The organism is Telluria sp. LT2P34, assembly GCF_059685915.1.
On record NZ_JCASIN010000008.1, the window covers coordinates 57,672 to 115,342 of the forward strand.

The window sequence follows — 57,671 nt, forward strand, 5'->3', positions numbered from 1 at the left end:
TACGGCCAGGGCTGTACCAGGTTCGATTCAATGGCCAGGCCGAAAGGTTTAGCTATGCGAACTGGAACGGCGGCAAATGGAGCATCGACAAGCTTAAGTTAGGTTCAGGTTCCGGTACGCGCCTGCGGGTGAAGATAGACATCGGCAATATGGCGTCTTGGCGTGGGCCGCCCGAGGCAGGCGCACTCAGGCTTTCCGGCCGGTAGCGGCTAGCGTCCGGGTAAGGGGTTCCTCCGCCAGCGCCGCCAATGTGCAGTGCGCCAGCGTCAGGGAAAATCGAATTTGAAACGCAGCGCCAGAGACGTGCTGCTCCTCTTGGCCATGGACTCCATCGGGTTGGTGCCGTATTCGCGCGCTAGCCCGATAATAGGTGTGAAATTGCGCTTAGATTCCCGGGGATCGTACAGGTACCAGTCGGCGCTGAGCTGATAGTACGAATGGTAGCGTTTGTCCAGCGAGGACGACACATTGATGTCGACAAAACGCTGGGCAAACAGGTTGATTTGCACGAGCGGCGCGATGCGTGGCCAGTAGGCGAGCCGTAGCCCAGCGTAGACCGACGTTGCGTTGCCCACATCACTGCCAGCCCCTGTTCCCCGCAAGTCCTCGCGCAGCAGGCCGAAGCTGGGCAGCAGTCGGTACGAAACCTCCGGACTGAATGCGTACCCGCGCGCTAGCCGGTCGACAACCAGAAGGTTATCGACGACGAGCTGGCGCGACCGCGTATGCGCCTCAGAGTCTTTTAAAAGCTTAAAGTGAATGGCGGTGTCGAACGCCACGCCTCGCGCGGGGAAGCCCCAGGTCCCTCGCGCGCCGACGCCGGCCGCCTTGCTATTGACTCTCGTGGAGTCTGATAAGTCGTGGATGACTTCGGCGGCGAGGAAGGGCTGCCAACCCCAGCTGTTCGGTCTGCGCCAGCGTGCTGACACAGCGGCTTTGAATAGTCCCGTAGTTTCGCCTCCCGACCTGACGAAGCCGATGGTCGCGGGCTGCTCGAGATCCTGCATGCTGGGAAGCCCTTTCTCGCGCACCACGATCTGCCAGTTGCCGGGCTCGTCGCCGTCGTCCGCAACGACCGGCGCCTGGAGGGCGTCGAAGCACGCCGGCTGATCCCGCTCCGCCAAGGTAAAGCAATACGCTGGATCGGATTTGTCCATGTAGGCAGCATAGCTGTCGCGGTAGCAAGCAAGCTTGCGCCCTTGGTCGGTGATGGTAAGGCAGGCGCTTGCCGGCAGCACCTTCTGGGCTCGGGGGACTGGCGGCCGCGCGCGGTCGTAGCAGACCAATCGCCGGGTGTCATCCGCAATGGCCCGGCATTGCGCGGCTGAAGCCGGCATCTGCTCGGCTGACGTCGCATCGTGGCAGCCAAGGCGCGCGACCGCGTCGTGCATGCTTGGGCATGGGTAAGCAGGCGCTTGGGCATGGCCGGTCAGGGGCAGCACAAGAAACGCAAACAGGACAAGTATTTTCATGGCCCGCTCCTCACCCCTGCCCCGGGGAGTGGCCGCCTGGTTTTTTGACTTTCGCATGTAAAGCCATCAGCGAGATAAAAGCGCCGATTGTTTCACATTTTCCCATCTCGTCAGGGAAGACATTGTCCCAATCGCGCTTGTAGCGCCTTTCGAAAAAATCGTTGATGAGCTTGACCTTGGTACTCCGAATTGGCGCAGTAAGCTGGACCGTATCGAGTTTGGTGGCGTCGGAATATTTGTCACCGTAATTGATCCAGATGTCTGCCGGCGTAAGGTCGTCCAGGCATTGCAGCGCAAGACTTTTCAGAATATAAAAGCTCATCGGTATTCCCCCTGTCCAGATAGGTACGAAAACGCTGATACTCTTTTTTAATCTACGGATGCAATAAATTATTGTCAATACTTATCAGTGCTGCGCGCATAGTTGTCGTATCGACGCCAATTGGCCTCTTGATGGTCCGGTTAGTTGATCGGCTGAACGCATGCGCCCCCCAAGCGCATGCCTGTCAGTGCCTGTTTCAGACAACAGAGGCTTGGGCAGGTCATATCCGAACTAATATCAACTCGGTAAAGAACGCTGACCGGGCCTGCCGCCGGTGCAGTCTATGGAAAATGCAAACGCTACTGGCGCCGCACCAGTCGGCAAGTGGCTGGGTGTGCCTCGCTCTCTCGCTCCCTCTTCATAGGAACATTGGCCGAAGCGTCATGCGGCTTGTGTATTTTCCAAAACTTACTATTCTTCGGTTACCAGATGGCGATCTTTACCGTTCGCCATTCCTGATAAGCGCAGCGGACCGGCGAAGCACAGCGGAGGCGGGTCAATGTACTTGCCCGGGTGGAACTCGATCCGTCAATTGACTACTGCCGTACGTAAAGGAGGGGAGATCATGCAAGATGTTAAGTCAAAGACGCCTCAAGGAGAGCAGTCGACCGGGGAAGCGGACGAGAACCCAGGCGAAAGTAGCACGGGACGACGCCACTTTTGTTCCCAGCCGCCAGCACCGATGCGGGTTTTCGACAGCTCGGTGAGTATGCATCGCGAACGGCTAATACTGATTTATGGGAACAAATGGGTTAGCGGCACCGTATTGCACTACTATTTTTTCGATCGCAAGGAAGATGGGGAAAACGTGGTATTGAGAGATGGTCGAACCGAGTTTCGCAGCTGGGTCGGCACCCGGCAGGAACAGGACGTGGTACGCCGCGCATTCGACGTGTGGGCCGCCCAGCAGATCGGCATCCGGTTCGAGGAGGTCAATGACCGTACCGAGGCGGAAATTCGGATTGGATTCATGAGAGATGATGGAGCTTGGTCCTATCTCGGTAGGCAAATACTCGACTTTGGTCCGAACGAGCGAACCATGAACTACGGCTGGGATATTACCCGGCCTGGCGAGCTCGATACGGCAGTCCATGAAATAGGTCACACGCTTGGCTTCAACCACGAACACCAGAATCCTCTGTCGGGCATTGAATGGGACGAGGAGGCGGTCTATGCGGCGCTTGCCAAACCTCCCAATGAATGGGATCGCAAGCGCACCCATTGGAACATCATCCGAAAGCTCGATCCGAACGAGGTACAGGGGTCAACTTGGGATCCAGATTCGATCATGCACTATCCATTCGAGAAGGGCATGATCAAGAAGCCGGCGCACTATTTTCTTCAAGGCCTAACTCCACCAGGCGGATTGTCCGAGCGCGATAAAAGCTGGGTCCGTACGTTGTATCCGCCCGTGGCGGCGGTTCCCGCGACCCGGCTCGTTCCGGCAGAGTCGGTACCGTTAAATCTGCCTTCCGGCGAGCAGCGTGATTTTTCGGTAACGCCCGACGCAACCCGTTACTATCACTTCAAGACCTTCGGTACGTCCGACGCCGTGATGGTGTTGTTCGAGGTAAAAGGCGGACAGCCGCGCTACCGAACCGCGGACGACGATAGCGGCGAGGAGCGCAACGGGTCATTCCGCATCAAGCTTGTAAAGGGACACGAATATATCTTGCGTGTTCGAATGTACAACTCGGAGCGTCCAGCACAAACATCAGTGATGATGTGGTGAAACGGCACATTTAACAACCATCGCGATCATTCCTCGAGTAGGCCGGACCGGCTTCGCCGGCTGCCCGGCTTGCTCGGACCGACGCGAGGGTACCGCGCGGAACGCGTCCCGTCGTTCTAGCGAATTTTATCCGTGTTACGGCGGCAGGACTCCGATGCCGCAAGCAGACCGCGTCGATCAGGGCAATAGGCGCTGGCTCTGGAACCTCATTGCGTGCAACCGCTGAATATAGCCTGTCGCTCCCTAACATGAGCGCGACAAGCCACTCACAGCTGGCGTCGCTATGCTCGTACCAGACATCATGATCACGCCGTTCCCGGTTCCTGAACTTGAGCAAGGACCCCGTGGCCAGGCGCAGACAACTCTGGCTTATGGCGCCCGCCACGCCTTGGCCCCATGCTCGAAAAATACGACAAGGTGCGCTGCGATTTATGGGCGTCATAGGAACCAACACAAATCGTTTCCTGACCACAGGATATTGACCCGAGGGTATGGCTCTCGGTCGGGTCAGCGAAGGTGGATTGTCCGCCATCCGCACGTGGATGGCAGAATCTTTGGCAAACGTCAAGAAGCACGACGACTTCGTAATGAAATGAGGGCCGTCTTAGCCAAGGAGCGCCGCCTGACCAACGTCTGCAACCGGCTAGAAAAGGACATAAATGTGAAGAAAAGCGATGAATCACTACAGCCTAGCAATGCTTCGGCGTAGTGCTTGACCATTGGCTGAGCCGTACTTGATGCTGCCCTTCACTCAGGCTGCGGTACGTGTACGAAAGGTTGCAAGGTTACCTGCCAATTGTCCAATACCGCAAGGACGCGACTTACGCGATGACAATTTCGCGAGAGCGCTACCGCGCACGCGGCAACGTCGAACATTACCCCGCACCAGTCCGCATACTGTACCATTGCATGCAACCACGTATGTGGGTCTCGCCTTACCAGCAAACGAAAGCCGTGCGTCTTGAATTCCACCGGGCCGTCAGGCAACAGCGTGTCGACAATGTTGAGGAACTCCTCCAGCGCGTCGGTTTCGTTGGAGAATGCTTCGAGCAACGCCTGGCGCAAGGGACGATAGAGTTCGGGTAGGCGCAAATAGGCAAAGACGTGCGTGCCCTGCGCTACCACACCCATACCTAGGTGACGATAGAAACGCTGATACGCTGACCACCGCTTACCCTCAAGGTCAACGAGCTCGTCGATCGCCGCAGTGCTGCTGTTGCGAAGAACCACCGAGCTTACGGATGCGGGCTGGCCAAATCGTACAACGGCAGCACCCGTGAGTGGAACGCGGATGTCCGCATCGAAATCGCCCGAACGCAGGAGCAGAATGCGGTCGGATTTCGGGCTCGGTCGCATGCGTTCTAGGAACTTGCCCGACAGATAGCGCCGCCCGTGGAACGCCTCCGCGATAGCGAACGTGTCACCGACGGTAGGCGTGGCGCCGTAAGCACCACAACGGGGAACTAGCTGACCCAGCAGGTCACCCAGCGCGCCCGGCGCGTCGCCGGGACGAGAGAACAAAGCAAAGCGCACCAGTGCTGCCAAGTGCTGCAGGTGAGGGCTCCAGCGGTCAGCGTCCGAGAACTTGGCCAGCAATTCGTCGCAGGCGGCAGCCATGTCAAACTCCAGTTCGTCCCAGCGAGCGCTGTCGCAGGCCGCGTGCAGCGCGTAGGCTGGTGGCAGCGCGCCGCTCGCAGTCGGGCGGGTGACATACAGCTGGTGCGCCACAAGCGGATCCTCGCGACTGACTATCTCCTGGCCGCGTCCAGAGCGACCATCGCCCCCGTCCATCATGCGCCGCCATTCGGCTTCACTCAGCGAGTCTATAGCACTTTGAAGGTTGACCTGGTCGCCCGACCGCTCAGCGAAAACCACACGCAAACTGGGAGGCAGGTCGGCGGAAAATGGTGCAAGCTCGCGCGCGTGATGACGCACTTGCTCCGCGAAACCCGCCAGCGTTGCCGGCGGTGCCTCAGATTGAACCGCTTCGCTAATCCGATAATAGAGCGCCATCGCCTGATGCCAGCTGTCGGCAATCCGCTCGTGGTAGGCTAGCGCATTGGCGCGCAGGCGTTGATGGACACTGTGCTTTGTGCTATCGCCCGTGACCAAGACTTGTATCAGTTCGCGTTGATCGGCTCTGAGCCTCAGTTTGTCACCGGAACGCTCGATCAGCCAATGTACCCCCGCAAGCGCATCGAACCGGTCGGACGCGCCACTAGTGTCGACTGCGTCCGGCTCTACTTCCGGCATGAGCACGTTGGCTAGTACCCCAGCGTCCAGTTCAGTAAGCGCTAGGGAAGCATGCGCATACTCGCGCAGGATCGGGTCGGATATATGGGCCAGGACGCGCATATACAAATAGGCCGACAATAGGCCATCGGGAATTTGGCCTTCCCGTAATTTGTCGAGCAATGCCGAACCTTCGCTGGCGCTGCTGTTCACGGCGTCTGCCGCCAAGCGCAGGATCAATGGCGAGCGCACGGGAAGATGGGTCGCCAGCAGATGTGACAAATCCGCCGGGCATCCCGCCGTCGTCAGCAGTCGGAGGGAATCCCTGCGCGACAACTGCCCCAGGTGCATATCGACCAACTGTACTTGCTGCCTTGGGAAATCGCACTCTAGTTGGCTGCGCCCGGCGATTATGGCCAGTGCGGGGATCTCAGGCGCATGCAATATGTTGACGATCCAGTCCAACACCTTGCCGACCGCGTTACCACCGACCACTTCGACACGTTCGAAAGTATCGAGCATCACGACGAACCGGCGAACATGCAGCCTTGCCAGGTTGAAGACGTGCAGCATGTCCGAGCGCTGCGTGGAACTGGCACTCTCCATGTCCGAGTCCGCCCATCCCGAATCGAAGTTCGTAGTGCCGTCGTGCGTAATTCTGGAATCGTACATGAACCGCTTGCTTCCGCTGCGGGCTTGCAGCACGCGCGCGCTGGCCGCGGCGAAGTCGAGCATAGCACCCAGCACCGCTCGAGATTCGTGCCACAGGGCCGGAATCTCACGGCCGATTTGGCGCACAATCTCGCGGTCAAGGGAAGCGGGCACTATCGGATTGAGGTCAGGACGATCAAAATCCAGGCGCAAGACCAAGGTGCCGCTATCTGCCTCAATGCCCCGCCTGAATGCGGCCAGCAACGTCGACTTTCCGATGCCGCCTTTGCCCCAGATATTGACGACCCGTCGCTCGCCAAAGTCGTCGGGCAGTAGCTGGTGCAGGCGGCGCAGCTGAATCGCGCGACCGACGAAGCGCGGACCGATGAGCAGGTCGACGTCCTCATCAGCAGCCGTTCGTTCGATTTGCTGCGTCAGCTCGTCATGGTCGGGCCGCGAGGGATCGTGCAGGTGCGGGGGCAACCAGTGTAGAGCGGCGCGGCGGTCGGTCAGCTCGCAGGTGGGCGGTAAGGGGCGCAAATCCGTCAGCATGCCGATGGCCCATTTCAACGAGGCGGCCACCGTGTTGTCCGGAACCGCATTCAGTGCTGCGACCAGGTCGTCGCGCTTCCAGCCCGAGAACAGGCGTCGGCGCGCCTCGTCGGTGAGCCGCCACAGGCCATCGTGCGAACCGGTTCCAACAGTGCAATATACTCGCAATTGCCTGAACACCTCGGCCAGGCGCTCGGGCGGCGCGGCGACATCGGCGAGTTCGCGCGGGCTAAGCCAACCGTCCACGGCCATCCTGCGCAGCATGCCATACAGGATCCTAGTGTCAGCCAAGCTATTCATCGGCACTCTCTTTCGCGATCAATTCGTTACGCACCTGGATCACGATGCGGGCCGCATCGGCGACAGCATATCGGGTGTCGGTGCCTGGTCGCCCCGCATTCCACAGCTCGCCCGCTCGCGTCTTTGCCCAGCCGGCATGCGAGGCCATGTCCAGTTGTTCTGCCACCGCCTTGCAATGCCGTTCGACTGCCTCGAAGGTGATCGTCGGACAGACGATGCGGCCGATGTTGAGCACATTCAGTTCATTGCGGAGTATCTCCGATGGCCCACACAGGAGCAGACGGAGGGTACTACGCCCAGTGCATAGCAGCGCCAGTTCGCGCCAGAACTCGTAGGCATCCTCCCAATACGCACCTGCGGGATTGAGGTCGACCGCGATCAGGAGATACTTGCCGGTCCCCTGGGCGGCCAACTCCTCAAAATAGCCGAGTACGCTCTCCGCGTTGCGCCGCAACCTGCCTTCGGCTGGCCGGGTGATGTCGCTGAATGAACCCGTGGGATGCAGCCTTAACAGCATGTCCATCAAGCTCGAGCCACTCGAAATGTCGGAATTCACCAAATACGTACTGCCGCTGCTGTAGCGCGCCTGAGCGTACTGCAGGGCGAACGACTTACCCTGTCCTGACACGCCCTCGACGCAGAGTACCCTCGACGAATCGCGCGCGGCGGAGGGCAGATCTAACCAGTCCTGCAGCTGAGGGAAGTAGAAGATTGGATAATAGTCGTCGGCAGGATCGGCCAATCCTTCTCCACGCTCGCCGACCCCCGCGCTTGCGAGCGCCTGCCGCCAGCGCTTTCGCGCTGGCGGGGCACCGGCTCGCAGCCCATACTCGGCCCACTGGCGGCGCAAGCCAGCGCTGTTGATGTAGGCAGGCGCCGGCGCCGCGCCATGCTTCGCTCTCTCGATCGCGGCTGAGATCGAGCGCAGCAACGTGGCCCGATTATGCAGGAGCGCGCCCTTCGCACTCTCGATTCGCCCTTCGTGCAGCGCGATGATGCGTGCCGAGGCATCCATCAGCGGCGAACCCGACATCCCGTTATCCGATCCGCACCGATGCAGGATGCGCGCTGCCTGTTTGTCGATTCCGACCACTGAACCGAACGAGAACTTAGCGTCGCGTCCTCCAGGGTAGCCCATGATGTAATAGCGGCGACTTAGTTCGCCAGCCGAGAGCGGAGCCTCGGGAACCCGTCCCACGCTCGCAAGGTTGAGCGGTGGAATGTTGGCGGGGATCGCCCTGTCCAGCTTCACAAGCATGTAGTCGAGCGACGTAGCGGCATCGGGTGGGATTGCGCCGTTAACACTCTGCTTAATGCATGACTTGGCGTACGCGACCTTCCAGCGATTGGAGAGCTTGGCCGTCTCGGCAAGGGAACCGTTCGGACTATAGAACTGGAACTCGAGCAAGCTACTCAGTTCTTCGTCCTTCGTTCCGTCATCCAGGTATCCAATATCCTCGAAGACATGTGCCGCTGATAGGACGAGGTCGTTTTCCACCAGGATACCGGTACCTACCGCCTTCTTCCCATTGAGTACTACGCAGATTGCGCGATTGACCTCGCAAAGCCCGAACAGTACTGTGGCGTCGGTCAGATCGTTTTCCGTATCGAACACACCCTCCGCCATCGCGATGGCACCGCGATTGCCAAATGCGTGCACGCGTCCGCGAGCGTCATTGCCTTTCGCGAAAGCCATACGCTCGGCAAGTTTCACAAGCAGTCCCTGGGTGCGTGCAAACTTGATCGCTTCCACACACGCTTGGTTCGGTCCTCCGTAGGCCGCCTCGAGCGCATCGAAAGATTGCGGCTGTGCGACTTCGGCAAGGTTGAGCTCGTCGAACTGTTCCTTCAGCATGGCCACGTTGCGCGGAGCGTATTCACGTAGGCGCGCTTCCTGCTCGTCCGCTGTCAGCTCTGCGAACGGCACCGCGCTATCGCCAAACTTGACGACCTTCTTCATGTTCATGTTCAGGTCGCCGGCATAACGCCGAATGCGCGCAGCAACTCTTCGGTGTACGGCGACGAAAAACCGTGGGCACGGTTGCTCTCGGCACCGACGCCGGAGAAGTGCAGGCCGAACACCTTCTTCTTGTCCTTCCAGGCGCAGATGGCTGACCCGGAACTGCCACCTAGGGTTGTCGCATCATGGCCGAACGTGTAGCCGGCCCCATGTCGGTCGATCTGCTCAAACGACTTGGTGACGATGCCAGGGGCTAACCGCTTGACGCCGTAGTGCTCATTGAAAATGGCGCGATCGATGTAGGCCCAATCGATGCCGTCGACGATCCCAGTGCGCCGCGCCGGCGGCCCCGGAAAACCGATCGTGCAGAACGAGTTGAGCGTCCCCTCCATTTCGAATTGCGCGTCCGCCTGCAGCATGATCGGATCCGGCATATTGTCGGGCAAGTCTGGCCCCAGTTCCAAAACGGCGATATCCATGCTCGGTTGCTCCGCAGAGTTCGGCCACGGGGGCAGGATCACGCGTTGTACGGCGGCCAGCTTGCTTGCGGCACTGTCCTGCAGTCCTTCGAATTCCACCTCGATTGTGCCGGCGTGAACCTGGTAACTGGTAAGAATGGTATGCAGCGCCGCTTCACGCGTAGCGACGGCGCGCCGCAATGCCTGCATCGCAACATGGCGATTGGTTACCATGCGCGCAGGGTCCGTCCCGACGAGGAACGCCGTCCCGAAGAACCTAGTACGTGAGCCGGCTCGGGGCTGGACCCGTGCCGTCGCCGGTGCGAGTAGCTCGATCGCGTGCCTGGCGCCGACCAGTCGATCACGCCAGGCGGCTGCCATCGGGTGATTCAGATCGACACCGCCGCCGGTAACCAGCAGACTCGGCCGCGTGCCATCGGCCCGCACCACGCTTTCCAAGCCGAGCCGTTGGTTGCGGCTCAGGACTGCTTCAGGATCCTGGCGCAGTTGCTTAAACGCGTGCTCCACCTGTTGCGCAACCATGTCCTCAGCCGTCGCATTGGCTGCGGCCCGCGCATCGGAAGCAGCAGCCCGCCGAAGCGCCTTGTCGAAACGTTCAAGAACATCGGCCGCTACCGGCTCCACGAACCCGGCGCCGTGCGCCGCCTCAGCGTTGCCTGCTTGGCGCGCTCCCAGGAGGCGGTATAGCGGATTCATGGGTGGACCGCCGCCAGCCGTTCCAGCGCCGTGGACGGCACGGCATCGCGCAGCTGCTCGGACGCCTCCACAGACGCGCCTTCCTCGCTGGCTTCGCCATCAACACAGCACAGACGCGCCTCGAGGGCCATGTCGGCCAGTTCCATGCCATACAGGTCGAGCTCGTCGTCATCGAGAGGCGCGCTGGCTGTGGCTTCGTCCAGCAGGCTCCGGATACTCTCTGCGGCAGCCAAGTCGGTTTCGTTGCCTTCCTCGCCTGCGCCAAGGAAGAGCGGCGCCTTGAGAAGCGCCTCGGCGTCAACGATGCCGGTGCCCATGCTCGCTTCGTCCCATGCTGCAGGCTTCCGGGCGGTCGCCCTCAGCAGCCGCTTGAACAGCGTCTGCACCGAAATGTCTTGGGCTGCCGCGGCTGCCATCACCGCCCCCCTTCCGTGATGGGCCAGCCAGAGCGCGGCCACGCCGGCAGTCAGCGCGACGGCATAGCTCGTGCCCTGGCCCTGCTCGGTGTGATAGGTGCTGACACCGCCGTTCTTGATCGTCAGCGCCTTGATCACGTTCTCGCCGGGCGCAGCAACGGCCACGGCGCCCCCCTTACACGAACCACGCCAGGGCTCGTCGTCTATGTTGACACCAGCGATCGCGATGCAAGCATCGTAGCGGGCTGGCCATACGACCGTCTTGACGCAATTGCCGGCTGCGGCCAGTACGATCAAGTTCTTCTTGACGGCGCGCCGCAGCGCCAGCCACAGGAACATCGAGGGTAGGCCTCCCAAGCTCATTGTGATGACGTGGGCACCACTGTCGACCGCGTGGTTGATGGCCTGAGCAACGCTCAGCTGCGAGATCCGGACCACGTTGCGGATCGCCCTGATTGGCATGTGTATGGCGCCCGGTGCCGCGCCGGTGACCCGTTCTGCCGTCCGGCTCAGAAGCACGCTGCAGGTGGCGGTTCCGTGCGAAGTATTGCCGAGGTAGTCCAGCGGGTCGCTGGCGGTATCGCCACCGTCGAGGACGTCGACCGCGCCCTGCTGCGGCACATCGCGTAGTTCCGGGTGGTCGGTCACACCCGTGTCGGGCTGGGCGACGACGATTCCTTCGCCGAACGCCGGACGCCCCTGCTGTCGCGACCATTCCCATGCCTCGGGCACGCGTAACGTGTCGAGCGCCCAGCGCGGCTTGTCATCAATCCTGGGATCGTGCGGCGCGGTGCAACTGTCGCGGACTGATTCGTCCGTGCCATCGCCAGGCACTGCATCGTTCTCGGGAAAGAAGTCGGTATATAACTCGGGTTCCGCCGACTTCAGCTGCCAGTGCTGCACCATCACGTATGCAGCTTCGTATGGCGCGGGGCCTTTGATCATAATACGCGCCGGCAGAGTCACGATGATGACGGCCCGCTCGGTCTCGTTGTCGACAACGGCTTCCGCGCTGAACGTCTCCAACGCGGCTTCGACCTGGCCGGCAAGTGCTACCGGTTCCTGATCGGTACGCGGATATAGCATGAAGCGGGCCGGCAGCTCGTCGACATCGGGTACTTCGGCGGTCGCGCGGTCGAGTGCGCCCAATACGTTTGACAGAGTCATGGTCGTCTCCCGAATGGAAATTGTTGGTTAGCCCTACGCAACACCTTATTCGTAGGTTTATCGAATGTCAACGTCGGCATTTCACGTACGACATCAGCGGCAGGACACGCGCTGCGTACCTGGCTTGGACTCGGCGGCGCACCGGACCAAACGTATCGTCCAGGCGTGCAGGAGCAGCAGGTTCGCTTAGGTTACCCGATGGCGAGTACCGCGTTTACATTGATCCTGCCATAAGCATGTTCCACAATACGCCAAGCCATCGAGATATGGAGAAACGGCGCATGGCGCCGGCTGCAATTTGCCAACGAGGTGCCCACGACCGGTTGCAGAATCGGCACGTGCAACAATCTGCTATCCTCGACGTGGATGTCGCTGCACGTCCACAATCAAGAATACGACGAAGCCAACTGCATGCAGATCATCACGCTCCATTCCATTGACAGCGAACAGGCTTCGGTCCTTATCGTGACGCGCAATAGTGCGCTGGTGAAGCAGTCTCTGTCCTACGGCGTCCGGTCACGGTGGACTTACTACCCCCAGACGCCCCTGTTTCCGCGCCAAATGGGAGGACCAACCCCTGGCTCATGGCGGCGACGATTTCCCGCGTTTTAGGAATGGTGGGAGGCGCTTTACGACGAGTAAGACGCCGCTCCTGTTTTCGCGTGGACGACAGCGCCAGTCCGATTCAACGCGCCGCATACAGTTAGCGCCCGCGATCTGTCGGCTTTCAAGGTCAGATCGGCCACCAGATCTCGAGGCCGGCCGCGATCCAGACAACGACCTTCGCACCTGGACTCCCGGCCTTCCCGCTCTTATAGTACAAAGTCGCCGTCAACCCTCGCGCGCAACGTATCGGCTCCTTGACGTTCTTCGGTATCGCACCTGTTAGGTGCTGCTGGATAATCTAGGCGCATGTGCTTTTTTAAAGCGCATGCGCCTGGTTTGGTCGTTAGCGGACATCGCCACCATTGTTCTCCGGCCTCAAATACTTTAGCGGGAAACGTAGGGTCATCGATAACGCGCGGGACCCACTGTTCATTGATTACCACAAAGAAGGAGTCGGTTAAACGCTTTTTTGAATTTGGCTCGGCAACACCGCTTATCTGCGGCATTGTAGGGTATTCTCGGCTTACCTCTCGCCGGCGATTGCTTCCTGTTGCCATCCAGTTCATCAAAGGATTTTGGTGCGCGTAGCGTTTTTCCAAAATCATTGCATTATAAAAAGCACGAATCCCTGAAAGAAAATGAGATATCGTCGTTGAGCTTCCGTGTGAAGACTCGACTAGGCGAACGCCGGTGATTCTTTATCTTGCATAAGAACCGCAGCGACAAATAATTAACTACTTGGTTTCGAACATATTCAATGTCGGCGTCCCAACTTTCATCTGCTGCAATCCCGCGGTCCAAAGCCCAGACGAAGTACTCGACCACGGCATTGAGGTACGAGCGGAGCGTAGGAGGCGCGTATTGCACTGCCAGATACCGCCTGAACAATGTCAACGGCAAGTGGATCGCACCCGTTTCGTCGAGAACAATTTGAGGCACCTGTCCATCGTCAGTGTCGACGACGTACAACCCTCGCTTGGTAAGCTTCATAACCACTACTAGTTCATATAAATTCTGCATTGTAACCTACGTTACGCCCCTAACAGTGCAGTCGCGTTAACTCTTCTGTGGCAGCAGAGAACAACCGATAGTTAGATTCTAAAATCGTCTAACGACTTCCCGCCAGCCAATCCCTCAGCAATCCACTTTGGCTGTCGGCCGCGACCGGTCCAGGTCTGCGCATTGTCAGCTGGGTTCTGATACTGCGCTTGCACCTTTTTGCCACTGCCTTTCGATTTTGCGCCACCGTTCGCAAGTAGCTCCTCTACCGAGACACCCAAACCCTGAGCAATAGCAAAAATTTGTTCGCGCGCTTTAGCGACTTCCTGTTGTTGGCGGGCTTTGATTTGTTTCTCAATGTCTGCCTGTAGTCCTTTAAGTTCGCTGAGGTTATAGTCCGACAGATTTACCTTGGCCATATATTCATCCTTTTTCATTAGGTTGCTAGTGAGTTAATGCCACAATCGATTCTACTATGTGCAAGCCGATCAAACGTGTTCGCGACAATTTCGGGCGAGGGAAAAGCGCTACGGTTGTGCGCTGGCGAAATTGGGCTTTCCATAATAGAAGAAGTCGAACGGTTGTTTATGGCCGTTGTTCTATCACTTTTCCGAGGACCGCAGCATTCAAGCCGTGCTACGCTGGAAAAAGAGTCTACCCACGACTCCCTCTGAATCCGTTTTCGATCAATCCTGTTCAGAGGTTCACATGGCCCAAGCCACCTCGCTCCAGCCGGGGCAAATCCGTCACCTTCTCCGCGTCACTGCGTCCACCAGCAGGCATCCAGAGCGAGACATCCTTGTTCTGCTGCTGGGCCTAACTGCCGGCATGCGCGTAACCGAGATCGCACAGATCGAAGTGCAAGACGTGCTGTTCCCGTCGGGTGCGCTCCACCAAGAAATTAGTCTGCGCGCCGCGATCACCAAAGGATGCCGGCAACGCTGCATCTACCTAAGCCACGCAAAGGCCATCGAAGCCATCGATCAGTTCCTAGGCGACCGGGTTGTGCGGCTCTTCCGAACGACCAGCGATCCGAGCCGCTACCAAGGCCTTGAGCCAGCGAGCAAGCTGATCCTGACACACAAGGGTTATAAGTTTCATCTCAACACGAAGCGCAGGGTGAACTGGGCCGGCGAGCCAATCGATTACCTGGCGTGCGACAGCTTGCAATCACACGTCACAAAGCTGTACAAGGATGCCGGCATAAGAGGCGGATCCTCGCACAGCGGTAGACGCACGATGGCTTCCAGGCTGATGCAGCAAGGAGCGGATGTGGAAACCGTCCAGCTGCTACTGGGACACGCCGAACTGGACCACGTTCGCCCGTACCTCCATGTGTCGCAAAACCGCTGGAAGAGATGTTCACGAACGTCCTTTGACGGCAGAGTGTGCATCACACGCCAGTATCGCAACCAGCAGCCATACGGTTGCGATCGCTAAGTGAAATCTCGTCAACTTTTCATGGACCAGACACTTACACAGTTATAAAATTGCACAAACGAAATCAACTCAGTACCGCCAAACACCCGCCCCTGCCGGAAGCCGCTCTGGGAAAAATCTATAGGCGTCTACCTTAGCCAACCAATTGAACTAGACCAGAAAAATATGAAACGAATCATTGCTGCAGTTGCTATCGCATTCAGTTGTGCTCCTCCTCTGGTGACGGCGCAACATATCCCTCTAACTTGCGGTGATTATGCGCTTTTAACCGAAACCGCAGTCCAGCACAGGGACACAAACATCACTAAGGAGAAGTCGAAATACTATCTGTACGATGATTCTCTGTCTCGTAAAGAGAACAGCAAAGTCCGCGCAATGATTGACCGAGTATACGCATCCCCCTCAAAAAACAAGTCTTATTTTGTCGCGGAGGCATACAAAGAATGCAAGAAGTTTAAGTAAAGCTTTGAACCAAAAAAAGGGCGGAAAAGAACATGACCAGAACCATAGTCGACACGGCGTCCGATTTGGACGTTATGGAGGAAGCAAACAAACGGGCGAACGAAGTCATCTATGCAAAGCAATATTTCCTTGACATGTACGAGGATACATTAGCTCGGGTTGAAGGCGATCTTGGGGATGGCTTTCCATCATGCGCGGGCTGAACCTGGATCCAGAAGAGCTGATCTGCCTCGGTCGACTGCAAATCGAATCCCCTAGCCAAGCGAAGAGCTTACCGCAGACCTCCCCGCCTGACGACATTTGCTAATTTCCGCAGAAAAATCCATGAAAAAGCAACTTGTGTACGTGCCGCCTGCAGAGGGCTCGAAAGAAGTATTCACGGAAGACGCAGTCGCGGCGTGCAGCACAGCAAACGGTCACTTTTTCGTGCCGTCGCAAGGTGTCGGCCACACGTTCATCTTTGGATCGACGCGCACCGGAATGCGCATTGGCCCGGTCTTGCCGCAGATGCTTGACCTGGCCGGCAAGCCGAAGCCCTAACGGAGCAGAAAACCGCGCTTCGCGCCCGCACCTGACCGGCCCTCACTGGCCAACGATAGCGGGCTAGCGGCCAGAGAAAAAGGGAAACACATGATATCTGAAGTTTGGCAAACGACCCTGACCTCAATGGGGGGAAGCGCTGTTGTTGCATGTGCTCTCGTAGCTTGGCTCGGAAGCGTTTGGAAGAACCGGATTGCAGGGGATGAGGCTGAGATTCGCGAAAAACGACTTGCGTAGGTCGTCGCCGACGTTGAGCGTAGGAGTACCGGACAGATGGCTCGACTTAGCGCTGGCCTTGAGCATGTGACACTAGTTAATCGAATCAGATTCGAACATGAGTACGAAGTCTATAAACAAGCTTGGGCGCGCTTGATTCCGCTTCGCCATGCAGTGCTCAGCATACGCCCAATCCTTGATCACGTTAACCCGAGCGAAACGAACGAGGATCGACTGAGGCGACGGCTCGCTGCAGTTACTGAACCATACAATGCTTTTTTGGAGATAGTCGAAGCGAACAAACCGTTCTTTGATTTAGCAGTTGATCTTGCCTTTAAGGAAATTCGCACTGCGTCCCACACCGAGTATGTCGCCGCGGAGTACGCTGACACGGAGGACGACCTGCGGAAACGGTGGGATAGGAAAATGAGCAATGATAAAGCCATCGTACACGCTATCGAAGCGGCTTGTACCGCGATCCAGAGTCGCATTGCCGCAGTACGCGTGGTTTGACGAATAGATCAAGGAAATCTGTATGACCAGAGATGAATGTTTGATGGCAGTAAGCAATGCATTTGATGGTGCGCTCGCAGAAGCCAGAGTCGGCTTTTGGAATGTGCGCGTGTCGACGACGCAAGCCCGCGAGGTGATCATTACGTCGCGTTTTTTGGAGGAGAAAGTTCTGGGCGGACGTATGACGCCTGCGGAGCTGACCGGCCACATTAAAGCGATACCGGATACCAGGTGGGCGACGCAACCCGATGGCCTGATGATACTGCCCCTCTAATTGGCGGAAAACGATATGAGCGCGCCTTCCGCCAACCCTGCAGCTCTACCCCACTACTGGCACGGCAATCTTGACGTCGGTTTTGTGTTTTCGGTACCTGGCACGTACGAGGCGGAAAACAACAAGCCGTTGTATGACGCTTCGGGTAGAAATTTAGACCATGCACTGGAACGACACCTCAGCGTGACCCTGCCAACAATTTTTAGGTCAGCAGATCGCTACGATTACCGCATCACGAATGCTTTCGATGTTCCGATTTCCTTAGCCCTTGGTCATGGCAGAACAGAAGCAACAGCCTGTCAAATTTTAGACAAGTCGAATGTAGACCGCGTTACACGGGAACTAGAGGGGGTGCACTTCGTAGTGTTGTGCGGGAATAAAGCAAAACTTCTGAAGCGAGTACTGAACGGACGGCCACTTGTTCTGACAAGCCATACGAGCATGGCAGGCTTGAACAGCCGTTGGAGTGGAAAAAAGCTGGGAGTTGAATGGCAGAACCGCCTTGGCCCCGATTTGACAGCTGAGCGCTTACGACGTTGGGCTCTCGACGTGCAGCAGCAGGTAGAAATTCTTCAAGCAAGCGGAAAATGCTATGCGCTTTGATGAAGCCTGCAAGGCTGTAAACGATCTGTCTGGGACATTGCCGCACCTGTTCGAAGGCGTAACGTTGTCGTTTCACTTTGGCGACGATAGGTGTTCTATTGGAGACTGGTCAGAACAAGCTCGGATCGGTATGTTGATCTCGGGGGACGGGATTGGTTGCCTCAGCGGCGTCTACCTCTTCAGTTCAAGCAGCGGTAACGTGGTGTACATTGGCAAGGCCGCGAAGAATAACTTGCACAACCGTGTTTGGCATCATATGCAGACTCCGAACACACTACCGTTAAGACGCCGTAGCTTTCCCAACAATCGCTTCGGATCGAAGACACTCTGCCCACTGCTGCGTGCAGAGATCGAGGACGGACGCATTAGCCTGGGAGTCATCACGGTTTCGCAACCACATCTTGTGCCGCTAATCGAGGTGTATCTACAGACATTGCATGTACAACTCCACAATGGTTGTCTGCCCGAGTTGAACCTCCAGATCGGGTAGGTAGGGTGCTCGATAAGACGGAACGGAAAGTACCCAGCAGTACTCACGCCGCGCTCGACGCGGCTGTGGCTTTGAAGCGTAGCGCCAAACGTGGTGCCATAAAACACTAACCGTGACTTTGAAATGAGCAAAATGAGCAATATCGAAGAACTGACGAAACGCAAAGAGCAACTCCTGCTCGAGCAAGAAGTGGCCCGCCTTGAGCGCAAACAGAATATGGGCAAGGCCGGCGGCTGGTCATGGAAATGGCTTGCCCCACTTACGTTAATCGCTGCATTCTTCGTTTTGGGCGGACTGGGCGAAGGTGAAGCTGCTCCAGTTGTCCTCGGGCTCGTGGCTCTAGTACCAGTGGCAATGAAGGTCTACTTCAAGCGCGGCGACTGATTAGAGTGGAAAACATGAGTCAACCGAAAGTATTTATTGCCTCGTCAGTAGAGGGATTAAGCGTTGCCTATAGCGTGCAAGCGAATCTCGATCACGACGCTGATTGCACGGTCTGGTCACAGGGCGTTTTCGGCCTGTCGACACCTCCGATCGACTCCTTGGTAAGTGTACTGGACAGCTCCGACTTCGCGATTTTTGTTTTCAGTCCCGATGACGACGTAAAGATGCGTGGGCAATCCTCAAGCGCTGTCCGGGACAACGTTCTTTTCGAGCTCGGACTGTTTATTGGCCGTCTAGGTAAGGTCAGATGTTTCATCGTTGCTCCCGACGCCCCCAAAATGCATATCGCAAGTGACCTCACTGGCGTAACACCGGCGACCTATTCTAGTAACAGGTCCCCCGATGAGCTCTTAGCAGCCTTGGGTCCAGCTTGTCATCAGATTAGGCTGGCAATGAAGCGACTAGGGCGGATGAGACCGGAAGCGATCCCTGGGCATATTCCTGCCGTAGCCGATGAGTACGACGAGGGCGACAAGGAGATTCTTCTGGCTGATTGGCTCAATCTAGCAAACGTTAACGAAGCTTATAAGTACGACCATGTCGACAAGTCCATCAAGGTCGATAGGGGAACAAACCGACGACTTCTGCCAAAAGTTTTGGCAGAATTCAGACATTACAAAATTGCAAAGGCAAGCACGAACTTCTTCTCGCTTACTGAAAATTTCGGCGACGTTTAATTTTATGAAAGATGGTCACGTGATGCTCCAAACACATCGTGAGTGCCGTCTCGGGGACAACAGCCTCGAACGCGATTACAACCTCAAATAAAACGGAAAATCGCGCCATGCCGCCCGCTACCAGCCGGCTGCTGGAACAGAGGAACATATGGACTACGACTACGAATCTCACGAGCTGCTTCAGGAGGCGGTAGATGAAGGAATGATCGAGGAAGGTTCAACGGCACACGGCGTAGCAAAGCAGTGCATTGATAGCGGCTATGAGGCCCTCAGCCCTGCCCAGAAAGCCATGTATGACAGACATGTCACACCACACCTCAAGACGCTCGTGGAGCGACGCGAAGTGGACGAGCGCATGCGTGGCATGCCCGACTGAGCACGACGCCACGGAAAACCCAGCATTACTTACATCACGCTCGACGCGGCTGTGGCCTTAGACCAGTGCGGAGCGGCGATGAACGAGGGGAAAATGATGACGAACGACGAACGACGCAATGAGATACAGCGTTTGGGAGACAGGCATCAGAATGTCTGCCAGCTACAGGTCCGTTCGGGTCGCGAAATTCAAGCTGCAAACTACCAAATGTCGCCCGGCATGCAAACGCGACTCGGTCGCCTGATCGAAGCTGAAAAGCAAGCTCGGGCTGAGTTCGGTACAGCGAGCAAGGGGTGGCACGAAACTGTGTATGTGAAGCCGATCCGGTAACGGAAAACAGATGATTTTCAACAACTGCCGAAATCGCGACTATACGCCTATCTATGGTCCTGACGCCTTCTATGACATTGACCTTCGCCACCGGAACATTGAGTTAGCGAATGAACTCAACCGTGGTGATACCTGTGTCGTCGCAAGCTACGCAGGCAACTCAAAAACTCTTGTCAAGCTATCGTGGTACATACTCGCTTCGAAGACTACGAATCCTGACGAAAAGGGGGCTGCGACTCGTGTGTTCAGAGGGACGCTCATAAAGACCGAGACGATGCTGAAGGTCGGTGCGGTAGCCGACGAACGCTATCAGAACATCTTTACTGTCAAAGGTGCGTTCAAGTTCGAGCAGGCCGTGCGAAGCGTGCCGAAGCGTTGACCTCTTAGAAGTTGGCCCGAGCGTTGTACTTTTAATGCGCTAATAGCTTCTGATATCGGAAAAACGATGAACGACCAAACATACTCTCTGCTGCGTAAGGTTGCGAAAGACATTCGACAACCAGCATTAGAGGCAGGGCGAACGGCATTCGCCCTTGAGCAGCTGACAAAGGCGACTGCGTTCCTCGCCGTTGAGGTTCAACAGCATGGCGATGTCACCCTGGCACAGCGTGCCGATTTCGCAGAGGCCTTGCGAGACGCCGCGGCGATAGTCGAGCAGCGGAGTACATCCTCGGAAACGGTGGAAGCCCCCGCTGAAGAAGCTCTTGCTGAGGATTACATCGAACATGCACGGAATCCCGAGTACGTAGCCCGCGCTCTTGAATACGCTGCCAATTTGATCCGCGATGGCGATAGCGAAACTGGACAAGATCTGGTTCTTCTAATGGCAGGGGCTTTCAGAATCCATAAAGAGAGAGACCAAGAGTAGGTTTCGTTAATACGCGATACCGATTTGATCGACTAAATATCTCGGAAAAGACCATGGCTATATTTGTAATTCGCGAGGGCGACAAAGAAGGGGCTGTGCAGACCTCTGAGCTGCCCACCGGTGACATCGCAGTAAACTGCCACATCACCGTGAACGACAGCGTAAAGACCATTTGTTCGTCGTTTGCCGAAACTACCTTCAACTGAACTTACAAAAATTGGATCGTCCAAAAATCGTGCAAGGATGTCTTATTCGAGGCGCTGACAACGTGCGGGACGCGCACCCATTAGGCTCAACCAGACGGAAAACACCGCACTCTGTAGCCGGCCATGATTCGGCTTTTCCACTGAAAGGTTTGGGCAAGGTGCCTAGTCTCCGAGGGCTCGTTGTGCCACGCGCGGCGCATTACGTTTGCCCAAGTATTCCCGCGCCTCCGGCCTTGAACTGGCTGCGCCTCAACACGTCAGTGAAGCCTGCCTGCTTACGCAGGAACTGCGCTAACTTATTCTTCATTTCAATACGCGCCAGGCTGCGCCTGTCGATGCCGTGTAATCTGCATAAGAGCAAAAATCGCGTGCCGACCTTACGCCCTGCGGGCTTCCCCTAGGATGATAATCGGTATCATCATTGAATCTTATACTAATAGTCAAAGCATCGCCGGCTGTGCATGTTCAACAGGCAAATGAGCAAATAGGGAGTTATAAGCTGTTATCTAGTTGAAATAAATTCTCATTTGATTTCTAGTGTCTCAACTTCCGCCAACTCAGCCTGAATTACTTCTACAGGTTTTAGGAAGTTCTTTAACGCCTCTTGCTGTTCCAAAAGAAAAGGTGCATCTTTCACTTTACTGTGAAGATTCAACAGTCGCTTTTCTGCTCGTATCAAAATGGTTTCATACAATAAAGGAGAGATTTTTACCTCTTCCCCATGCTTGGTAGCTTCATTTTCACCTGGCTCAATCTTGTCACCGAGCACGAAGCCGTCAACACGCGTATATTTCTTTAGGTACCCTTTAGCTCTAAGTTCTTTCACATATTTCCAGACTTGGTCTTTTTCTTTACTACCTAACGCAAGCCCTGTTGTCTTCAAATCTATTATGACCAAGTGCTCCACGCCGTCTTCGTCATGGTTTTCGTCGTAGGAAGCACGAGCATAAAATCCCACGCTACTGTCTGGCAGGGCCACGAAATCAGGCCGGTTTCGTGTTCCTTTGCCGCCCGCGTCCTTGAAAATCGTCTTGATTACATTGGTCATTCCCTTATTAGACGTGAATTCAATGGACTCAAACTGGGCTCCGAACATCCAAAGACCTCGTTCAAATAATGGCTGCAACTCATGCACTTCATCAATGCCCACTTCTTTCAGCTTCGTGCGTAGCTCGCCAATGAGCTTCAAGCGGTTCTGGATCTCGTCAAGAACGAGCTTCGCCATTCCAATCGTCCATTCCTCTAGAATGTCGTGGAGCGTGTCATAGTCCGTCGGATCGCATCGGTGAAGCAGGTCAAGAAGTCCATAGCGAGACTTCGACTGTTCCAGCTTCGCAAGTATACTGGATAGCTGAACTATCTCATTTTCACCGAAGTTGGGACAGGTATCCACTACCTCATTTACGAAGCTCTCAACCCTATCTTTGCTAACCGGAGACAAAGTATTCATCGTAGTGCCAATTCTTTCAATGACAGCACTACGACGAGTTTCACGCTCTACTTTGCTTGAATCAAAGATAATTTGGCGAATACGATCTTGAACAGCCTCACGGGTTTTTGTCCATGCCGGGTTTTCTTCCTTAAAGCTACTCCAATCACCGAGAACGGCATCAGCCGCGTTCAAATAGTCAGCCTGAACGATGAAGGTGAACCGTTTAGCCTCAGAGGTTCTACCGTCTAGAATTCGTTCATAGTCACTACGGCTCCACTTGCATTCTCCGACAGCGCGGCCTTGCACCCACCACGCCAAACCATGCTGCTTGGTTGTCTTGTCTGCTTTTTTGGTATCAATATGGAGAATGATCGCTTTACCGTATCCAGCAACATTCACTTCGCTTTTCGCCAGTAAGTCAGGAATATCATTGAAGGTTATTTGACTTCCGTTTAGCTTGACTTTGAAGGCTGGGTTTGCAAGAAAGCGGCTTCCGATCAATTCGCGCGCTTTTTCTGGTGCATACAAGATAGTTGGAACAATGCCGTTGCCAATAATTTCTGTTCCATGACCTTTTACGCCGCTATCTTTAAATGAAAGCTCTTCGAGAACAAGTGGATCAGTAGGCGTACGGTGAACACGGCAGATAAATTCCTGGCCGTTTTTCCTTGACGTAATTTGATATGCAGATGCAAAGCAAAAGCTGGCAAAACGACCTTTGCCATTCTTGCCAAATACCAATCGTGGGAGCCCTTGAACGTCTTCAGGTGGGGCAGTCGTGTTTCCGCCAGAGGATATGCGGTTGTAAGCAATCGTTCGCCAGATGTGTTGAAACTCCTCACGAGTCATGCCGTGCCCGTTGTCCGATATCTTGAACTGTGTTTCAAGTTTCGAATTAGGCCACGTGATGCTGACTTCTGTAGCGTATGCATCCCAGCAGTTAGCGACAAGCTCTACAATTGCGGTAGCAGGGTCGGTGATAATCGCGCCCGTATAGCTTTCAAGAAAGCGCTCGTCATAAAGAAGTGTTCGTTGCTCCATCTATGCCCTCATTCAGCTCTTTTTTAGCTTCTTCTGTCTCTGCATTTCTCATCCATACTTTGCCCCATGTCCCAACAAAGCTTACATAATTTCTCTCGCATTAGGGTAACGCGTCGGTAGCTTTAGCAGTCAGGTGCTGGCGTCCGATGCGATCTAAGCTAAGAAGCTCAATATGTGGGCTTGTGGATTCCTTCCTCCCAGTAACGAGGACTTTGATGGGCTCATTAAACGCAATGCTTACTTCGTCTAGTTGCTCGTCAACGAAGGAGAACGTAAGATCAGTTCCGTCGGTTGTTCCACGCAATATGAAAGTTAACAGACCTCGATCCAGTGCATTAATAACACCTTCTGCCGTCACAGCCTCAGGAGGTGCAGCAAGTAATTTGTACTCTGATATATACGTTTTGATCTTCTTAGTCGCATTACGTCGTAGCGTGACAGTATGTGTGCTTCCTAGCACTGTGCCACGTATTTCAACAGCATCAACAATCCCGTGCATCGGAGGTGCAAGCCGGTCTATAGCTTCCAATATTGAAAGAGAAGGAATCTCATCACTATTAACAGGCGAGGAAGCCCACTTTAGCGCCTGTTCTAAAGCAGGTTTCTGTACATCATATGATAATGATGTGTCTACGGCCGGCAATTGGGACATCGCTGGGCGGAATGATATTTCAAAACTGTTAAACGCCAACATTTGAGCTTCAAGATCGTATGAGTTCCGTACTGCTTCGTCGGGACGCCCCTTAGTCGGGCCGAAAGTATTTTCTATAAGCTTCTTAAAAGCAGCAGGCACGCTATCGGCTGCACGCTTAATTACGCTGGCGGGTACATGTCCTTCTTTAAGGCCTTCACCAATAAGCCTAATCGAGATCAAGGGCATTAATTCCGGCCAAAGCATAGCATTTCTTTTTGGCTTAAAACCCTCCGGAACAATGGAAAGGCCATCGTTTAGCGAAACGCATTGCACAATCTTTCCGGAGAATAGTTGATCAATCCCCCACACCCATGGTTGGTCAAGTGCTTGTATAATCGTGCAATTGCCTTCTTTAAGTGATTTGAGAATGCGTTCGCTTGTGGGAGCTGCTAGATACCGTATTGATCCGAGATTAAAATCAATGTACGATTCGTAAACTAAGACGGGACTCGCACCTAAATTTGCGGTGAAAACTTTCGGAGTATCAAGTTCGTATAGCACTTCCAATGGCTCTAGATCGCCATCAGCGAATTGTGGATGCTGCTCGCCAGCAAGATGCCAAGCCATTACTTACTCCCTTCAAATGGGGCAACACGATCAATATCGTCGTACGGCCACCAAGTCATATGTCCTGGTTTACCACTTGTTAGGCAAATCTGGCCATGATGAGCTAGAAGAGTTCCTTCAAGGATGAAGGGACCATGGGACGGCAACACTTCTAACATGTGTTCACACTCTTCTTTAGTGCGAAAAACCGATATACCAAACCTTTTACATGCACCCGCGCCCTTGGCGTTTGACGCTAAACCCATCTCCGCATAGGTCCTGAGCTCAGATGCATTAGCTGTTGCAGTGGTGCTAGCACGATACACAATGCCGTTGCATGGTGCCGCTTCGGGAAACGGACAGTCAGAGGGAATGTTAGATGGGAATTTGCTCATGTCAAAATAGCTAGAATTTGAACGGAGCATACCATAGCTGCGCATGAGAGCGGGAAGTGTCTTCATGCTAGGTGGGTCGCTGCGCAAAAGCAGTCTATCGTCAGCGTTTGATCGTCTGTCGGGAAGACGATGTGCTGGATTTTTTTGATCTTGAGCTGCATGACAAACTCCTCCATCCGGCCGGCGCCGTCCAGCCTTGCTCGTTCAGAAGAATTTGTTGTAGAGAGCGGTTAAAACGGAAAGCAACCGCTGCTGCAAATCCGCGAAATATTTGTTGCCTTAAAAACATTAGTAAAGCAGCCATCCGGATAATGTCCCAGGTGCGAATTAAAGGGTTCACTGCGAGCCGACCGATCCGACGAACTGATCGAGGGGCTGCCTCGAGGTGTAACTCCTCTTCCAGAATGAGAAGCAAATCGTGAACCAAAAAGCAAGGCAACTAGAAAAACAATACATCACCGCAGGAGTTCGCAGACTTACTTTTGTATGACGCATAACGAAGGCTTAAACCTCGCGCGCTGAGCCATGCCTCCCGCTCGAAACCGCGAACGGTTCGGGTATGTGGGTCTACCTCAAGGACTTTCCTAAGATAGGGTTCTTCTTTTCGGTCCGGCAACCCTTAATGTCCTCTTTAGTTCAGCCGACATGAGGTGTCGCCTGCGTCGCTAGGTCGTCATCGCCATCACGGCCATATTCTCGAATCTGGTCGAGCGCACTCTGCCGGGTGTAGGCCATGGTCGTCGTCACGCTAGCGTGACCCAAGGATTCGGCCACGACTCGGATGTCCCGGCCACGCACAATCAACGCTTTGGCAAAGGTGTGACGTAACCAATGCGGAGACACGTCGCGCAGTTGGGCGGCCTCGCCGCCGCGGCCGTCCCGTTCGAGCGACAGAGCGACCTGGTCGAGCCGGTCCGTGACGATCTGGTACAGGCTCTTGCGCGACGTTAGGCTGGCCCAGGCCCGGAAGTAGCGTCGGGACTTGGCCTCAGTTAGCAATTGGTTCCCGATCGCCACTGGCTTGGTCTGCACCGACAGCAACAGGCCGTATTCTTCACCACGTTCTGGCACCGCCGGGAGACCGAAGACGTTCCGGTACGTCATCAGTTCTTCGAACACTGCCCGCGTCATCGGCACATCACGCGCCGTACTACCCTTGGCGTGTTCCTCGCCGACTTTCAGGATCCAGTACGTCCGGGCGGTCTTCGGATCCGTTAGCGGATACACGTCGCGCATGCGCACGCCCACCAGTTCGGACGCGCGTAGCCCGAGCTCGCGCAGTGCGACAAACGCGAACCGGTCACGGACGCGCAGGCGGGCTGCTGCGTCACTCAGCACGGGTAGCGCATCGAGATAATCGAGCACATAGGCATATAAATCCAGGTCGAGCGAGCGCTCCGCATTTATCCGCCGCGATTTCCGGGTTTTGACCTTTGCCATCGGATTACGGCGGATAACACCGTCGTCATGCAGCTCATTGAACAGGGCGCGTACGCAGCGCAGGATATCGTCGCGGCTGCCGGGGGAGGGGGCAGTGCGGAAGGGCGTATAGCCAGGTTCATCGGCCCGAGCGAAACGCAGCACGGGCGCTTCGCTGCCGTCGGGCCCGGGACGCATGCGTCCCGTTTCGATCTTCCGGCACAGACAGTCCAGGGGCAGGTCGCGCAAGAACGCAATGAACGCGTTGGCGTGGGCTTGCGTCCAGTGCACGGGGGCCACGCCGATGCGGTTGCAGTACCAGCGCAGTTTCGCCACATGATAATTGTACGTGTTGGCCGTCTCCTGGCTATAGTCGCCGCCATTATGGCGCACACCCTCGAGCCAGACCTCGACCGCCTGCCAGCCTGCGGCCACGATGAGGTCGCCCTCGCTCCTGATCGCCAGGTCATCGGCGGTATCCCTCATCGCATGCCTCCGGAATTACCGCGCGCCATGCGCAGATGGTCGACCATGGTCTCGAGCCGGTCGTTCTTTGCCTGCAGCTCAGCGACGCGCTCTTTTACAAGTCGGGTTTCGCCCCGTCCCATCTCGATCGCCTGCATTGCGAAATAACGCTGCCCCTTTAGTTCTTCCGTAAGGCTGCCCACGACCTGCTGCTGTTGCGCCAACGCCGCCTGGCTCGCTGCGAGTTCTTGGGCGAGCAGGGCGGCGCGCCCGGTCTGTTCCTGCAACTCTGCGGCGAGACGGGCCGCAGCAGCTTTTGCGTCTGCCGTTGAGCGTTCAATGTCACGCAGCCGCGCCTGTAAATACTCGACCTGCGTGTCGCGACTAGCCTGAACGGCCATGCGGGCGAACTGCGGCAGTTGCTCGGCGAACGCGGTGCGGATCAAAGACAGGTCAAGCGCCGGCGCATTGGCCGCCGCTAGATATGAGGCCGGTCCAGCAGAGGATGGCGCGGATGTTAGGACCGCCGCAGCCAGCTCGCGCTCGAGGTCACCGCGTTCGGTGGCGATGGTCGACGTCGACGGACTACGGCCCGGTGCATAGGCGCGCAGCAGTCGCCGATAAATGTCGGGGCCATACAGTTTGCCGGTGACGGCGTGCACGACACGCATGAACGCGCGCAGGAACGGCCGGTGGTCGCGCGGATCGACCGGATAGCGTTCGAGCAGCGGCGCCACACCCTGCAAAAGATCACGCGCCTGGTCGTCGCTGAGGGAGAACGGCGGCCGGCTCATGCGGACTCCAAGGCATCGCGGCCATTTGTACAGCGCACGCCACACCGGTTTCGCGAAATTGCGCGGCAGGGAACTAAGGAAGTCGAAGTTGTCATGACAATGGCTGAGCAGGGTTAGCGGTAGCTTAACAGGTATTAAATGGGGCGTCAAAACCATACATTCGACTTAGCCAGTATTAAGTCGAATTATTGTTGGGCCTGCTGTCATTTAGCACTTGGCCGATTTCTTGCGTCGCTGCTTCTCTTTCCGAAGCGGCGTTCGCCTCAGTTTTGGCCTGGACCGGCGCCACACCGCATCTCGTCTCGCTCCGGTCGCAACTCTGCTACTGGCACACGCGCGCCGGATGTGTCAGCGCTACGCACTCCAGGACGCTTGCGGAGATGCTCAGTCTGATGCAAAATCGGCTCATATTTGATGATGGAGGCATTGTGAGAACAACTGTGACGATTGATGACGAGCTGTACGCGAAAGCCCTGGACATGGCCGACCCGGAGATGGATCGGGCAGACCTGTTCCGCGAGGCGATCAAAACCTTTGTCCGGGTGCAGGCTGCAAAACGGCTCGCGGCGCTCGGGGGCGCATCCCCGGAAATGCCCGAGGTGCCGCGCCGGGGCGCCGAACTGGCATGACGGGCGGTGTTTTGGTCGATACCTCGGTGTGGGTCGATCATTTCCGGCGTCGCAACGAAGTCCTTGTCACTCTACTTACACTGGATCTGGCGCTAACGCATCCAATGATCGTGACAGAACTAGCGTGTGGCACGCCGCCGGCACCGCGGGCGCGCACGCTAACCGACATCGCAACGCTTCCGCAGGCACGACAAGCAAATCTCGATGAAGTAAGAAAGCTGATCGAGCGTGAACAGTTGTTCGGGCTCGGATGTGACCTAGTCGATCTGACGCTGTTGACGTCAGCGTTGCTGACGCCAGGCTCTCAGTTGTGGACGCAAGACAAACGCCTTCTGCAACTGGCGCAGCGGTTTAGCATTGCTTACCAGCCAGCCCGACACTAGTAACGGCTGTCTTGTCGCAGGAACCTCGCGGCACCTGGATGCCGGAGCTGTGCTGGCGATACCAGTAATAAGAACACAGAATCTAGTCTGGAGGCCCGTCATTCAGGACTTGGCTCCAGCCCATGCTTCAGCCTCGTCAAGCGCATCGTTGTACGCTTCGGCGAGGAGGTAAGCATGACGCGCGGCGGCTGGCATTGCCGAAGCCGCCATCATAAGCCAGTGTCTGCGCTTCTCCTCTGTCAACCCGTTCCACCATGCGATGCCAGCAGCAGCTTGTTCCTGGTCGACCTGAAAGACACCGCCGCCCGCCTCCTGCCCGTTTTCGATCAGCGTTAAGCTCCACCCAGCCCCCAAGCTGGCCGGTCGTGGATGGATCTCATAGCTGCGGCTCATTTTTATCCTTATCAACACGGTGAACAAGATGCTAAAGTCTACACTCGCTTTATTTATCCAGCCAGCCCAGCTACACCAGCCCCAGCCGCATCTGAGCTGACACTTTGACCGTGCGCAACAGCAACGTTTTGACGAGTGAGGGTACGCCGTATCTCATGCGGAGGACGCCTCGAGAACCGCCTTCCCATACGTTTCCTAAAACCGCCAAAGCGGTAAGGTCGATGCGTACTTTCTCTTCACGTCGGCGCTGGCGATACAAGCTGCCAACTGACCCGTTCCGGACCGAGACTGACGCATATTTGTACCGCCGAAATGCCTGCAGTTGCCTTAGCCGTTATTAAAAAACGGTTATGGTGCAAATTATGGATGAAGGACGCACGAATCCACATGTGATAGTGACATTCATGCTGCAAGAACAGCTGCCCAGATTTTGGACGGAGTTTGCCCCTGAATTGCAAGAAAACGCAGGTCAAACTGCCCTATTCGGATGCGATGCACGAGCTCGACGCCACGAATTGTCGTCGCAGCGCAAGTGAAGCTCTTCAGACCCAGCATCGTGTCCAGCCTGGACTTCACGTTGCGATGGTCTCGCTCTATTAGGTTGTTCAGATTTTTTTTGACGAGCGGAGCTTCGTCAAGTGGCTCTGGTGCAAACTGCAGCTGGGCTAGAATGACGGCCTTTGCCCGACATGCGTACCCACCCGAGCCAGAGCAACCTGTTCAGAGGCAGACACTTCGAACAAGAGATCATCATTTTGTGCGTGCGCTGGTACCTGCGCTACAAACTCTCGTACCGGGACTTGGTCGAAATGATGGCCGAGCGAGGCTTGTCGATCTCTCACATGACAATCCTTCGCTGGGTTCAGCGGTATGCACCGGAGTTCGACAAACGCTGGAGCCGCTTCGCAATGCCGGCTGGCACCTCTTGGCGAGTAGACGAGACCTACGTGAGGATCTGCGGCCGGTGGGCTTATCTCTATCGGGCTGTTGATACTTCCGGCAAAACCGTCGACTTCCGGCTCAGCCCGCGGCGCAACGTCGCCTCAGCAAAGGCGTTCTTTCGCAAAGCCGTGCGTTCACAACGCCGGCCTCCCGAAACCATCACACTTGATGGTTACGCTGCCTCCCACCGTGCCGTCCGTGAACTTCAAGAGCAGGACCGGCTTCCTAACTTGACGCAGCTACGCTCGTCAAAATATCTGAACAATCTAATCGAGCAGGACCATCGCAACGTGAAGTCCAGGCTCGGCACTATGCTGGGCATGAAGAGCATCGCTTACGCTGCCATTACTATCCTTAGCGTCGAGCTCATGCATCGCATCCGCAAAGGGCAATTTGACCTGCGTGCTCTTGCAACTCAGGGGCAAACTCCGTCCAAAATCTGGGCAGCTGTCCTAGCAGTATGAATGCCACTAGCACATGTGGATTCCTGCGTCCCTCATCCATAATTTGCACCAGAGCCAAGCCGGTGTCCCTTTCGGCGACCGCCCTGTACAGGTCCAGCATTTTTTTTATTTTGTCCATGCCAGCAGTATTAATAATTTAAAAGTGAACAATGCGAGTGGTATTGAGCACGTCTGACCCCGCCAGCGTCCTGCCATTCACCAGCCTGAGCGGAATACTGGAAGGCCATGTAGACAACGACAGCCGCAGCTACAGCCCCGACAGCTCGTAGAGCAACTGTGGCAGGTTTTCTTCCATATTGAGGGCATCGGGTTACAAAAGTAGAGCGATATCCGCACTCAACACATGCTTGCAGAGCCATACGATTATCCTTAGCAGCCAGGCACCTAAGCACCTCGAGCCAAGAATTATACGGATCAGAAGTCGTCAAATCCTCACCAATTATTGCGATTGCTCGTGCGCCGGACGTTGCTGAGCTACTAAGGATCAATCTTAAAAACAACGGCAGCTATTACCAAAAGGGCCTGCGTCCCTGCCATTGTAACTTCCACTGTGCTTGATATCCTGTACTTGATGGCAGGCTAAGCGCTGCTGCTGGGGTACATAACGTGGACATTTTTTCAGCTGTTGAGCGTAAGAACCTGCGTGAGATCAAACGGATCTTAGAACGCAACCCGGGTGCAGCTCGCGACAGAGATTCTTGGGGTCGCACTGCACTGATGCTTGCGTCTGTTGAGGGCGAGGCGTTCTTTGTTGAGTTGCTGTTGCCTTGGAGCGATGCCACCAAAAGCGACAGGGATGGGGAGACTGCTTTGATGCTTGCTGCGTTTGGGCACCCTAATTGCGTTGAATTGCTGTTACCAGCTAGTGACCCATTGGCAGGCGATACAGATGGGTGGACGGCATTGATGTGGGCAGCGTCTAGCGGCAACGAGAAATGCGTGGAACTGCTCCTTCCCCACAGTGACGTAACCGCGACCAATCAATCTGGAGTGACTGCGCTTGACATTGCACGAGTGTATAACCAACAAGCGCGTGAGCAGCAGATCCGCCACCATATCGCCGCGGAGGGAGCTTTCAAGGTTACTGGAGCTATGGCGCAAGCGGAGACCCTCGGCGTCCGGAACTAACTCAGACTCTGGCGCTGATCTTTGGCGTCAGATTCACGCGACCCATAGTCTACGCAGTCCCATGCCCTCCTAGAGCGGGATCAAGGGTGTTGTTCGAAATTTTTTACGTCTGCGGTATGTCGACAGCAGCCACTGTTGCTCCTAGTTGTTCAGTCAAAAGCTGCGGTATCGATGTGCATGTGAAGTGCTGATAGCGTCCTAGTGACTTTGTCGATGGCCAAAGAAACTGATACTCGCGGAAGTCTTGGACGGTCAGAAAATACATCTGTTCAACCACTTCATTAGTTTCATTCATACGGAGCCAGAGGATAAAGTCAGCTATTGGGTGTTGGCGCAGTGTAATCCTCCAACGAGGGTAGCGGTAATCATGGCGGCATCGAGTGCACAACAAGCGTATCTTATAGCCATTAATGCAGTACGAAAACGTCGATAGCTTCTGTATGCGAATGTTTGCTGCCACCGCACAACCTTCCAGCTCTTTTCCAATGCTTTTCGTTATGCATCGAAGTCTGTGTTGAATCATGGTTGCTCGAAATAACGCCGGGCCAGCGAGGCCTGCCGCTTCAACCGTTTCCACCAGCTTACGGAAATGCGATGCGTATGACATCTCCAGCGGCAGGTCACTTTTCTCGATTAGATCGAATGATATCTCCCCATGCTTATTCAGTATCTCAAGCAGTCCAAAAAATATTTCACTATCGGTCCATCGCCTCTTGCGCCGAGAACGAACCTGCATCGCTTGATTAAAAATATCGATGCTAACGATACCTGGCAGGGCGTTCTCGACTTTAATCCACTTATCTGATGCATTCGGACGTCGCAAACTCCTGAGCGGCTGGGTGTACCGGTTAAAGACTAACGTGCCTGCATATTTCTCGTTTGTAAGAATTTCTTTGATAGTGCGGCTATTCCATGGTCTACCATTCTGATTTATAAGTCCTTCTTTATTAAGAATCTCGGCAATTCTCATATCCATCATGTGTTTCGTTGCACACATTTCAAAAATTCTTTTTACTACTTCGACTTCCTTGTAGGGTCCATGGGCCAACCCGACCCGATCAGTTTGTAAATTTTTTCGTTCTCCCATCTCGAGCTTACGGGTCAGACCCCCTTTCACTGAAATGCACTGCCGTCTAAGGCCATATCCCGCTGTTCCCCCTTGCCTGTACCCAGCGGCTGAGAAGCGACATTGAGCACTAAGAACTTTAGCCGAGAGCTCTCGGCTGTATTCTGCGGCCATTGCGCGCTTCAAGCTTTTGAGCAATGTCGCCATCGGTGAGCCATCATTTGTGAAAGGTTCCGCGCAGTAAGTAACCATGACCCCGGCCTTTCGACACGCGTACTCGTAGTAAGCGCTCTCATCAACATCCTGAAAACGCCCCCACCGACTTATATCGTAGACAAGAATTGTTACGTAATTTGCTTGACCAGTCTGAACGTCGACGAGAAGGTTTACCAGCCCTTCCCGTCCGTCAAGGGTTAAGCCACTTTTCCCTTCGTCACGATATATACAAACCACTTCATAACTATGCTGCTCAGCATATTCTCTCAACGCTAATTCCTGATGAGCTGTCGAATATTTTTGATGTTCGGTTGAAGCCCGCACGTATAGTGCAGCACCGCGCAAAGTCGGCGAACCCATTGCGATACCCCTCAAGAGTTTTCTGCAATTCAATATCTAACGTTATATGTATCAAGTAGCAACCAAGCAAACTATATTCTTGTGAGAAGGAATAGCAAGCATCATTTAGCGCTAAATTCAGAAGTTATCTTAGACAGGCGAGTTGGCTTGTAGATCAGTGTTCTCTGCAGCTTTAACGAACGGTCAAGGACCTTCAAGGGTCAGATTCGCCTCTGCGCCGGCAGGCGCTTTTCTTTTAGGATATTCGCCGTCTAAATTCATGGACACACACGCAGTGCCGTTATGCGTGCTCTAGATCATGCTCCGCTGGCGGCGGGCGCGCAAACCACTATGTGACTGGACCAGGCCAAATCGTTGACACAAACTTCTGCTCCAAGCAGGGCTGCGCGCGGTAGCGTTACCCTGTGCATAGGATGGGCCTAAAGGCATTTATCGGACACGCCGGGGCGGAGACGGCCTTGGAATCGGGCCTAGCGAATTTTCATTAAGGCTCAGGATGCGTGTTCCGATGTGATCCGCGTTTATCGTGAAACGCAGGCGGACGAGGCCGAGCGGCTCCCAGCCACCTGTAGCAAGCAATTCTGGTAACCAGCCGCGCGCATAAAGGCGAATCGACACAATTGACGAAATCGACACCGCACTTTCATGTCTGCGCTTGGCCAACCAAAAACCTGCGAGAGAACCTGATTAAGCCGAGCTGCCATACTCGCGCGGAGTCCGCGCCGTACTGTAGAAAGGTTGCTTCCGCACCATTTGGCCTAGCCCTGGGTGCCAGTTTCTTCATCCGGTCGGCTACTCCTTTACTTCGGCAATGATCGCAGGGTATAGACCTATTTAGCGCGTCAGCCTGCGCGATTGGCAAGCAATGAAAAGTCCGCGAATGCGACCTTAAGATGTTAGTGCCGGTATATTTCCCGACCGCCGGCTCCGGTAGTAACGTCTCCTCAGACGTTAATTGCACTGTATTCTGATGGAGCAGAAAGTATGTCGGTTTGATTCAAATCAAAGAATAGTGCTTGCCTATTCAGCAATCGTCAGGTCGACAGGTGGGCAAGCATCGTAGCGCGCCGCTAATTTCGTTGGTGAGAGCGTTGCGGACAAGTTCGCTTACTCCTGTTTAAAAATTGCGGGCAGAATATCTCGCCGCGCCATCAGGGTCTCGGTGTGGCACACCTGCACCCCGGAAACGACTGTATGGTCTACTGACTATTTCGTGTGATTCCAGCCATCGATTGTGGAGCGGCCGGCGGTGTTAGAGCCTTCTGTCGGCAAGAAACCGCTAAGGCGTCGGTGGCGGGAGAGTTGTCGAAGCATCGGGCTTAACCACCGCTTTACTTGCCGCAGACGCGCGGGCGGCAGGTTTGGACTTTGTTTTGGGAGCCGAGAGCGCCGCGGCAACAGGGGCCGGCGCAACATCGAGCGGCACTAGTCCACCAAGTTGCTTAGGCTTTCTGCTGGCAGGGAACGGTAAAAACGCTGCTGGTAATAGAGTGATCAAAGCGTCGGCTTGACTGCCGGCGATTTCCTCTTCACTGACACGCGCGCGGAGCGTCGGGTCTTGTCTTGTCCGTGATATATGGAAACGCTACGACAGCAGCGGCCGTCGACACATCGAGCGGCACTTTTCCACTGCGCCGTTTCTAAACCGCTATTGGTCAATGGCCGGCCTCATTGTGTTGCTGTTCTTTAGCTCGGAGTACTTTGTAGTACGCCGGACTGTGCGTCCGAGACGGCCGCCGGGAATAACGCCGTTTGCACCCCTGCTAACCAGGTTGTAACCTGCTTCGATGTATTTGGCGATGAAATCGTCTTCGTCCACGCCCCATATCGCATGCTTTGCTAGGATGAAACACATGATCTTGAATCAGCTGCACATGACCCTTCTTTTCCACCTGCTCAGCTGCCGCTGGGGGACGGCTCGGATCTCGCGGGCATGCCCCTTAATACGCCCGACCAGATCGCGCGTCTGCACGATGGGCTGCATGGTGCGATCCTTACTCGACGCGATTCCGTAGACGGTGATAGGGCGGTCGAGGTCGTTACTAAACAACATGCTTGGCTGTTGTGTATAGAAGTCTTGATTCTCCCGCTCGAACAGGAGGCGCCGTTTGATGTACTACAACCGGACCTGTATCGTTTGCAATTGACCAGCCATGGGTCAACCTCAGCCAAGCTAACTAGCGCACCGCCGTTTGTGATCGGCGGCGTTGGTTTGCAGGATCCATCATTAATTCCCTGGCGGCGCCAGGTGCACTGCACACGGTCGGTGCGTCGCCGGCCTAAGCCGATGCCGCTGGCCGCGGTGCTCACCGAGAACGCCCAACTGTCCAAGGAGCTGCACGACATTAAGGGTGGCGCTGCCGGAACGCTGGCCGACAACGTGGCCAGTACCAGCAGCGTGTCAGCGGCTTAATGTGACGTCATCGTCCGTTGTGCCAAGGCGTGGAGGCCCGCTCGCGTCCAAGCAGCGGCCGAGGACCCGCTCGCGCTTTCTCTACGTCCGGTTCATACTTTGCTTGCTGCGCACTTGAAAACGCCATCTAGGCCTTTTGTATGCACGTCTAAGCGTCGATGCGCAATTGGTTACTAAAAAGTTATTGAGCGAGATGAACATGACCCAGTACGTGCTGCATGTGTACCTTGACCCTTTCGGCTGGGTATTTGGCCGCCTCTTCACCGGCGATGATGAAACCTGTAGCGTCACCGGTTGCGCTACAGTCAATGAGGTCAGGGAGGTCATCGAGAACACGGGCAATCGCGTTGATTTTGTGGTGGATGGCATGACTGGCAATGGACTTTGAATCTGGGGAGGTCTGCCAGCAAGCACCGGATGGCGTCTATGTCAGCCTTGTCGTCCGCGCGGGCCACCATGCTCTTACTGGTGCACTTACTGGCCGGCGCCGGCGACCCCTACGACTTACGGACCGGCTGACTACTAAATGCCTGGACCAACACTTGGTGTAAATGATGAGAAGCTAGCGATGACATGTACTCTGTCCAAACAGAACGCGACCGAGCTATCTGACCGTTCGTTACACAAAAATGAGGCATTGAGAATAAGCGCTTCATTGAGTCGTCGAAAGCGACGCGAGTAAAGCTGCTAACTTCGAACGCCCCTTCGCTCTTGCGAGCGAATATGGGTCGGTGATGTAAGGACACGAAGCGCAAGGAGGCGTGACACGCCCACCTCCTCCATGAAGGCCAACGCCGGACCTACGCCCTCGCACTCCGCTATGTAAAGCGCGCGTTCAATCTGATGAGCGGTCAGCGGGTCGTTCCGCTTATCTGTTTCAGGGCGACGTGACATTCGATGATTTGGACGGCCGAAAGAAGCATACGATGTTAGCAGTCCTGCACTGACAAGGCGCGCGCTTGAATCTGCAGTAGAGCGATCCGCAGCGTTTGAGTGTCCGTATATGGACTCCTCCTCGTTTGCAAACAATCCGTCTTCAGGCTATGAGGTACGACTGCTCACGTATATCCGGTCTCGTACTACTGCACCTGTCCAGGTGCAAGACCCTGATGGGCTATTCGCGCGCTGACTCTCTATCGCTTCGACGGGCTTGGAGGCCTCAGACGTTATCGGGTTTCATCAGCGTCAGTTCGACATGTTGGCCATCATGCGGCTTGTCATGCAATCATGCTTCGAATACTTCTTCAGGTACTTCTACAGTTGTGCTACGCGGCTTTACGTTGGTAGTCTGTTCCTCTAGCAAGCATCGCCCAAGCTATACGGGCCGTCATGTTCGCCAACGCTACCGCGGCAATATTCGGGTGTCGCGTCATCGCGATAAGCATCACCCAAATACTTAATCGATCCGTTTTCGCTTGTGCCGTTCGGGGAAGCCCGGGCGCCATGCACCAGCAAACTGCGCAGGTAAGCATCGCCCCGCTTGCTTATACCGAGCAAGCGCTCCTTTCCTCCAGAGCTGCTTTGCTTGCGCGTAAGCCCAAATGAAGCAGCCATCTGTCGACCGTTAGAAAACTGACTCGGGACTCCAACCGTTGCCAGCAATGCCGTCGCGGTAAGCGGCCCGACGCGACGCACTTGCTGCAACCGTACGGACACTCCGTCTTGCCGAGCGAGCTGTTCGATCTCCCGGTCGAGTTCCTCGATACGCTCATCGAAAGCCAGCAGATCTCGCCACGGCCCACGCAACAGCCGACGAAAACGTTCGTTTAGCACGTTTTCCTCGCCCTCGAGCCACCGGGGGATTGCCAACCTCAAGTGCAGCAGTTCTTTCGGCGCCACCAATCCATATTCGGACGCCACGCCCCGCAGCTGGTTGGCCTTCGCCTTGCGCTGATCCATCAGGCCCGAGCGCACCCGGTGTACGGCCTGGATATCCTGTTGCTCGACGGTTCTAACTGCGACGAAACGCATGCTCGGCCGGCTCATCGCTTCACAGATCGTTTCGGCATCGTTCGCGTCATTCTTGTTGCTCTTCACATAGGGCTTAACGAACTGCGGAGCGATTAGCTGCACCGTGTATCCCTTTGCCTGTAGCAACCCGGCCCAGTGGTGCGCGCCGCTACATGCTTCCATTCCGATCTCGCAGCCCGGTTCGATCCTGTCGAGCAGTACCTTGATCCAATCACCACGGACCAGCGTGCGCTGCCAGACCGTCGTTTCCAAGCAGTTTACGCCGTGCACTTGAAAGACATTCTTTGCCAGGACGACGCTGCAAGTTTCGCTGCTTGGGTGTAAGCTAAGTCGCTGCACTCTGCTTGCATGACTAAAGTGTAGTTTGTTCCACCGAAGGAAAATCAATCATGTCCTTGCGTGCTGAACTGGTACAGGTTCTGTTAGAAAGGAATGAGGTTGGACAGTCTCCGAGCTTCGGGATTATCAAAACGTGGCGTGATTACATGGCGAAATTTTCTCTTTTGCTAAATCCCACCCTCGTGAACGTGATGTTCTTGCGCAGCGCAGAGAAACATCGAGCCGAATTTCCATGGTTACCTTTATTACACATCAATCAATCACGCAGCGAAATTCTGAATTTACTTGAAGAGAGCTTTTCGAGCCAATCTTCCTTTCAAATTGAATGCGCTACACGTGCGCTCTTAAGTACAAATATCGACATGCTTTTCGAGCTGATAGGAGAGACGTTGACCGTTAAGTTCGTGTGCAGCGTGGCGGCACAACGAGATGCACAAGGCTGAGCACTTCAGTTTTAATTGCCACGACTACCGTAGACACTCCTGAGCCATAATCTCGGGCACAAGGAGAACGTATGGGTGGCAAGCGGTACACAGAAGAATTCAAGATAGCAGCAGTCAAGCAGGTAGCCCAGCGTGGGCACCCGGCGAGCGAAGTAGCGGAGCGGCTCGCGGTAAGCATCCACAACCTGTATTGCTAAACGAAGCGCCACGGTGTGCCTGAGGCTGAACGCAAGGCAGTCGATGCCCAGTGCGACGAGAAGCGTCGCTTATAGGCCGAGCTCAGCGTGTCACTGAGGAGCGCGACATATTGAAAAAGACCGCGGTGTACTTTGCCAAGACGTCCGGGTAATGTACACGTTAATTGCAGAGTTACAGGACCAATGCATGGTGCGCCGGCTGTGCAAAGTGCTCGAGGTGCAGCCGAGCGGCTTCTATGCCTAACAACTGAATCCCGAAAGCCATTGCACCAAGAAAGACCAGCGGCTACCCGCGCCGATTTAAGGAGCCCTCGCTTGGGGAAGCGTCTATAGTTATCGGAAAGTCAGCGACGATCTGCGTGAACTCGGTGAGCAATGCGGCATTAATCACGTCCACCGTCTTATGAGCTCGACCAGGTTTCATTCGCAAACCTGTTACGCCAGGCGCAAACACAAGCGTAGCGGCGCGCCTTCGCTCGTGGCGCTCAACTATCTTCAACGCCAATTTAACGTGCAAAAACCCCAACCGCGTTTGGGTAACAGATATTACATACGTCCGCACTTATGAGGGCTGGTTAGATTTGGCCGTAGTGCTTGATCTCTTTTCGCGCCGACTAATTGACTAGTCGATGAGTTCACGCATCGAGCGAGAGATGGCAATGAATCCGCTCACGATGGCGGCTTGGCGACGGCCGCCCAAGAATATGGTAACGCTGCATTCTGATCAGGGTAGTCAGTTCAGAAGCTATGACCGGCGCGACTTCCTCGACCAGCGCAATCTGCAGCAAAGCATGAGCCGACGAGGAATCTGCCACGATAACGTTGCGGCCCAGAGCTTCTTCCAGATCTCTAGAAAGGGAGCGAATCCGACGCAAGACTACGGCACCCGAGAAGAAGCAAAGCTGATGTCTTCGATTACATCATATGTTTTACAATCCGAAGCGCCGGCACAGCTTGAGCAATGACTTGCCGTCGGTCGAATATGAAAGGCAGTATTTCCAGCGGATCGTGAGTGTCTATGAAACCCGTGGCGATTCACTACTCACTACAAATAAGCCATAAAAGCGAACCATAAAATAGAACCGATGTTACAACGATCAAACACAATGCGAGAAGTGTATATATATTAACATTGCGAAACAAAGGCTTATGTTTCCGTGAGCGGTTAGTGTCACAGCTCATGCTACCCCCCCACATGCTCCTACCTATGTAGTTCTCAAATACATTATTACCCATTGTACAACGAGAATACTGGCTCAAAAAACATAATCCTGGATTTTCAGAGTCGGGCAAACAAAGAAGAAGAATAAATTTTTAAATTCGACAAGAGGTATTTACTTGAAAAAAAGCATTCCTTTGGTTCTTTTAACGTCGTGCCAGCATACGCTATAGAATTGAAATAACACCTGGAGACGGTCACTGGTAGGAAATACAAACCGCTACAAGTGATAGCCTAAGTGCCGTTAATTGTCCGCTATTTTTCCAGCCCCTTAATTATGCATCCGGCGTTTCTCGAATAAATAGAATTCCTCTGATTCTGACCATCCATTTCGTATCGCCAACTGTGCGATACGTCTTTCCAGATTTTCGCCAAGCCTTTTGAGCCATGACAACACAGCAGTCTTTAAAGAATTAGTCAACATAAGCAAAATATGGACCTGAAGTTTTTGCCTCTTCATATCTTGGAATCGAAATAGCTTTTATATTCAGAAACTGTCCGGACTTAGAGTTTTAAAGCGTACGTCGTCTCTCACTCGGAATCCGCTACCTTTCTAGTGGCTAAAATTCAATTGATGCAACTAGTTAATGCAGTGCATGCGCCGTTGAGGCAGACGGCTGCAGTCGCGCTGAACAGCTGAGGCATACTTATTGCTGTCATTAAAATAATATATATTCTAGCGAACCAAAATTATGTCACTTTTGATCGTTATCAATCATCGGCTATTTTGAATGGCCAGCGGAGCTGATGCAACGCTGTTTTCGAAAAGCTCGCTGCCGACCCTTAGGTGACCGGGTAGTATGAAAAAAACATCGATATTTCAGCTCTGAACTACCTATCATGACACGGCGACCCTAGCCTACAAACTGCCGCGCTACATTCTGTTGCCACCTGCTAGGTAGTACCCAATGGGAACTTGTCGCACAACGACAGTAGCCCTCTAAAACGGGAAAAGGTGCAAGGTTGCACGACTTGTCGAATCAAGGGTTACGCACCAGTGATAACGCCGTATAGCAAGTGGAAATTTTTGATGGCGATCTACGGCAATGTCAGGGTGTGCGCCGAGTAGTGAGGCACTGGCGATCTCATGCAAAGATTTAAAAACCTTTAGGAAGTCAAAATGACTTTTTTAAGAATCATATCTTGCAGTTCGTCATACGGCACAGCTGGGCTGAAGTAAAACCCTTGCATCTGGTCGCAGTCATGGAAACGCAGAAAGTCCAACTGTTCCTGCGTCTCAACGCCTTCCGCCACAACCTGCAGTTTCAGATTATGACCTAGTGCAATAATGGCACGGGGAATGACGTCATTCTCATCCACGTCGAGGTTGTTTAAAAACGACCGATCGATTTTTATGTAGTCAACTGGAAAGTTGCGCAAGTGGCTGAGACTTGAGTAACCAGCGCCAAAATCGTCGATTGACAAACGCACGCCTAACGCCTTAAGTTGAAAAAGTGCATTTTTAGCATCCTTAGGGTTGTCCATTAACTGACTTTCTGTCACTTCCAGCTCAAGATTGCATGGGCAAATTTGATGATTTCGGAGATTATCTTTTACCACATCAACAAAAAGACGATTTCGTAATTGACGTGCGGATAAATTAATTGAGATAAAAAAGTCGTTAATACCTACCGCTGATAACGCTTTTAACGCCTTACAAGCTTCGTTTAGTACCCACTCGCCGAGGGGTATGATTAAGCCTGTTTCTTCCGCGACTGGGATGAAGCTATCCGGCGCGAGCATACCGTAGTTGGGCCGTTGCCAACGTACTAGAGCCTCAGCCCCAATTACCCTACCGCTGCGCAGACAGATCCTCGGCTGAAAGCCCAGCATTAGCTCGTCAGTGGCAATGGCACTGCTCAGGCTGGTTTGCAAGAGCAAATGTTCTCGCGCAGCCTCACCCAGCTCAGTGGAATAGTATTGAACATTGTTCTTGCCCAGCGATTTTGCATGGTACATAGCAGCGTCCGCAGCACGCATGACTTGGTCAACCTCATTACCGTCATGAGGAAAGACGCTAACGCCGATGCTTGTGCTTGGCACAATCTCATGCCCATTGATGAGCATTGGTGTGCTTACGCTGCGTCGAATACGCTCTAGTAAGTCAGCTACGTGTTCATGGCTTGGCTGCTCATTTATTAGGAGTATAAATTCGTCGCCGCCGAATCGGGCAACCGTATCATGCTCTCGCACGTTTGCACGCAACCGTTCAGCAATCTCGCGCAGTACAGCATCCCCCGAGTCATGCCCTAACTTATCGTTAATGTGTTTAAAGTTGTCGAGATCGAGGAAGGCCAAGGCCCCAAGTGTTCGGTTACGCACTGCCTCATCGATAGCAAGTTGTAAGCGTTCCAACAACAACATGCGATTTGCGAGACCGGTAAGTGAATCATGGTGCGCCAAGTGGTGTAAACGTCGCTCGTAATGCCTAGTCTCAGTTATGTCTGCAATTACAGCGACGAAATGAGTAACATCCTCATTGACGCTTATGACAGGATCGACGCGAAGATCGTTCCAGAAAATCTCTCCGTTCTTCTTCCGGTTTCGCACTACGCAACGTACACTCTTCCCGTGACGAAAGGCCTCATATAGGCGTTCATAGTCATGGACGTCGCTGCCTTCGACGCGCATAAAATCGAGATTGCGCCCTTGAATTTCTGTAAGCGTGTAACCGGTGATCTGCTCGAAGGCAGGATTGACGTATTCAATCTCGTGGTCACCCTCGTCCCCTACACAGCGAGTGATTAGGACTGCATTAACGCTTGCGTACAAAGCACGCTCGCGTACTTGCAGGCTGCGCTCGACTCTTTTTCTCGCCGAAATATCTAGACCTGTCCCAAATATACAAGGTCGTCCCGCTAGAATTGTTCGAGTACAATGGAAAAGGTATTGAGTGCGCTTGCCTTGAGTGCCCACGAGTTCTGCTTCAATTGATGAGTGCCCCTGCTCGAATGCCTCCGCGATTTTCTGAACAATTACACAACGATCACGTGCGTCAAAAAGGTGTTGAACCTTGATAGAGCGGATCTCTTCAGCGCTCATCCCAAGTGCATCCTCGAGCTGACGGTTCCATAAAACCAAATGGAAGCTCTCATCGATTACGTAGAAGACACCAGGCAGTTCTTCGATCACCCCGCCAATTGTGAGATCAAGGACTAGAGAAGTACTAGGTAGCTCCGCTGGCAGCAGAATTACACTGACTGTCGGGCAAGTCCCTAATGGCTCCGCGGAAAACATCGTGCGAATAGCAATGCGCTGCCCGTCAGCACGGTTCAGGTGAGCTGTATATATCCGATTTTCGGTTTGACCAAGTAATACCAATTTATCATCGGGATTAAGCTCCAAAAAGCGCTCTATTTTTTTCACTTTAATCTGCTCGCCTAGATACCCAGTGATATTTTCACATGCCGAATTCCAGTGCAAAATCTGACCACTGACATCAATCATAAAAGCCGCGAGAGGCAGTTGAGGCACTGTCACAGGACACTCCATCCGTTAAGGTCGACGACAATTATGATTAATTGAGTAACTATGGCCTTTAGCCTCTCGCAGAAACCTCGTCGTAGCGAACCGTACTACGAACTTGAGCGATATTAACACTTTTGCATCAAAGCGCAAATTGATTGTTATCTGCTAAAGATCAGCCAACAGAGTTGTGCACGCTCTTGTCGAGTTTTTTAGGGCAGAAGTAGCCCTGGCACTCCTCTACGAAGATATGCTCACGCGCGCGCTTTATGGTTTCGCTACTTAGATACGTTGGTTCACTCTACGGGTCGCGTCAGTAGCTCAACAAGGAGGGGGCTGTCTCATTAGGCAATAAAAGAGTGTCTTTTCACTTTGGGCATCTTTGACCGTTCCTTGTCTCTACAGGCCAAACCTGCTTCTTCTCCCCTTGCGTTGTTCAATTTTCGGCCTAATCTGGATATGCGGTGGTTTGCCGCTTACGGTGTCCATACGCTTGCTTCCGCGCTGCGCGCTGACTTTTTGCCATTCGCCGGGAGGTCGAAATGACAAATCGTTTGATCCTAAAGCTCGCTGCATCCGTTGGCCTCGTGTTTGGCATCGCGCTGATGTTCGCTCCGGATGCGCTGCTTGAAACATATGGTGCCGACAGCCTCAACACTCCGGGCCGCGGCATGGCCATGTTGTACGGGGCATTGCTCACCGGTTTCGCCGTGATGAACTTTGCGGCCAGCCGCGTGCAGGACATCGCCGAAATTCATTACGTCGTGATCGGCAACGTAGCGGCGTTTACGCTTGCCTTTGCGATTACGTTGTACCCGCAGCTAATAATCGACACTGTGCCCGACACTGCCTAGTTCAATGTCATGCTTAACTTCGGGTTTGCGGCCCTGTTTGGCTACCTATACATGACCAGTCCCGCATGCTACCGTCTGCACGCCTCGGGCCGCCATGCATAACCCTTTTTGCTGCCGTGCCTAACTCGCATTGGTCAGAGGGCTATCGGGCATATGACGTTTTTTGGCTGGTAGTACTGCCAGTCAGCAGCTAAAGGACTGCTGCGGGGCGATAGCGGTCGTGCGAGCCCGTCTGCTCAAAACGATACGTCGCGGCTCGAGGACCAGATCGCATGCCACGGTACGTTAGCCTACCATTGCAGGTTTCCTATGGTCGCAACCTAGACTAGTGAGTGGCAGCTAATTCTTCATTCGTGGTAGGGTGCAGCTTCACCCATTGGAGACACCACGCAAATGCACGACCTATCTAAATATTCGCTGGCCCAGCTCCGCGCCTTAGAAGTTCAAGTGATCGACGAGTTAAAAACTCAACATTTTCTGAGTATTAGTAAGGCGCGTGAGCAAATTCTTCATATTGCGCGGAACGCCGGGCTGTCTGAAAAGCAGCTTCGCGCCATCAAAGTCGGTAAAGCGCCAAAACAAGGCGTTGCTTCGATCAAGTATCGTAATCCCGAAGATCCAACTCAGCAGTGGAGTGGTCGTGGACGACCGCCAGCATGGGTCAAAGCTTGGATTACATCTGGAAACTCTCTTGAAGATGTGAAAGTGTAAAGCCGTTGCGAACGCTCCAAAAATTTGAGTCGGATCAGAACTAGGGCTGAACATCTCGTTGGGTTTCGACGGACGAGCATAAAAGTCCGGTTTTGGCCTATTGCGTTGAAAAATTCAGCTCGAGTTTGCGATCTTAGTGACCTAGTGTTGTCCAAGTGGTCATGTAATGGGGGTCGCGACGATGGGACATTAAGCAACGAAGCGGGAGCTATTTGTATCGATCAGTTCTAGAATACGTTCCCGAAGACCATCTGTTGAGCCCAGTGGACCGCTTCCTCGATCCCGACGAATTTTGTGCCAGGTTGCAAATTCATACATCCATACTGGTCGACGATCGATCGATCCCGATATAATGGCTCGCATGCTGATCATTGGCTATTGCTATAGATTCGGTCAGAGCGCCGACTATGTGAAGAAGTTGGCATGATTCTGGCCTACCTATGCTTACGGCAGCTGCGGATTCAATGGTACCTCAACAGTATACTCGAACAGGTTAGGACTGCCAATCGCAAACGGACTTAAGCGAATGAGTTAAAAGCCACTCAGTTATTTGTTTGCGGTTAAGTGCGCGGTCAAGCGCTGTTTCAAACACTAATAAAGTGCCGTCAAGAAAAAGACAACGCGAACCAAGGATCATAAGTGCAACGATTCGTACAGCGACCTAGAGATGAAAGCCGGGGGTCCTGTTTGCTCTTAATCAACTCTCAGTATACAGGTCAGAATTACCGTATTGAAACATTGCTTAACCGCCATTGTGGCCTCTAATACGGTCGTTTAAACTTTTAGTGGTTTACAGAGGTATGCATCGACTTCCTTGTCTTAGCTCTTCCACTTACCGAAAAAACTAGTGCAGCACTTCGTCCGACCATGTTGCCAGCACCGTGCACTCAATGACGTCTTCTTCATATGTTAAGTGTAAATTCAACTCTTCAGCTGGAAACGTGGCAAGCTGAAAATGATCACGATCTTCCCTCATCAAGCTCATCCATTCCTCGCGTGCGACTAACCGTCCAGTAGCTACTGGCTGGTCTCTCAAGAAGCCTTTTTCATGATCGGCAAATGAGTTGGTGAGATATAGGATTTTGTCCATAGTTCAGATTCGATTTTAATTGCTTTAGTAGCCATAAACCGACAATCTGATTTTCGTAGACATTAGGTCAAGCGATCACGCTTCAGACTGCTTGTTTCGATGCCGGTGCGCGAGCCATATGACTTTGTTATTTTACGTGGTGAAATAGATCATAACGGAAACTTTTTTCGATGAAACGTTGAACTTTGGCAGTTGATTCTCGTCAAAGTTACTTCTCTTCACGATTAAAGGTATTCCCGTTGAAAACTTTTGTTCTATCCAAGACATCAATCGCGCTCTTCGTCGCTGGATCTGTTTCACTGTTCAGCGCAAGCGCGAACGCAGCGACGTTGTATGTTTCAACACTGGGCAAGGACACGAATTTGGGCACGTCAGGCAGCTCGCCGCTTCGTACCATCCAGCGCGCCGCTAACCTAGCTAAGCCGGGGACGACGGTGCACGTCGCAGCTGGTTTGTACGTCGAGACCGTTACTTCCACCGTTAGCGGTACGGCAAGTGCGCGTATCCGCTTTGTTTCAACAACCAAACATGGCGCCGTGCTTAAACCCGTTGCTGGCGCCTACACAATGTGGAGTGTTAGAGGCGGATATACGGATGTCGAAGGTTTCCAAGTCGACGGCGCGGGTAGTACAAGCGTACGTATCGGTATCGCAATGACCGGTGGCAATTCATCTGTCAGAGGGAGTTGGATTCATCATGTTGCCACCGCATCTGGTTGTGATAACCGGGGCGGAGGCGGTATTGTCACCGACCAGAGCCGCGGTAAGACGTACTCCAACTATAGCATCGTGGGTAACAAAGTCCACAATGTTGGCGGCGGTTGTGGATACATTCAGGGGATCTACCACAATTCGTCGGGAACTATTACGAACAACATTGTCTATGCAACCAGCCAGGGCATCAACTTAGGGCATGACGACAACAACACCCTAATCATGAACAATACACTGTTCGGAAACTCTGGATATGGTGTCAGGTATGGGGGCTGCAAGGAAGCCTATAACAATGGCTGCCCTACTCGCGGAATTAAAGTACACAACAACATCATCTACGCAAACGGTGGCGGCATTCAGGGTCCCATCACATCTGAGGACGTGGGCAACAGCGTGGCCAACAATCTGGTGTTTGCCAATCGCACTAACTTTGACATGGCCAGTCCAAGCAGCGCTACAAAGACTGGAATAATCGCGGCTGATCCAAAGTTTGTGCGCTATATCGCTGGTGGAGGTGGCGACTATCGTTTGCAAGCCACATCTCCAGCCATTGCCCGTGGCCTGACCACCAATGCCCCATCGGTGGATATCGACGGCAAGGCACGCGGCGTCAGGATTGACATGGGCGCATACGAAACAGACCTAAATTAAAACTCATGGCGCCGGTCGAAAAACCGGCGCCGACATTGATTTTAATCTTCTTGTAGCAATGCGTGCAGTATACCGGCAGCTTACGTTAAGTTTCGTGTCCCGCCTTAAAGAATTGGTAAAGATGTAACCGTTCTAACTTCTTCGGTAGGTTCGCGCCATCAACGCGGACCGCACGATCATTTAACGTCTCCTGAGGTTGGGCAGACAGTTAGCGCATTAGCGACATCCTCATAGTTTGGGAGCAGTAACCTTCTCTGAGAAAAATGAAGTCGCTGTGCGGGTGTTTGGTAGTTGAGAGTTTCCGTGGACGCTCGTTCAGGGCCTGGCTACGTTGCCAATATTACCCTGCGAGTACGTCGAGAGGTTCGCCCCTTTTGAAAAATACTACCTCAAGAACCCGTTGGCGTTTTCGTTAGAGCCACGTTGCCAAGGCTGATGAGGATCGCAAAAATATAGCTGGATATGGGTGTCCAAAGTAAAGCGCTTGTGGTCAGCCAGTTCCTTTCCGCAGTCTCATTTCAGTGATTTATAGAGTTCCTGTGGAAGCTTTCGTGCATTCAAGATCAATGCATCAGCGACGGATGTGGTGTCTTTGCCTGCGGAATTCACGAGCATGACGTAACGACTCTGGCGCTCGACCAAGGTAGCAATCTGGCTGTTATGGCTGCCAAAGAGCAGGTCGCCTTCCCAGTGCCCGGGCACTGCTCGATCCTCTGCAGTGGCAGGCCGTTCGCTGATCGATACCGTTCCATTGATCCTGCCGTGGTCGTCGGTCTTTTGTGTGTGATGGCGAGATAGGCGCATGTTTCGGCTGCGCCGCAAGTGCTCGTGCAATTCCTTTTTCAAAGCGCCTCGAGCCTGAATATAAAAGCTATGGTAAACCGTTTCGTGCGATACATGGAAGTCCACGTCACCCGTGTATGCCTGCTTTAGCCAACCAGCGATTTGCTCCGGCAATTATTGGAACTGCAGTTTGCCGGCGACGATGTCGGCCAGCGTTGGATTCATCACGAGCTTACACGGCTTGGGACGTCGCGCCCGATCCCAGGCGCGCTGCTCGGCCTGGGTTGCCCGGTAGCTTCCAGACCGCCATTTCGCCTGACCTCTCAACTGACTGTGGATGGTGCCCGTCCGAGAGTGGCGGCAAGGGGGCGAATCGATTGGCCAGCTACTACTGATCGCGATATTTCCTCGCGCTCAGCGAGCATTAGCGCCAGTCGAGAGCATCATCTTTGGGCTGGACGGATGCCACCCGTTTCCGCCAGAATCAGAATAACAGACGAGTGATTACGGTCGACCAGCTGGGCAATTTTTTGCGACGAATCGCCTTGGCGCCATGTAGAAAATTCCAGGTCGCTGTTTCATGCGAACACTCCTCAATAACCCTTAAAGTGTTGCATTCCCAATTTTAATCCACGGCGGATAGTGGACATTCTATTAACCTTTAGTGCCGTGCGCTTGCTTGCTTGCTTTAACTAATCTATTCCTGCAGTTGGCTTCGTAGTAAGGCAGTTGCGCTGCAGTTTTACACGTCAGCTGCAAGACATCGGTACTGAAGACGCGAGCGATCGGCTAACGTAACTGCCGGAGGGGAGTTTGATCTATGCCAATGCGGCCGATGCACGCCGAAGTACACTAGATTGATCGCTTTTCAGGAGACTGCTTTGGACCAACTGATGAAACGGCTCGATTGCGACGTGCTCATCGTTGGCGGCGGCATCAATGGAGTAGCAATCGCACGTGACGCAGCTGGACGCGGTCTGCGCGTAGTGTTATGCGAGAAGGACGACCTCGCAGGGCACACATCTTCCGCGTCGAGCAAACTCATCCACGGTGGCCTGCGCTACCTTGAACATTACCAGTTCGCCTCTGTACGCAATGCTCTGCTAGAACGTGAAACATTATTGCGCAGTGCGCCACACATCATCCGCCCACTGCACTTCGTGATGCCCTATCAAGTGGGTAAGACATCAGGAATGCGGCCTGCGTGGCTCATCCGCGCTGGGCTTTTCCTCTATGACCGCTTGGCTCAGCGGGAGTTTCTGCCCGGCTCGCATGCCATCGAACTCCGCTCCCATCCGGCCGGCGCTCCCCTACAGCCACGGTTCACGCACGGGTTCATGTATTCCGACGCCTGGGTCGACGATGCGCGACTCGTCGTTCTCAATGCGGTCGATGCACACGAGCGCGGAGCCACTATCCTCACTCAAACCAGTTGCGCGCCGCCACATCGCCACCCAGGCTACTGGAGTGCGACGCTGGATGGAAAGCGGCACTGCCTCCAAGTTACCGCACGCTGTTTAGTTAACGCTACTGGACCATGGGCAGCGCGCTTCCTGCACAGGGTAATGAATGTTTCAAATGCGCCCCGGGTCGCATGCACACTACGCCTTATCAAAGGTAGCCATATCGTTGTACCGCGCCTGTTCGAGCATCCGCATGCCTACGTCTTCCAGCATTTAGACGGGCGCATAGTGTTCGCGTTGCCCTACGAAAGCGCCTTTACGCTGATTGGCACTACCGATGTCGATTACCCGGGCGACCTAGACAGGATAGTCATCAGCGCTCAGGAAATCAGCTATCTATGCGAGATCGCAAATCAATACTTCTCGCGCCAAATTACGCCGGACGACGTCATTTGGAGCTATTCGGGAGTTCGTCCTCTGGTCGATGACGGCGCTTCTAGCGCAGCCAGCGCCACGCGAGACTACCGAGTTGAAATCGACCGGTCAGGCGCACCGTTGCTCTCCGTATTCGGGGGCAAGATCACGGCAAGCCGCAAGCTCGCCGAGAACGCCGTTGACCAAATTAGTGCCGCTCTTGCTCACCCTACCCCTGCCTGGACGGCAAACGCTTGCCTGCCTGGAGGTGACCTGTTCGGCTCCAAGCCCGATAAACGAAGCGTACTCGAATATGCTGAGTGGAAAGAACGTCAGACGCGACGTTACCCATGGATGCCCACACAGCTAATGGAGCGTTACGGTCGCGCTTACGGGACCCGCATCAGAACTTTGCTCGACCAACGAAACAGCTTGGCAGAGATGGGGGACGAGGTCGTGCCCGGCTTATACGCCGCCGAAATCGACTACCTGATGCGCCACGAATGGGCGAAGAGCAGCGCAGACATACTCTGGAGGCGCACAAAGCTTGGCTTACACGTGCCACCTCACAGCGCTGCAGTCCTCGAAAACTGGATACGCGCTACTACTAGCAGAACAGTTGAGAGTGCTGTGTAACACTACATGGATGGTGGTTCTTCGATGCAACTCACATCCATGCAAAGGATGTTTGCTTTGATTCAACGCCCGGTAAACTTTTATGCTGAACAGGACGCGCGCCACATCTTCATTGATTACGAACTTGATAACAACTGCTTGAAGTCGATGGCATTGATTGGCATACAGTAACTACCGGACAAAACTAGCGAGGTTTGACATGTACGATCTATCAAAATTTTCAGACAGGCGGCTTCGGGATCTAGAAACAAAAGTGATCAATGAGCTAAAAAACCGCAATTCCCTCGATAGCAGTAAAGCGCGCGAAAAAACGCTTCACATCGCACGCAGTACCGGGCAAAAATCCTCACAGCAAAGCGTCATTAAAGTTGAATAACGTTACCCGGACGAGATTGCCCAGCAATAAAGCGATTGAGATCTCCGGCTAGCCACGCTTAAAGCCTGCGCTGCATCTACAGAATGGACACCGTTGTCTGATCGCTGACTACTCGCGGCTATCCGTTCGACTAGCGCCGACTAAAGGACAGCCGCCGGTGCTATAAAATCTCGCAATCTGTAAGCAATTTTCGAGAAACATACATTAGTTGGTGCCCGATCCGTCCTTCACAGTGCTGATCGTCCTCAACCTTTGTTTTGCTCGTACCATAAATAAGCATACTACGTACTTTTCTGACTCTTCGACATATAGCAATGCAGTCGTCGTTGGAACAAAAACACCCTAACACTATGCTGGCTCTACGGTTCTGTTAATGCACCCTACCGGAGTGAGATCAGCAGAACGTGCTTATCCAACGTTTTACCTATACTCCAAAAAGACTTAGTCCTTACAAATCACTGCATGAAGGACAGTTGGCAGACCATTGCCAAGTCATTCATTAATAAACAACCAAGTTGAAAACTTCTATGAGGAAACGCTTGGGGAGCATGGGCAACACGTCTTTACCAGCAACAACCTTCGCCCGAATGCGACGTTTGTTCAAGCTTGTTTTTGTCACGCATGAGATGGGCGCCGTGTTCAGACAATGATGTGACTGAATTTGATATAGGCCAAAGTCTAGGCCGGTTACTGGGTCTACTCTGGATTTCAGATATGCAAACTTTAACTCAACTCGGCAGGCACATATGAAAATTGCGCTTAAGCATTCTTGTCAAGGCATCAATGGTAGCCTGCGCCGGCTTGGGCTGGTCCTGGCTATCGAAATGTCCCTTTCGGGTTGTGCGCCGTCTGTTCAGTTTCTAAAAAACAGCGACGTTGGAGCCAGCGGCTCTCCTTCCGCTGAAATGATCACCGACACGCTAATCGCAGCCGAACGTCGGCAGCACCGGCAAGTGGACGATCAAAACCTAAAACAGCTACTTGTGCAAAATCAGCCGCCCTACGTGATCGGCAGTGGTGACGTGCTCTCGATCGTGGTATGGGACCACCCCGAGCTGGCCAGCGGGACCACTATTGCAGGGGCTGCCGATACGGGCAATGCGGCAATTTCGCAACAAGGTTTTGTAGTAGACCATCAAGGCCGAATCCAGTTTCCCTTGATTGGTCTGTTGGCTGTAGACGGAAAGACTGAGGAACAGGCGCGCGCTCTGCTAACAACAAAACTTGCAAAGTATTTAACAAATCCAAACATTACGCTGCGTGTGCAGGCTTATCGGAGTAAACGGGTCTATATCGATGGAGAGGTCAAGCAGCCTGGTCTGCAGGCGATCAATGACATTCCGATGACTCTTGTTGAAGCGCTCAACCGGGCCGGCGGTTTACTGCCCACGGCCGACCAGAGCCGTATCGCACTCGAGCGGGGCGAGGAGCGCTATCGCATTAACCTGCGCGAGCTTATACAGAGAGGCGTCAACCCCGGACTGGTAATGCTCGCTCCAGGAGACGTCGTTCGCGTCCATTCTCGGGATGAAAGCAAGGTCTTTATCTCAGGCGAGGTGATCACACCTAAGGCGCTGATGATGCACGACGGCCGCCTCACGCTAAATGAAGCACTCGGTGAAACCGGCGGTATCAACCCGTTAAGCGGGGATGCTCGCCAAGTCTTTGTCGTTCGTAAAACACCAACGCGTACCCGTGTGTTCCAACTTGACGCTCGTATCGCTGGCTCATTGGCAATGGCTGAGGATTTTGAGCTACAGCCCAAAGACATTGTGTATGTGGCCGCGACGCCGCTTGCAAACTGGAACCGCATAATCAGCCTTTTAATCCCAGGCGCCCTTTCATCTGCAGTTACTGCGACCAACCGACAATGATTCTACGGCCTCGAACATGGAGAAATATATGAGTACCGTAACCGAGCACCATGCCCTGATCCAGGTCGCCCCCCGTCCCCCTATCCTCGGCGTTCCTTTCGATCCACACACTGACCATGAACAGGACGAATCTGCCCTAGACCTTAAGGCGTATCTGTACACAGTGTACGACAGCCGATGGTTAATTAGCGGAATCACCGTCCTTATTACACTTATAGCAGTTTTATATGTGCTGCTAGCGAAATCAGTGTACGAGGCTGATTTAACAATTCATGTTGAGGAAGAGAGTTCAAACGCGTCCAAAAATATACTAAGCGAAGCGTCCTCACTGTTCGAGACAAAAAAGAACGCAATCGCTGAAATCGAGTTGTTGCGATCACGTACAGTGGTGTCGCGTTCGCTCGACAAACTGCAACTGTATATTGACGTACAACCAAAATACTTTCCAGCAATAGGATCGTGGATTGCCAGGCGAAACGAGAAAGGCGTATTCCGACCCGGTCTATTCGGCTACGGGGGGTACGTTTGGGGTAGGGAGAAAGCAGATGTATCATTGTTCGAGGTGCCTGATTCATTGCTAGGACGCGAATTCTCACTTACCTCGCTAGGCGGCCAGCGCTTCCGCTTGGCCAGCAGTGATAGCACCATCTTACTGGACGGTAAAGTCGGTCTACGCTACCGCGTACCGACACATGAAGGCTTGATTGAATTACAGGTCGACGGCATAGCCGATAAGCCAAGCGCGCAGTTCGTTCTACGCCGTCTGTCGCGCATGTCGATGACTCAGACAATACAAAATTCCCTCATAATGACTGAGCAGGGGAAACAGTCTGGCATCATCGAAGTAAAACTGCAGGGGGAAAATGCGAACCGTGTGTATAGCGTTCTGAGCGAAATTGGACGCGAATACATGCGGCAAAATCTTGCCCGTAAAACCGAAGAAGCGGAAAAGTCGCTTGCATTCCTCGACCAGCAACTTCCCGTCTTGAAGCGTCAGCTAGAGCAGGCCGAGGATCGGTATAACGAGTTCCGTAACGTTAATAGCACGGTAGACCTCCAAGAGGAAGCTCGTTTGAGCCTGACACAGGAAGCAGCGGCGCGCACACGACGTGCTGAGCTCATCAATAAAAAAGCGGAGTTATTAGTGCGCTTCACCGAGAATCATCCCCTCATGGAGGCCGTCAACCACGAGCGCAGGGAAATCGACGCGGAGATCGTGGCCATTAACGCGCGCATTAAGACGATACCTAAGTTAGAGCAAGAACAAGCCAAACTTACGCGGGACATTAAGGTGAAGTCTGACCTCTACGCTGCCCTGTCGAACACCGCCCAACAGCTGCGCTTAAGTTCCTTGGGACAAGTCAGTAACGTACGAATGGTGGACATGCCAATATTTCCAGAAAGGCCGATCAAGCCGAGACGTTCGCTTATAGTAGCACTGGCCGCTATCACCGGTCTGTTCTTGGGAACGCTAGTTGCGTATATTCGCAAGGCAATAAAAGGAGGGATTGATAACCCAAAGAAAATTGAACGAATGCTACGAGCGCGCGCAGTCTATGCAACGATCCCACACAGCACCATCCAGGAGAAGTTAATGCGTAAGGCAAAGGGAGCGGGCCGGTTCCCGCTGCTGGCTGAAGTGATGCCTGAGGACTCAGCGGTGGAAAGTCTAAAAAGTTTCCGCGCCGCAGTACAGTTTTCGATGCCACATTTTCGGAACAACATTGTAATGCTAGCTGGACCCACCAAGGGCGTCGGCAAATCGTTTATTACAGCCAATTTTGCTGCCGTGATGGCCGCAAGCGGAAAACGCGTGCTCGTAATCGATGCCGACTTACGCAACGGCCAACTGAACAATTACTTTGGAGTAAATCGCGAGCCAGGGCTGTCTAGCATAATTCTGGGCAAGGCGTCCGTCAGTGAAACTATTCACAGTGAAGTAGCGCGCAACCTTGATTTCATTTCTACCGGAGAACTCCTGCCGAACTGTTCTGAACTCCTTCTAAACGTTAATTTCAGCCAATTTTTGAAACAGATTAGCGTGCATTACGACCTCGTGCTGCTCGATTCGCCCCCACTATTGACAGCTTCCGAGGCGCTGATTATTGGGACACAGGCGGGCGCAGTATTCCTGGTTGCAAATTCCAGCCTCACTAATAAAGCTCAAATTAGTGAGTCGATCAATCGTTTGAACCACGCTGGGATTACGCTTCAAGGCATATTGTTAAACGACATGTCCCCACGACTGAGCGACTACGGCTCTGACGGCCGCCCGGCATCGCCTTGCTCGCAAGGTCCGCTCTCCTACACACACGTATAGTCAATTATTTGAAAATTTCACCTCGTCCCGTGCTGGACTGCGGTTTGAACCCAATTAAAAGCCATTATCTTTCTGGTTGCGGTAGAACGAGGTGAAGTCATGGGCAATAAGACGACTGCCCAGAAATATACTTCACCACTTCCAGTAATGTTCGTGTCCTACATCGCCGCCGACCGCGAAGCCGGTTCCACTGACAATGCGCTATCGCATGCGGCAATTGACGAAGGAATCATCTTATCTGTAGCTTAGCTGAAATAGCGTCGGACATGATGATTGATCTTGAACAAAGTGAAGCATCTTATTTGCCGTAGCATAAAGTGTGCGCTGTACTTTCTACGCTAGTTAATCCCGACAAGGCCTATGTCATTTAAACTAGCGTGTCTACTTAAGCGTGGGATGACGTGAAACTTCGTCGAGGATAATCCGAAAATTTTGCAGGATTCTGAGATCATGTTTAATATCGACACTAACCGCGCTCAGCAACTATGCCAAAAAATGATTTCGCTACATCGCGGAGAAAAAATTGCGTTAATGGCCACGGCAGACCTCATTGCATTGCCTTTTTGTTTTTTAGTAGCAATGCTGCTGCGCGGTGGTGACTTGAGACTCGCTTCGCAGTTTAGTCCCGTTTCTTACGTATTAATTTCGCTGCTTACGGTCGCAATTTTCTCTTTTTCTGATCTTTATCGAGCAGTCATTCGTTTCATAGACCAACGTCTGCTCAGTGTCATTGGAGTGTCACTGGCAGCAGCTATTTTTGGTGCGTATGTTGTCATGTTGATCCTCAACGAGGAACGGTTTCCGCATAGCGTATTGGTCATCTACTGGTTTATAGGATTTTCTTATGTCGTAGCCTCGCGGGTCGGCATGCGTAACTTTCTCCGTAATCACCTGGATCAGACGGCCCCCTTGTCGGAGGTAGTCGCCATCTACGGTGCCGGCGAGGCTGGTGCGCAGCTAGCGCAAACAATGCACAGTAGTGGCGAATACCGTCCAGTCTGCTTCTTTGATGATAAGAGCATACTCAATGAACGCAACATATGCGGACTTCGCGTTTTCAACACTCAACGGTTGGTTGAGATCGTCAATACGATGTGCATCCGCTCAATAATTATCGCGATTCCTTCAGTTTCCAAACAGCGCCTACGCGAAATCATGCAGCGTCTTGCACAGGCTGGAATCAGCACGCGTATTCTGACCCGGTTAGTTGATTTGGCTGACAATCAATCTGGCGGGCATGAATCGATCCGCGAATTAAAGTTTGAGGACATACTAGGCCGTGCGCCTGTACCACCCCGTGCGGACTTGTTTGCACGCTGTGTCCGTGACAAGTCAGTTCTGGTGACCGGCGCCGGAGGCTCGATCGGGAGCGAGTTGGCTCGCCAAGTTGCAACGCTCGCTCCGACGCAACTCCACTTACTCGACCATTCCGAGTTCGCCCTCTATGGCATTCGGGAGGAGCTGACGACCCAATTCCCTAATATACCTATCTACGCTCACCTGGGCTCCGTCTGCAATGCCGAGCTAGTCGAACGCATCCTGCAAGACGGGCGAGTTAACACGATATATCATGCAGCAGCCTATAAGCACGTGTCGCTTGTTGAATTTAACATTGCTGAGGGAATTCGTAACAACGTGCTCGGAGCCCGAGTAGTCGCGGCTCAGGCAGCCAAGCACCAAGTCGAAACATGTGTGCTGATCTCAAGCGACAAGGCAGTGCGGCCAACGAGCGTTATGGGCGCAAGTAAGCGCATCGCTGAGCTGATCTTTCAGGCCGCCGCAGTGCGCTGCGACGCACGTACCACGTTTTCTATGGTTCGCTTTGGAAATGTGCTTGGCTCATCAGGGTCGGTTATTCCCTTGTTCCAACGTCAGATTGCGAATGGGGGGCCGCTTACCGTCACCCACCCGGAGGTGTCGCGCTATTTCATGCTAATTCCAGAGGCAGCGCAGTTGGTAATCCAAGCCGGCGCAATGGCTAAGGGCGGCGACGTATTCGTGCTGGATATGGGTGAGCCCGTCAAGATACTTGACTTAGCACGCAGTCTGATTGCCTTATCTGGGCTAACGGAGAAGACATCGCAAAATCCAACTGGGGACATCGAAATTCGGTGTATCGGCCTTTCCCCTGGCGAAAAGCTACACGAGGAGCTCCTGACCGAAGGCAATGTATACCCTAGCGAGCACCCACGCATTATGCGTATGAAGGAAAACGCCCTGCGTCCCAGCGTTCTTGAGACGTTCATCACCTGCCTAATGATGGCCTGCGAAACCCAAGACAGGGCAATGATCGGAGCAATGGCTAAGGCCATCGTACCTGAATATACCCCGGAGCATCCTTCAAACATACCTGTGGTGGCGCTACTTCCCAGGCCGGTCGATTCGCGCATTGGCCGGATCAAAAACCTC

At 53.9% G+C, this 57,671-nt stretch carries 47 protein-coding genes and 4 pseudogenes (1 of these 51 only partly in view); 32 read left to right on the top strand and 19 right to left on the bottom strand.

Going from position 1 to position 57,671, the window contains the following annotated elements; genetic code table 11:
- Window positions 1–266: 266 nt before the first annotated feature.
- A complete protein-coding gene (locus AC56KZ_RS18285; protein WP_497163613.1) occupies window positions 267–1,472 on the bottom strand; it encodes a hypothetical protein in 1,206 nt (401 codons plus the stop codon).
- A gap of 10 nt (window positions 1,473–1,482) precedes the next feature.
- Window positions 1,483–1,794: a hypothetical protein gene (locus AC56KZ_RS18290; protein WP_497163614.1), complete on the bottom strand. Its 312-nt coding sequence runs from the start codon at window positions 1,792–1,794 to the stop codon at window positions 1,483–1,485.
- A gap of 565 nt (window positions 1,795–2,359) precedes the next feature.
- Between AC56KZ_RS18290 and AC56KZ_RS18295 the strand changes: the two genes are divergently transcribed.
- Window positions 2,360–3,526, top strand: a complete 1,167-nt coding sequence (locus AC56KZ_RS18295; RefSeq protein ID WP_497163615.1) for a M12 family metallopeptidase — start codon at window positions 2,360–2,362, stop codon at window positions 3,524–3,526.
- Window positions 3,527–3,831: 305 nt separating this feature from the next.
- Here the strand turns inward: AC56KZ_RS18295 and AC56KZ_RS18300 are convergent, their stop codons facing one another.
- The 6 genes from AC56KZ_RS18300 to AC56KZ_RS18325 all read right to left on the bottom strand — a co-directional run bounded on the left by AC56KZ_RS18300 (window position 3,832) and on the right by AC56KZ_RS18325 (window position 14,021).
- Window positions 3,832–4,209, bottom strand: a complete 378-nt coding sequence (locus tag AC56KZ_RS18300) for a S8 family serine peptidase (RefSeq protein WP_497163616.1) — start codon at window positions 4,207–4,209, stop codon at window positions 3,832–3,834.
- 64 nt (window positions 4,210–4,273) lie between these two features.
- On the bottom strand, window positions 4,274–7,261 hold the full coding sequence (locus AC56KZ_RS18305) for an ATP-binding protein (protein ID WP_497163617.1): 2,988 nt from the start codon (window positions 7,259–7,261) through the stop codon (window positions 4,274–4,276).
- The gene (locus AC56KZ_RS18310; RefSeq protein ID WP_497163618.1) at window positions 7,254–9,227 is read right to left on the bottom strand and encodes a trypsin-like peptidase domain-containing protein; all 1,974 of its coding nucleotides are present in this window, start codon (window positions 9,225–9,227) and stop codon (window positions 7,254–7,256) included. Before AC56KZ_RS18310 ends, AC56KZ_RS18305 begins: the two co-directional genes overlap by 8 nt.
- Before the next feature lie 2 nt (window positions 9,228–9,229).
- On the bottom strand, window positions 9,230–10,396 hold the full coding sequence (locus AC56KZ_RS18315) for a trypsin-like serine peptidase (protein ID WP_497163619.1): 1,167 nt from the start codon (window positions 10,394–10,396) through the stop codon (window positions 9,230–9,232).
- Window positions 10,393–11,979 carry a S8 family serine peptidase gene (locus AC56KZ_RS18320; RefSeq protein WP_497163620.1) on the bottom strand — a complete coding sequence of 529 codons (1,587 nt, stop codon included), beginning with the start codon at window positions 11,977–11,979 and terminating at the stop codon, window positions 10,393–10,395. Before AC56KZ_RS18320 ends, AC56KZ_RS18315 begins: the two co-directional genes overlap by 4 nt.
- Window positions 11,980–13,676: 1,697 nt before the next feature.
- Entirely contained in the window at window positions 13,677–14,021 is a 345-nt protein-coding gene (locus AC56KZ_RS18325; RefSeq protein WP_497163621.1) for an H-NS histone family protein, read from the bottom strand.
- Between the two features lie 271 nt (window positions 14,022–14,292).
- Between AC56KZ_RS18325 and AC56KZ_RS18330 the strand changes: the two genes are divergently transcribed.
- The 15 genes from AC56KZ_RS18330 (at window position 14,293) to AC56KZ_RS18400 (ending at window position 21,023) form a co-directional block, all read left to right on the top strand.
- Window positions 14,293–15,024 (top strand): tyrosine-type recombinase/integrase, encoded by a 732-nt coding sequence (locus AC56KZ_RS18330; protein ID WP_497163622.1) that lies wholly within the window; start codon window positions 14,293–14,295, stop codon window positions 15,022–15,024.
- A 165-nt stretch (window positions 15,025–15,189) separates the two neighbouring features.
- Window positions 15,190–15,486: a hypothetical protein gene (locus AC56KZ_RS18335; protein WP_497163623.1), complete on the top strand. Its 297-nt coding sequence runs from the start codon at window positions 15,190–15,192 to the stop codon at window positions 15,484–15,486.
- 32 nt (window positions 15,487–15,518) lie between these two features.
- Window positions 15,519–15,689, top strand: a complete 171-nt coding sequence (locus tag AC56KZ_RS18340) for a hypothetical protein (protein ID WP_497163624.1) — start codon at window positions 15,519–15,521, stop codon at window positions 15,687–15,689.
- Between the two features lie 121 nt (window positions 15,690–15,810).
- Window positions 15,811–16,026 carry a hypothetical protein gene (locus tag AC56KZ_RS18345; RefSeq protein ID WP_497163625.1) on the top strand — a complete coding sequence of 72 codons (216 nt, stop codon included), beginning with the start codon at window positions 15,811–15,813 and terminating at the stop codon, window positions 16,024–16,026.
- Between the two features lie 273 nt (window positions 16,027–16,299).
- A complete protein-coding gene (locus AC56KZ_RS18350) occupies window positions 16,300–16,755 on the top strand; it encodes a hypothetical protein (RefSeq protein WP_497163626.1) in 456 nt (151 codons plus the stop codon).
- 22 nt (window positions 16,756–16,777) lie between these two features.
- Entirely contained in the window at window positions 16,778–17,029 is a 252-nt protein-coding gene (locus AC56KZ_RS18355; RefSeq protein ID WP_497163627.1) for a hypothetical protein, read from the top strand.
- Window positions 17,030–17,044: 15 nt separating this feature from the next.
- On the top strand, window positions 17,045–17,632 hold the full coding sequence (locus tag AC56KZ_RS18360) for a hypothetical protein (protein ID WP_497163628.1): 588 nt from the start codon (window positions 17,045–17,047) through the stop codon (window positions 17,630–17,632).
- Window positions 17,622–18,122 (top strand): hypothetical protein, encoded by a 501-nt coding sequence (locus AC56KZ_RS18365; protein WP_497163629.1) that lies wholly within the window; start codon window positions 17,622–17,624, stop codon window positions 18,120–18,122. The genes AC56KZ_RS18360 and AC56KZ_RS18365 overlap by 11 nt, the downstream gene beginning before the upstream one ends.
- 132 nt (window positions 18,123–18,254) lie before the next feature.
- Window positions 18,255–18,506, top strand: coding sequence for a hypothetical protein (locus AC56KZ_RS18370; protein WP_497163630.1), 252 nt, complete (start codon window positions 18,255–18,257; stop codon window positions 18,504–18,506).
- Window positions 18,507–18,520: 14 nt separating this feature from the next.
- On the top strand, window positions 18,521–19,243 hold the full coding sequence (locus AC56KZ_RS18375; RefSeq protein WP_497163631.1) for a TIR domain-containing protein: 723 nt from the start codon (window positions 18,521–18,523) through the stop codon (window positions 19,241–19,243).
- 148 nt (window positions 19,244–19,391) lie between these two features.
- A complete protein-coding gene (locus AC56KZ_RS18380; RefSeq protein WP_497163632.1) occupies window positions 19,392–19,619 on the top strand; it encodes a hypothetical protein in 228 nt (75 codons plus the stop codon).
- Between the two features lie 78 nt (window positions 19,620–19,697).
- Window positions 19,698–19,949: a hypothetical protein gene (locus AC56KZ_RS18385; protein ID WP_497163633.1), complete on the top strand. Its 252-nt coding sequence runs from the start codon at window positions 19,698–19,700 to the stop codon at window positions 19,947–19,949.
- Between the two features lie 10 nt (window positions 19,950–19,959).
- Window positions 19,960–20,328 carry a hypothetical protein gene (locus tag AC56KZ_RS18390; protein WP_497163634.1) on the top strand — a complete coding sequence of 123 codons (369 nt, stop codon included), beginning with the start codon at window positions 19,960–19,962 and terminating at the stop codon, window positions 20,326–20,328.
- A 66-nt stretch (window positions 20,329–20,394) separates the two neighbouring features.
- The gene (locus tag AC56KZ_RS18395; RefSeq protein ID WP_497163635.1) at window positions 20,395–20,817 is read left to right on the top strand and encodes a hypothetical protein; all 423 of its coding nucleotides are present in this window, start codon (window positions 20,395–20,397) and stop codon (window positions 20,815–20,817) included.
- A gap of 53 nt (window positions 20,818–20,870) precedes the next feature.
- Entirely contained in the window at window positions 20,871–21,023 is a 153-nt protein-coding gene (locus tag AC56KZ_RS18400; RefSeq protein WP_497163636.1) for a hypothetical protein, read from the top strand.
- Window positions 21,024–21,546: 523 nt separating this feature from the next.
- Here the strand turns inward: AC56KZ_RS18400 and AC56KZ_RS18405 are convergent.
- The 4 genes from AC56KZ_RS18405 to AC56KZ_RS18420 form a co-directional block, all read right to left on the bottom strand.
- Window positions 21,547–23,496 carry an ATP-binding protein gene (locus tag AC56KZ_RS18405; protein WP_497163637.1) on the bottom strand — a complete coding sequence of 650 codons (1,950 nt, stop codon included), beginning with the start codon at window positions 23,494–23,496 and terminating at the stop codon, window positions 21,547–21,549.
- Between the two features lie 100 nt (window positions 23,497–23,596).
- Window positions 23,597–24,757 (bottom strand): hypothetical protein, encoded by a 1,161-nt coding sequence (locus tag AC56KZ_RS18410; protein ID WP_497163638.1) that lies wholly within the window; start codon window positions 24,755–24,757, stop codon window positions 23,597–23,599.
- Between the two features lie 1,010 nt (window positions 24,758–25,767).
- Window positions 25,768–27,036, bottom strand: a complete 1,269-nt coding sequence (locus tag AC56KZ_RS18415; protein ID WP_497163639.1) for a tyrosine-type recombinase/integrase — start codon at window positions 27,034–27,036, stop codon at window positions 25,768–25,770.
- Window positions 27,033–27,809 carry a hypothetical protein gene (locus AC56KZ_RS18420; protein WP_497163640.1) on the bottom strand — a complete coding sequence of 259 codons (777 nt, stop codon included), beginning with the start codon at window positions 27,807–27,809 and terminating at the stop codon, window positions 27,033–27,035. Before AC56KZ_RS18420 ends, AC56KZ_RS18415 begins: the two co-directional genes overlap by 4 nt.
- 428 nt (window positions 27,810–28,237) lie before the next feature.
- On the opposite strand from AC56KZ_RS18420, the gene AC56KZ_RS18425 reads away from it, so the two are divergent.
- Complete coding sequence (locus AC56KZ_RS18425) at window positions 28,238–28,438, top strand: type II toxin-antitoxin system VapB family antitoxin (protein ID WP_379717036.1); 201 nt, start codon at window positions 28,238–28,240, stop codon at window positions 28,436–28,438.
- Window positions 28,435–28,821, top strand: a complete 387-nt coding sequence (locus AC56KZ_RS18430; RefSeq protein ID WP_497163641.1) for a VapC toxin family PIN domain ribonuclease — start codon at window positions 28,435–28,437, stop codon at window positions 28,819–28,821. The genes AC56KZ_RS18425 and AC56KZ_RS18430 overlap by 4 nt, the downstream gene beginning before the upstream one ends.
- A gap of 102 nt (window positions 28,822–28,923) precedes the next feature.
- On the opposite strand, the gene AC56KZ_RS18435 is transcribed toward AC56KZ_RS18430, so the two are convergent.
- Window positions 28,924–29,214 carry a hypothetical protein gene (locus tag AC56KZ_RS18435; protein WP_497163642.1) on the bottom strand — a complete coding sequence of 97 codons (291 nt, stop codon included), beginning with the start codon at window positions 29,212–29,214 and terminating at the stop codon, window positions 28,924–28,926.
- Window positions 29,215–29,616: 402 nt separating this feature from the next.
- A pseudogene (locus tag AC56KZ_RS18440) lies at window positions 29,617–29,829 on the bottom strand (DDE-type integrase/transposase/recombinase); the annotation flags it as partial.
- 74 nt (window positions 29,830–29,903) lie between these two features.
- Between AC56KZ_RS18440 and AC56KZ_RS18445 the strand changes: the two are divergent.
- Together AC56KZ_RS18445 and AC56KZ_RS18450 are read left to right on the top strand one after the other, a co-directional pair.
- Window positions 29,904–30,620: an IS6 family transposase gene (locus AC56KZ_RS18445; protein WP_497163643.1), complete on the top strand. Its 717-nt coding sequence runs from the start codon at window positions 29,904–29,906 to the stop codon at window positions 30,618–30,620.
- A gap of 606 nt (window positions 30,621–31,226) precedes the next feature.
- The gene (locus tag AC56KZ_RS18450; protein WP_497163644.1) at window positions 31,227–31,748 is read left to right on the top strand and encodes an ankyrin repeat domain-containing protein; all 522 of its coding nucleotides are present in this window, start codon (window positions 31,227–31,229) and stop codon (window positions 31,746–31,748) included.
- A gap of 103 nt (window positions 31,749–31,851) precedes the next feature.
- Here the strand turns inward: AC56KZ_RS18450 and AC56KZ_RS18455 are convergent, their stop codons facing one another.
- Complete coding sequence (locus AC56KZ_RS18455) at window positions 31,852–33,390, bottom strand: recombinase family protein (RefSeq protein WP_497163645.1); 1,539 nt, start codon at window positions 33,388–33,390, stop codon at window positions 31,852–31,854.
- Between the two features lie 1,933 nt (window positions 33,391–35,323).
- Here AC56KZ_RS18455 and AC56KZ_RS18460 point away from each other — a divergent pair.
- Both AC56KZ_RS18460 and AC56KZ_RS18465 read left to right on the top strand, forming a co-directional pair.
- Window positions 35,324–35,803 carry a hypothetical protein gene (locus AC56KZ_RS18460; protein ID WP_497163646.1) on the top strand — a complete coding sequence of 160 codons (480 nt, stop codon included), beginning with the start codon at window positions 35,324–35,326 and terminating at the stop codon, window positions 35,801–35,803.
- Between the two features lie 199 nt (window positions 35,804–36,002).
- Window positions 36,003–36,191 carry a hypothetical protein gene (locus tag AC56KZ_RS18465; RefSeq protein ID WP_497163647.1) on the top strand — a complete coding sequence of 63 codons (189 nt, stop codon included), beginning with the start codon at window positions 36,003–36,005 and terminating at the stop codon, window positions 36,189–36,191.
- An 877-nt stretch (window positions 36,192–37,068) separates the two neighbouring features.
- Here AC56KZ_RS18465 and AC56KZ_RS18470 read toward each other — a convergent pair.
- Window positions 37,069–38,113 (bottom strand): annotated as a pseudogene (locus AC56KZ_RS18470) (IS110 family RNA-guided transposase).
- A 50-nt stretch (window positions 38,114–38,163) separates the two neighbouring features.
- Here AC56KZ_RS18470 and AC56KZ_RS18475 point away from each other — a divergent pair.
- Window positions 38,164–38,556: a hypothetical protein gene (locus AC56KZ_RS18475; RefSeq protein WP_497163648.1), complete on the top strand. Its 393-nt coding sequence runs from the start codon at window positions 38,164–38,166 to the stop codon at window positions 38,554–38,556.
- A 71-nt stretch (window positions 38,557–38,627) separates the two neighbouring features.
- Window positions 38,628–39,815: pseudogene (locus tag AC56KZ_RS18480) on the top strand (IS3 family transposase).
- A gap of 1,264 nt (window positions 39,816–41,079) precedes the next feature.
- On the opposite strand, the gene AC56KZ_RS18485 reads toward AC56KZ_RS18480, so the two are convergent.
- Complete coding sequence (locus AC56KZ_RS18485; RefSeq protein WP_497163649.1) at window positions 41,080–43,452, bottom strand: sensor domain-containing protein; 2,373 nt, start codon at window positions 43,450–43,452, stop codon at window positions 41,080–41,082.
- Window positions 43,453–43,979: 527 nt separating this feature from the next.
- Here AC56KZ_RS18485 and AC56KZ_RS18490 point away from each other — a divergent pair.
- The 3 genes from AC56KZ_RS18490 (at window position 43,980) to AC56KZ_RS18500 (ending at window position 45,429) form a co-directional block, all read left to right on the top strand.
- Window positions 43,980–44,291 (top strand): hypothetical protein, encoded by a 312-nt coding sequence (locus AC56KZ_RS18490; RefSeq protein WP_497163650.1) that lies wholly within the window; start codon window positions 43,980–43,982, stop codon window positions 44,289–44,291.
- 393 nt (window positions 44,292–44,684) lie between these two features.
- On the top strand, window positions 44,685–45,002 hold the full coding sequence (locus AC56KZ_RS18495; RefSeq protein WP_497163651.1) for an H-NS histone family protein: 318 nt from the start codon (window positions 44,685–44,687) through the stop codon (window positions 45,000–45,002).
- Between the two features lie 292 nt (window positions 45,003–45,294).
- The gene (locus tag AC56KZ_RS18500; RefSeq protein ID WP_497163652.1) at window positions 45,295–45,429 is read left to right on the top strand and encodes a transposase; all 135 of its coding nucleotides are present in this window, start codon (window positions 45,295–45,297) and stop codon (window positions 45,427–45,429) included.
- Between the two features lie 417 nt (window positions 45,430–45,846).
- Here AC56KZ_RS18500 and AC56KZ_RS18505 read toward each other — a convergent pair whose 3' ends face one another.
- The gene (locus AC56KZ_RS18505) at window positions 45,847–46,092 is read right to left on the bottom strand and encodes a hypothetical protein (protein WP_497163653.1); all 246 of its coding nucleotides are present in this window, start codon (window positions 46,090–46,092) and stop codon (window positions 45,847–45,849) included.
- Between the two features lie 239 nt (window positions 46,093–46,331).
- Here AC56KZ_RS18505 and AC56KZ_RS18510 point away from each other — a divergent pair, with 239 nt between their 5' ends.
- A complete protein-coding gene (locus AC56KZ_RS18510) occupies window positions 46,332–47,456 on the top strand; it encodes a DUF1565 domain-containing protein (RefSeq protein WP_497163654.1) in 1,125 nt (374 codons plus the stop codon).
- 257 nt (window positions 47,457–47,713) lie between these two features.
- Here AC56KZ_RS18510 and AC56KZ_RS18515 read toward each other — a convergent pair.
- A pseudogene (locus tag AC56KZ_RS18515) lies at window positions 47,714–48,808 on the bottom strand (IS30 family transposase); the annotation flags it as partial.
- 324 nt (window positions 48,809–49,132) lie between these two features.
- Between AC56KZ_RS18515 and glpD the strand changes: the two are divergent.
- The 4 genes from glpD to AC56KZ_RS18535 all read left to right on the top strand — a co-directional run.
- Window positions 49,133–50,692: a glycerol-3-phosphate dehydrogenase gene (gene glpD, locus AC56KZ_RS18520; RefSeq protein WP_497163686.1), complete on the top strand. Its 1,560-nt coding sequence runs from the start codon at window positions 49,133–49,135 to the stop codon at window positions 50,690–50,692.
- Between the two features lie 1,122 nt (window positions 50,693–51,814).
- The gene (locus AC56KZ_RS18525; protein ID WP_497163655.1) at window positions 51,815–52,942 is read left to right on the top strand and encodes a polysaccharide biosynthesis/export family protein; all 1,128 of its coding nucleotides are present in this window, start codon (window positions 51,815–51,817) and stop codon (window positions 52,940–52,942) included.
- Between the two features lie 28 nt (window positions 52,943–52,970).
- Entirely contained in the window at window positions 52,971–55,262 is a 2,292-nt protein-coding gene (locus AC56KZ_RS18530; RefSeq protein ID WP_497163656.1) for a polysaccharide biosynthesis tyrosine autokinase, read from the top strand.
- Between the two features lie 450 nt (window positions 55,263–55,712).
- Window positions 55,713–57,671, top strand: partial view of a polysaccharide biosynthesis protein gene (locus AC56KZ_RS18535; RefSeq protein WP_497163657.1) — the 5' portion only. Its footprint extends 18 nt past the window's final position; 1,959 of the gene's 1,977 nt are visible here — the first part of the coding sequence; it begins with the start codon at window positions 55,713–55,715; its stop codon lies off the right edge, out of view.

Bases quoted from the DNA above. Each gene is read 5' to 3' on its own strand.
- AC56KZ_RS18285 (WP_497163613.1), bottom strand. From the start codon at position 1,472: ATGAAAATACTTGTCCTGTTTGCGTTTCTTGTGCTGCCCCTGACCGGC.
- AC56KZ_RS18290 (WP_497163614.1), bottom strand. From the start codon at position 1,794: ATGAGCTTTTATATTCTGAAAAGTCTTGCGCTGCAATGCCTGGACGAC.
- AC56KZ_RS18295 (WP_497163615.1), top strand. From the start codon at position 2,360: ATGCAAGATGTTAAGTCAAAGACGCCTCAAGGAGAGCAGTCGACCGGG.
- AC56KZ_RS18305 (WP_497163617.1), bottom strand. From the start codon at position 7,261: ATGAATAGCTTGGCTGACACTAGGATCCTGTATGGCATGCTGCGCAGG.
- AC56KZ_RS18310 (WP_497163618.1), bottom strand. From the start codon at position 9,227: ATGAACATGAAGAAGGTCGTCAAGTTTGGCGATAGCGCGGTGCCGTTC.
- AC56KZ_RS18315 (WP_497163619.1), bottom strand. From the start codon at position 10,396: ATGAATCCGCTATACCGCCTCCTGGGAGCGCGCCAAGCAGGCAACGCT.
- AC56KZ_RS18320 (WP_497163620.1), bottom strand. From the start codon at position 11,979: ATGACTCTGTCAAACGTATTGGGCGCACTCGACCGCGCGACCGCCGAA.
- AC56KZ_RS18325 (WP_497163621.1), bottom strand. From the start codon at position 14,021: ATGAAAAAGGATGAATATATGGCCAAGGTAAATCTGTCGGACTATAAC.
- AC56KZ_RS18330 (WP_497163622.1), top strand. From the start codon at position 14,293: ATGGCCCAAGCCACCTCGCTCCAGCCGGGGCAAATCCGTCACCTTCTC.
- AC56KZ_RS18335 (WP_497163623.1), top strand. From the start codon at position 15,190: ATGAAACGAATCATTGCTGCAGTTGCTATCGCATTCAGTTGTGCTCCT.
- AC56KZ_RS18340 (WP_497163624.1), top strand. From the start codon at position 15,519: ATGACCAGAACCATAGTCGACACGGCGTCCGATTTGGACGTTATGGAG.
- AC56KZ_RS18345 (WP_497163625.1), top strand. From the start codon at position 15,811: ATGAAAAAGCAACTTGTGTACGTGCCGCCTGCAGAGGGCTCGAAAGAA.
- AC56KZ_RS18350 (WP_497163626.1), top strand. From the start codon at position 16,300: ATGGCTCGACTTAGCGCTGGCCTTGAGCATGTGACACTAGTTAATCGA.
- AC56KZ_RS18355 (WP_497163627.1), top strand. From the start codon at position 16,778: ATGACCAGAGATGAATGTTTGATGGCAGTAAGCAATGCATTTGATGGT.
- AC56KZ_RS18360 (WP_497163628.1), top strand. From the start codon at position 17,045: ATGAGCGCGCCTTCCGCCAACCCTGCAGCTCTACCCCACTACTGGCAC.
- AC56KZ_RS18365 (WP_497163629.1), top strand. From the start codon at position 17,622: ATGCGCTTTGATGAAGCCTGCAAGGCTGTAAACGATCTGTCTGGGACA.
- AC56KZ_RS18370 (WP_497163630.1), top strand. From the start codon at position 18,255: ATGAGCAATATCGAAGAACTGACGAAACGCAAAGAGCAACTCCTGCTC.
- AC56KZ_RS18375 (WP_497163631.1), top strand. From the start codon at position 18,521: ATGAGTCAACCGAAAGTATTTATTGCCTCGTCAGTAGAGGGATTAAGC.
- AC56KZ_RS18380 (WP_497163632.1), top strand. From the start codon at position 19,392: ATGGACTACGACTACGAATCTCACGAGCTGCTTCAGGAGGCGGTAGAT.
- AC56KZ_RS18385 (WP_497163633.1), top strand. From the start codon at position 19,698: ATGAACGAGGGGAAAATGATGACGAACGACGAACGACGCAATGAGATA.
- AC56KZ_RS18390 (WP_497163634.1), top strand. From the start codon at position 19,960: ATGATTTTCAACAACTGCCGAAATCGCGACTATACGCCTATCTATGGT.
- AC56KZ_RS18395 (WP_497163635.1), top strand. From the start codon at position 20,395: ATGAACGACCAAACATACTCTCTGCTGCGTAAGGTTGCGAAAGACATT.
- AC56KZ_RS18400 (WP_497163636.1), top strand. From the start codon at position 20,871: ATGGCTATATTTGTAATTCGCGAGGGCGACAAAGAAGGGGCTGTGCAG.
- AC56KZ_RS18405 (WP_497163637.1), bottom strand. From the start codon at position 23,496: ATGGAGCAACGAACACTTCTTTATGACGAGCGCTTTCTTGAAAGCTAT.
- AC56KZ_RS18410 (WP_497163638.1), bottom strand. From the start codon at position 24,757: ATGGCTTGGCATCTTGCTGGCGAGCAGCATCCACAATTCGCTGATGGC.
- AC56KZ_RS18415 (WP_497163639.1), bottom strand. From the start codon at position 27,036: ATGAGGGATACCGCCGATGACCTGGCGATCAGGAGCGAGGGCGACCTC.
- AC56KZ_RS18420 (WP_497163640.1), bottom strand. From the start codon at position 27,809: ATGAGCCGGCCGCCGTTCTCCCTCAGCGACGACCAGGCGCGTGATCTT.
- AC56KZ_RS18430 (WP_497163641.1), top strand. From the start codon at position 28,435: ATGACGGGCGGTGTTTTGGTCGATACCTCGGTGTGGGTCGATCATTTC.
- AC56KZ_RS18435 (WP_497163642.1), bottom strand. From the start codon at position 29,214: ATGAGCCGCAGCTATGAGATCCATCCACGACCGGCCAGCTTGGGGGCT.
- AC56KZ_RS18445 (WP_497163643.1), top strand. From the start codon at position 29,904: ATGCGTACCCACCCGAGCCAGAGCAACCTGTTCAGAGGCAGACACTTC.
- AC56KZ_RS18455 (WP_497163645.1), bottom strand. From the start codon at position 33,390: ATGGGTTCGCCGACTTTGCGCGGTGCTGCACTATACGTGCGGGCTTCA.
- AC56KZ_RS18460 (WP_497163646.1), top strand. From the start codon at position 35,324: ATGCCCCTTAATACGCCCGACCAGATCGCGCGTCTGCACGATGGGCTG.
- AC56KZ_RS18465 (WP_497163647.1), top strand. From the start codon at position 36,003: ATGACCCAGTACGTGCTGCATGTGTACCTTGACCCTTTCGGCTGGGTA.
- AC56KZ_RS18475 (WP_497163648.1), top strand. From the start codon at position 38,164: ATGTCCTTGCGTGCTGAACTGGTACAGGTTCTGTTAGAAAGGAATGAG.
- AC56KZ_RS18490 (WP_497163650.1), top strand. From the start codon at position 43,980: ATGACAAATCGTTTGATCCTAAAGCTCGCTGCATCCGTTGGCCTCGTG.
- AC56KZ_RS18495 (WP_497163651.1), top strand. From the start codon at position 44,685: ATGCACGACCTATCTAAATATTCGCTGGCCCAGCTCCGCGCCTTAGAA.
- AC56KZ_RS18505 (WP_497163653.1), bottom strand. From the start codon at position 46,092: ATGGACAAAATCCTATATCTCACCAACTCATTTGCCGATCATGAAAAA.
- glpD (WP_497163686.1), top strand. From the start codon at position 49,133: ATGAAACGGCTCGATTGCGACGTGCTCATCGTTGGCGGCGGCATCAAT.
- AC56KZ_RS18525 (WP_497163655.1), top strand. From the start codon at position 51,815: ATGAAAATTGCGCTTAAGCATTCTTGTCAAGGCATCAATGGTAGCCTG.
- AC56KZ_RS18530 (WP_497163656.1), top strand. From the start codon at position 52,971: ATGAGTACCGTAACCGAGCACCATGCCCTGATCCAGGTCGCCCCCCGT.